Origin of the sequence: Streptomyces sp. NPDC058650 (assembly GCF_042717315.1) — a bacterium.
Lineage (GTDB): Bacteria > Actinomycetota > Actinomycetes > Streptomycetales > Streptomycetaceae > Streptomyces.
The window spans coordinates 111630-167313 of record NZ_JBHXRL010000006.1; the positions used below are offsets into that span (position 1 = coordinate 111630).

The following is a 55684-nucleotide window of genomic DNA, read 5'->3' on the forward strand; positions in this document are numbered from 1 at the left end:
GGACGGGCACGACGGCGTCGGCGAAGACGGCGTCGAAGCCGTCCAGCCAGATGGTGAGGACGTCATGGGGCGAACCGCCGGTGATCAGCGCCAGGTTCTCGCCGGGCCCCGCCCCGCCGGGGGTCTCGTCGTCCGCGCCGTCCTCGACCGTCACGAGGCCGGTGTCGACGGCGAGCCGCCAGGCGTCGGCGGCCAGGATCTCGGCCTCCTCGATGGCTTCCTCGAAGGCCTCGGTGTCCGCGAAGGACTCTGCGTCCTCGCCGTCGGCGACGACGGTCAGGCCCAGCACCTCGACGGCGTCCGGCAGTTGCTCGTCGACGAGCTCGCCGCCGGCGCCGACCCGCGTCTCGGGTCCGGCCCAGCGGGCGAGCCGCACGGCGCGGGCGAGGAGGGGCGCGGCCAGGGCGTCCCGCGCCAGCTCCGCGTCCGCGGGAAGCCGAACGGGGGGAAGGGTGGGCTGCTCCGCTGACATGTGGGGGGTCTCCTCGACGCGTGCGGGTGGGACGGGGGTAGTGCGGGGAAAGAGCGGTACTCAGCGTAGACGCATCCGGGGGGCCGTCCGCCGGTTCACGGAACCGTCAGCCTTCGTACACCCGTCGACTCTTGACAAGTTCCCCCCTCTCGCAAGAGATTGACGCGCGTAGATTCATCTGCCGTTCCTCCAAGCACCCTCCGGAGCCCTGATGCCTTCCTCCATACCGAGACACGCCGCCGTCTCCACCGTCGTCGCCGCGGCCCTCGCCGCCGGCCTGCTTGCCGGTTCGACGAGCGCCTCCGCCGAGGACAGCGCCGCCGGCGTCCGCATCCACGACATCCAGGGCACGACCCGCGTCTCCCCGCTCGTGGGCACGCAGGTCACCGGCGTCACGGGCATCGTCACCGGCGTCCGCACCTACGGCTCGCGCGGCTTCTGGATCCAGGACCCCGAGGCCGACGCGAACCCGGCCACCAGCGAGGGCCTGTTCGTCTTCACCAGCTCGGTCCCGACCGTCGCCGTCGGCGACGCGGTCAGCCTCAACGGCACGGTCACCGAGTACGTCCCGGGTGGCCTGAACTCCGGCAACCAGTCGCTGACGCAGCTCTCCAAGCCCGTGATCACGGTGGTCTCGAAGGGCAACCCGGTCCCGGCCCCGGCGACGATCTCCGCCTGGTCCGTCCCCGACGCCTACGCCCCCGAGGGCGACCCGGCCGCCGCCGGCTCGATCAACGGGCTGACGCTGGACCCGGAGACGTACGCCCTGGACTACTACGAGTCCCTGGAGGGCACGAACGTCCGGATCGGCTCCTCGCGGGTGGTCGGCGCCACCGACCCGTACGCGGAGCTGTGGGTGTCGGTGAAGCCGTTCGAGAACCGCAACTGGCGCGGCGGCACGGTCTACGGCTCGTACGAGTCCCAGAACACCGGCCGGCTCCAGATCCAGTCGCTGACCCCGCTCGCCCAGCAGCCCTTCCCGAAGGCGAACGTGGGCGACCGGCTGACGGGCACGACCGAGGGCCCGCTCGACTTCAACCAGTTCGGCGGCTACACGCTGACCGCGCGGACCCCGGTCACGGTCGAGGACCGCGGCCTGGAGCGCGAGACCACGGTCAAGCAGCACAAGAACGAGCTGGCCGTGGCCACGTACAACGTCGAGAACCTCGACCCGAGCGACCCGCAGGAGAAGTTCGACGCCCTCGCGAAGGCGGTCGTCGACAACCTCGCCTCGCCCGACATCCTCGCCCTGGAGGAGATCCAGGACAACAACGGCGCCAAGAACGACGGTACGGTCGCCGCCGACCAGACGGTCAAGAAGTTCACGGACGCGATCGTCGCGGCCGGCGGCCCGGCGTACGAGTGGCGCTCGATCGACCCGCAGAACAACAAGGACGGCGGCGAGCCCGGCGGCAACATCCGCCAGGTCTTCCTCTTCAACCCGGAGCGGGTCTCCTTCACGGACCGCGCGGGTGGCGACGCCGCCGCGGCCACCGCCGTGACGGGCGAGAAGGGCCGCGCCGCGCTGACCCTCTCCCCCGGCCGGATCGACCCGGCGAACACCGCCTGGGAGAGCAGCCGGAAGCCGCTCGCGGGCGAGTTCGTCTTCCGCGGCCGCACGGTCTTCGTGATCGCCAACCACTTCGGCTCGAAGGGCGGCGACGAGTCCCTCGTCTCGCACCGCCAGCCGCCGAACCGTTCCTCCGAGGCGAAGCGACTGCTCCAGGCGCAGGCCGTCAACGCCTTCGTGAAGGACATCGTCGCGCTGGAGAAGCAGGCGGACGTCCTCGTCGTCGGCGACATCAACGACTTCGAGTTCTCCGGCACGACGAAGGCGCTGACGGACGGCGGCGCGCTGTACCCGGCGGTGAAGTCGCTGCCGCGCTCCGAGCGGTACTCGTACGTCTACCAGGGCAACAGCCAGGTCCTCGACCAGATCCTGACGAGCCCGGGCGTGCACCACTTCGCGTACGACAGCGTCCACATCAACGCGGAGTTCGCCGACCAGGACAGCGACCACGACCCGCAGGTGCTGCGCTTCCGCCCGTAAGGAATCCCGCCCCGGTCACACGCCGGTCCCGGTCACACGCCGGTCCCGGCCACACGCCGGTCCCGGTCACACGCCGGTCCCGGTCACGCGCCCGCGCTGAGGTTCAGCGCGGGCGCGTACCGCCGCACCCGGCCGAGCGGGGCGTCCTCCGCCCGCCACTCCACATGGGCCCGCTCGCCCTCCCACTCGGCGAAGTCGAGGACCCGGGTGCCGTCCGTGGAGCGGTGGACGAGCGCTCCGGTACCAGCGGCCGCGGCGGAGCGGTGCGGCAGCGCGTACCGGTGCAGCTCGACCCGCTCGATCCCGGGGACGGCCGCGTCGATCTCGGCGTTCCGGTCGTCGCGGTAGGTCCGGACGAAGTCCTCGTAGGCCTGCTCGGCCGTCCACTGCGAGTAGTGCAGCAGCGTGTCGCCGTCCGTCCCGATGAACACGCTGTACGAGAGCAGCCCGAGCTCCGGCCACTCCCGGCTCTCCCAGGCCGTGCGGATGGCCTCGACGGCCGCCCGCTGTCGCTCGGGCGTCCCGACCCGCCAGGTGCTGGCCAGGACGGTCCCGACGCCGGGCCGGTACAGGTCGGGACGGGCGTCGGGGTGTGCGACGGCGTTCATGGGCGTTCTCCCTCGCTTCGGTGTCTCCGGATGGCCCCGGATGACTCCACCGTCCCCCCTCAACCAAGGTTGAGGTCAAGGGATCCGCCCGTTCGGGACCCCCGTGCGAGACTCGGCGCCATGATCCTTCGCCCCGCCACCCGCGCCGAACTGCCCGCCGTCCTCGCCCTGCTCGCCGACGAGGACAAGGTCGTGGACCCCGGCTCGGTCGTCGTCACCGAGGCGTACGAGCGGGCCTTCGCGGACATCGAGGCGGACCCGCGCAACGAGATGCTCGCCCTCGTGGACGGCGAAGACGGCGAACTCGTCCTCGGCTGCCTCCAGATCACGTACATCCCCGGGCTCGGCAAGGGCGGCGCCGAGCGGGCCCTGATCGAGGCGGTACGGATCCGGGCCGACCGGCGGGGCGGCGGCCTCGGGCGGGAGCTCATGGAGCGGGCCGTGGCGCGGGCGCGCGCACGTGGCTGCGCGCTCGTCCAGCTCACCAGCGACAAGCGGCGGACCGAGGCCCACCGCTTCTACGCCTCCCTGGGCTTCGCGCGCAGCCACGACGGCTTCAAGCTGCGCTTCTGAGCGCCCCGGGCCCGCTACCCGAGCAGGTGACCGCCGCCGTCCACGAGGAGCACCTCGCCGGTGATGTACGAGGCGTGGGCCAGGTCGAAGACCGCCTGCGCGATGTCCTCGGGGCGGCCGACGCGGCGCAGCGGGACGACGTCCGCGACATGGGCCTTGGCCTCGTCGGCGCCGTCGACCCCGTCGAACCAGGGGGTGTCGATGAGCCCGGGCGCGACCGCGTTGACCCGTACGTCGGGGCCGAGGGTCTTGGCGAGGAGCTTCGTCATGTGGTTGACGGCGGCCTTGGAGACCGCGTACGGGATGGAGCTGCCGCCGGGCCGGACACCGGCCTGGGAGGAGATCGTCACGACGCTGCCACGGGTCTTCCGCAGGTGCGGGACGGCGGCGGTGACGGTCTGCCAGACGCCGATGACGTTGACGTCGTAGAGGTGCCGCCACACGTCGGGCGAGGCGGCTTCGAGGTCGTCGTGCGGGATGAACCGTGTGGTGCCCGCGCAGTTGACGAGGATGTCGAGGCGGCCGAGTCGCTCCACGGTCCGCTCGACGAGCTCCTTGGCCTGGGTCTCGTCGGAGACGTCCGCCCGGAGGTAGACGGCGCCGGGCAGTTCGGCGGCGAGGCGTTCCCCCGCCTCGACGGAACGGGCGGAGTTGACGACGACGCGGATGCCGGCCTCGGCGAGGCGGCGGGCGACGGCGGCACCGATGCCCGAGGACGAGCCGGTGACGAGTGCGACGCGCTCTTCGGTCGTGCTGGGTGAGCTCATGCTGTGCTGTTCTCCATGTCCCCCTGTCGCGCCCGCCGATCATGCCAGAACGGCACCACCCTTCAGTAGTGCTTATCCCTCGGAGCAAGCAGATCTAAGTGGACCTTCAGGGTCCATTGCACACAGACTTCCCGGATGAGCACTGAACGACCTTTCGGCCGCGCGCTCTGCGCGATGATCACGCCCTTCTCCCCCTCCGGCGCGCTCGACCTCGACCGGGCGGGCGAGCTGGCCGCTCACCTCGTGGCGGAGGGCTGTGACGGTCTGGTACTCAACGGCACCACGGGCGAGTCGCCGACCACCACCGACGCCGAGAAGGCCGCGCTCGTCCGCGCCGTCCGGGCGGCGACCGGTCCGGGGCCGTCGCTCCTCACGGGCGTGGGCACCGCCGACACCCGGCACACCGCGGAGCTGGCCCGCCAGGCCGAGCAGGCGGGCGCCGACGGGCTGCTCGTCGTCACCCCCTACTACAGCCGGCCTCCGCAGGCGGCCGTCGAGGCGCACTTCCTGAAGGTCGCGGACGCGACGGAGCTGCCGGTGATGGTCTACGACATCCCCGGTCGCACCGGCACGCGCGTCGAGCCGGCGACGATGCGTCGGCTCGCCGAGCATCCGCGGATCGTCGCGGTGAAGGACTGTTCGTACGACTTCCTGGCCTCGGCCCGGCTGATCGAGGAGACCGGGCTCGCGTACTACTCGGGCTGCGAGGAGCTGAACCTGCCGCTGTACGCGGTCGGCGGCGCCGGCTACGTCAGTACGGTGGCGAACGTGGCTCCCCGACCGCTGCGCGCGGTCCTCGACGCCTTCGACGCCGGCGACACCGCCGGGGCGGCCCGGCTCAACTCCCTGACGATGCCGCTGGCCGAGCTGATGATGGCCTCGGGGCTGCCCGGCACGGTGACCGCCAAGGCACTGCTCGGCGGGCCGGTGCGGGAACCGCTGCAGCCCGCCGACCGGGAGACGGTCGACGGGCTGCGGGGTGCGCTCGAAGCGCTGCTTCAGGCGGAGTCGGTCGTGTAGGTCCTGCCGAGGATCGCGGCGTGCTCCAGGACGTCCTCCAGCGGGTCGTCGATCTGCCCGGTGTGGAGGGAGAGGCTGGGGCCGTTCGTGACGGTCGGGCCGTTGTGCGTGTGCGTCTCGTCCGCCTGGGCCGTACCGGCCGGCAGCAGCACCGCCACCGCCACCGCCGTGAGTACGCCGGCGACCGTGGGCTTCGTCCTCATGTCGACTCCTCGCCTTGTCTGCTTGCACTGACTCTGCGTTCCGTTAACGCAGAGTCACCGCATCAGTTGTGGCTGTGGAGGATGTCGTTCAGCCCGCCCCAGACCGCGTTGTTCGGGCGGGCCTCGACGGCGCCGGTGACCGAGTTGCGGCGGAACAGGATGTTCGAGGCACCGGAGAGCTCGCGGGCCTTGACGATCTGGCCGTCGGGCATGGTGACCCGGGTGCCGGCCGTGACGTACAGACCGGCCTCGACGACGCACTCGTCACCGAGGGCGATGCCGACGCCCGCCTCGGCCCCGATCAGGCAGCGCTCGCCGATCGAGATGACGACGTTGCCGCCGCCGGACAGGGTGCCCATGGTGGAGGCGCCGCCGCCGATGTCGGAGCCGTTGCCGACGACGACTCCGGCGGAGATCCGGCCCTCGACCATCGAGGTGCCGAGGGTGCCGGCGTTGAAGTTGACGAAGCCCTCGTGCATGACGGTGGTGCCGGCGGCGAGGTGGGCGCCGAGGCGCACGCGGTCGGCGTCGGCGATGCGGACCCCGGCGGGCACGACGTAGTCGGTCATGCGCGGGAACTTGTCGATGCTGGTCACGGCGAGGTGCAGGCCCTCGGCGCGGGCGTTGAGCCGGACCTTCTCGATGTCGTCGACGGCGACCGGGCCGAGCGAGGTCCAGGCGACGTTCGTGAGGAGGCCGAAGACGCCGTCCAGGCTCTGGCCGTGCGGCCGGACCAGCCGGTGGCTGAGCAGGTGCAGGCGCAGGTAGGCGTCGTGCGCGTCGAGCGGCTTGTCGTCGAGCGAGGAGATGACGGTACGGACGGCGACCACCTCGACGCCGCGGCGGGCGTCCACGCCGAGGGCCTTGGCGGCCCCTTCGCCGAGGGCGTTCACGGCCTCGTCGGGGGTGAGCCGCTCGGTGCCGGCGGGGCCGGGCGCGTCGGTCAGCTCGGGGGCGGGGAACCAGGTGTCGAGAACGGAGCCGTCACCGGCGATGGTGGCGAGGCCGGCGGCGACGGCGCCGGTGGTGCGAGGAGCAGTGGTCATGACGGAAAACCTAACGGGCGGGCCCCGGCGCAGGCCAACCGGTCTCAGGTGTCGGTCGAGCGCGTCGGCGGTTCCGACGAGTCCCGGACCGGCGGTTTGGGTGCTTCGTTCAGCACTCGGGCCAGAATCTCGCGCGTGAACTCCTCGTCGTACGTGCCGCCGGTGAGCAGCACCTGGAGGCAGATGCCGTCCACGAGGGCGACCAGGGCGCGCGCGGTGACGGGATCGGTCCGGGCGGAGAGAGCGGCGGCGACCTCCTCGGTCCACTCGGCGGCGACCGGCCGCAGGGCGGGGCGGCGCAGGGCGGCGAGGTAGAGCTCGTACTCCAGCTCCACGCCGGTGCGTTCGCCGCCCATCCACTCCCCCATGATCCGGGCGAGCGCGGCCGCGAGGCCCAGGGACGGATCGGCGAGGGCGGGGCTCTCGCGGAGCCGCCGCCCGAAGGCCTCGTCGGCCTCGCGGAGCGCGGCGACGAGGAGTTCGTCGAGGGAGGCGAAGTGGTACGTGGTGGAGCCGAGCGGCACGTCCGCCTCGGCGGCGACGGTGCGGTGGCTCAGCCCGGCGATGCCGGACCGCCCGACGACCCGGAGGGCCGCGGCGACGATCCGTTCGCGCCGCTCGGGGTCGTGGCGGCGGGCGCGGGCCATCAGTGGGCGCCGCCGAGCTGGAGGACGGCGACCCCGACGACGATGAGGACGATCCCGGCGACCTTGGCGAGGCTGAGGGTCTCGCCGAGGAAGAGGATGCCGATGGTGGCGACGGCGGCGGTGCCGACGCCGGACCAGATGGCGTACGCGGTGCCGACCTGGAGCGTCTTGAGGGCCTGCGCGAGGAGCGCGAAGGCGATCAGGTAGCCCGCGCCGGTGATCAGCGAGGGCCAGAGCTTGGAGAAGCCGTCGCTGTACTTCATCGAGGTGGTGGCGAGGATCTCCGCCACGATGGCGCCCGCCAGCAGTCCGTAACCCATGTGTACGAGTGTACACATGACTGCGTACGACCGTACACATGACTGCGTACACTCGTACACATCGATGCGTACGAGTGTACGCATCGACTACCGATACGGTATCGGCCATGACGTTCCCCCCTGGCCCGCCGCCGTACGGCTACGGCTACCCGCCGCCGCCTCCACCCCCGAGACCCGGGGTCATACCCCTGGCGCCGCTCGACCTCGGCGCGATCTTCTCCGGCACCTTCGCCGCCTTCGGACGCCACTGGAAGCAGCTGCTCGGCTTCACCGCCGCCGTCCACGGCGCGGCGATCCTGTTCGTGGGAGCGTCGATCCTCATCGCGTACGCTGCCGTGGGCGACCTCTTCGCCGCCGTGTTCGACCTGCCCGAGGGCCAGGAGCCGCGGTGGGACGACGTCCGGCCGCTGATCGTCGCCTTCGTCTGCGTCTGGATCGCCGGCCTGATCGCGATCCTCTGCGCCAACGCCCTGATGGCGGCGGTGTGCCCGGTCGTGATCCAGGAGGCCGTCCTCGGCCGCCCGACCACCTTCGGCGCGCTCTGGCGCCGCGCCTGGGCCCGGATGCCGGCCGTGCTGGGCACCGTGTTCCTGACGAGCCTCGCCCTGATGCTGCCGGTCGTGATCCTGCTCGTGGGGTTCGTCGGCATGTTCGTGGGCCTCCTCGCGGACGTGGGCGACCTGGACAGCGCTCCTTCGAACGGCAACTGGCTCCTCATCCCCTTCCTGGCCTTCCTCCTGGCCCTGCTCGTCACCCCGCTGGCGCTCTGGATCTGGGTGAAGTTCAGCCTCGCCCCGGCGGCGGCGGTGATGGAGGGCCGGGGCCCGATCGCGTCGATGCGCCGCTCCTCGACCCTGATCCGCGGCTTCTGGTGGCGCTCCTTCGGCATCCTGCTGCTCGTCGGGGTGACGGCCACCTTCGTCAGCTGGATGATCCAACAGCTGCTCTCGGTGCTGGCGTCGGCGCCGATCGCCGCCATCGATTTCTCCGGCGACGACGCGAGCGCGTTGATCGCCGCCTTCGCGGTGATGATCGCGTTCGTGTTCGCCGGGCAGCTGGTCGGCCAGCTGGTCGTCTCGGTCTTCCCCCCGCTGGCGACGGCCCTGCTCTACGTCGACCTGCGCATCCGCAAGGAGAACCTGGCCCCGGACCTCGCCCGGGCCGCCGGCCTGCACTGAGAACGCGAAACGGCCGTGCCCCGAAGGGCACGGCCGTTCACACGTGGTCCGATCCCGGACGACGAGCTCTCAGACGTTGAAGCCGAGCGCGCGCAGCTGCTCGCGGCCGTCGTCCGTGATCTTGTCCGGACCCCACGGCGGCATCCAGACCCAGTTGATCTTCAGCTCGCTGACGATGCCGTCCGTCGCGGACTTCGCCTGGTCCTCGATCACATCGGTCAGCGGGCAGGCCGCCGACGTCAGGGTCATGTCCAGCGTCGCGACGTTCGAGTCGTCGATGTGGATGCCGTAGATCAGCCCGAGGTTGACCACGTCGATACCCAGCTCGGGGTCGACGACGTCGTACAGCGCCTCGCGGACTTCTTCCTCGGAGGCCGGCTTCATCGTGGCCCCAGCGTTCTCGGTCATGCCGACTCCCTCTCCGCGTCACCCAGTGCCTGGGCGGTCGCGTCCTTCCACGCCATCCAGCTGAGCAGCGCGCACTTCACACGGGCCGGGTACTTGGAGACGCCCGCGAACGCGACCGCGTCCTCCAGGATCTCCTCCATCGCGTCGTCGGGCTCGATCCGGCCCTTCGACTGCATCAGCTCCAGGAAGGTGCCCTGGATCTTCTGCGCCTCGGCCAGCTCCTTGCCGACGAGCAGCTCGTTCAGGACCGAGGCCGAAGCCTGGCTGATCGAGCAGCCCTGACCCTCGTACGAGACGTCCGCGATGCGCGTGCCCTCGTACTTCACGCGAAGCGTGATCTCGTCGCCGCACGTCGGATTGACGTGGTGCACCTCGGCATCGCCGTCCCGAAGACCGCGCCCGTGGGGGTGCTTGTAGTGGTCCAGGATGACGTCCTGGTACATCGAATCCAGCTTCACGACCCAACCCCTACCCGAAGAAGTTCCGTACGTGCTCCAGACCCGCGACCAAGGCGTCGACCTCGGCCGGGGTGGAGTACAGATAGAACGACGCCCGCGTGGTCGCAGGAATTCCGTACCGCAGGCAGACCGGCCGCGCGCAGTGGTGGCCGACCCGGACCGCGATGCCCTCCTCGTCGAGCACCTGACCCACGTCGTGCGGGTGGATGTCGCCGAGCGTGAAGGAGATCGCCGCGCCGCGGTCCTCGGCCGTGGTGGGGCCGATGATCCGCAGGTCCGGGACCTCCTGGAGGCGCCGGACGGCGTACTCGGTGATCGCGTGTTCGTGGCGCGCGATGTTCTCCATGCCGATCGCCGACAGGTAGTCCACGGCCGCGCCGAGGCCGACGGCCTGGGCGATCGGGGGCGTACCCGCCTCGAACTTGTGCGGAGCCGGGGCGTACGTCGAGGAGTGCATCGACACGGTCTCGATCATCTCGCCGCCGCCGAGGAAGGGCGGGAGGTCCTCCAGGAGCTCCTGCCGTCCCCACAGCACGCCGATGCCGGTCGGGCCGCACATCTTGTGGCCGGTGAAGGCCACGAAGTCGGCCTGGAGCGCCTGCACGTCCAGGACCATGTGCGGGGCCGCCTGCGAGGCGTCGATGCAGACGAGCGCACCGACCTCCTGGGCGCGACGGATGATCGTCTCGACCGGGTTGATCGTGCCCAGCAGGTTCGAGACCAGCGTGAAGGAGACGATCTTGGTCTTCTCGGTGATGACCTCTTCGATGTTCGAGAGGTCGAGACGGCCGTCGTCGGTGAGGCCGAACCACTTCAGCTTCGCGCCCGTGCGCTGCGAGAGCAGCTGCCACGGCACGATGTTGGAGTGGTGCTCCATCTCCGTGATGGCGATCTCGGTCTCGTGGTCCACGCGGTAGGGCTCGTCGGCCCAGCCCAGCATGTTGGCCACGAGGTTGAGCGACTCCGAGGCGTTCTTGGTGAAGATCACCTCGTCGCGGCTCGGCGCGTTGATGAACGCCGCGACCTTGTCGCGGGCGCCCTCGTACAGCGCCGTCGCCTCCTCGGCGACCGTGTACACACCACGGTGCACGTTGGCGTTGTGCCGCTCGTAGTACTCGTTCAGCGCGTCGAGGACCTGGCGCGGCTTCTGCGAGGTCGCCGCGGAGTCGAGGTACACGATCTTCTTGTTGCCGTGGACCACGCGATCCAGGAGCGGGAAGTCCTTGCGGATCGCCTCGGTGTCGAGGAGGCCGGAGAGCCCCTGATGGGCAGATGTCACGCGGATGCGCCACCCTTCGTGCTGTAGGCCTCGTAGCCCTCGTTCTCCAGCTTGTCGGCGAGCTCGGCGCCGCCGGACTCGACGATGCGGCCGCCGGAGAAGACGTGCACGAAGTCGGGCTTGATGTAGCGGAGGATCCGCGTGTAGTGCGTGATCAGCAGCGTGCCGACCTCACCGGTCTCGCGGACGCGGTTGACGCCGTCGGAGACCTGACGCAGCGCGTCGACGTCCAGGCCGGAGTCGGTCTCGTCGAGGATCGCGATCTTCGGCTTGAGGAGCTCCATCTGGAGGATCTCGTGGCGCTTCTTCTCACCGCCGGAGAAGCCCTCGTTGACGTTGCGCTCGGCGAAGGCCGGGTCCATCTGGAGCTGCTCCATCGCGGACTTGACCTCCTTCACCCAGGTGCGCAGCTTGGGGGCCTCGCCGCGGATCGCCGTCGCCGACGTGCGCAGGAAGTTGGAGACCGAGACACCGGGGACCTCGACCGGGTACTGCATGGCCAGGAACATGCCGGCGCGGGCGCGCTCGTCGACCGACATCTCCAGGACGTCCTCGCCGTCGAGCGTGACGGTGCCGCTGGTGATCGTGTACTTGGGGTGCCCCGCGATCGAGTACGCGAGGGTCGACTTGCCGGAGCCGTTGGGGCCCATGATGGCGTGGGTCTCGCCCTGCTTCACGGTCAGGTCGACGCCCTTGAGGATCTCCTTCGTGCCGTTCTCGGCTTCGACGGAGACGTGCAGGTCGCGGATTTCAAGCGTTGCCATGGGTGACTCAGGACTCCTGGGTGACGGAGACGAGCACATCGTCCCCTTCGATCTTTACGGGGTATACGGGCACGGGGCGCGTCGCGGGAAGGCCGGAGGGCTTCCCGGTACGGAGGTCGAAGCTCGACCCGTGCAGCCAGCACTCGATGGCGCAGTCCTCGACCTCGCCCTCCGAGAGGGAGACGTTCGCGTGCGAGCAGATGTCGTTGATCGCGAACACCTCGCCCTCGGTGTGCACGACCGACACCGGCGTGCCGTCGACCTCGACCCGCTTCGGGGTGTCGGCCTCCAGCTCGCTCAGTGCGCAGACTCGGACGAAGGCCATCAGACGGAGGCCTCCAGCTCGGCCTCGATCTTGGCGAGGAGGCGCTCCTGGACGTCCGGCAGACCGATCTGCTGGACCAGCTCCGCGAAGAAGCCGCGGACGACGAGGCGGCGGGCCTCGGTCTCCGGGATGCCGCGGGACATCAGGTAGAAGAGCTGCTCGTCGTCGAAGCGGCCGGTGGCCGAGGCGTGACCGGCGCCGGCGATCTCGCCGGTCTCGATCTCCAGGTTCGGCACGGAGTCGACCCGGGCGCCGTCCGTGAGGACCAGGTTCCGGTTGAGCTCGTACGTGTCGGTGCCCTCGGCGGCGGCCTGGATGAGCACGTCACCGATCCAGACGGCGTGCGCGTCCTGGCCCTGCAGCGCGCCCTTGTAGGCCACGTTGGACTTGCAGTGCGGGGTGTTGTGGTCGACCAGGAGGCGGTGCTCCTGGTGCTGGCCGGCGTCGGTGAAGTACAGACCGAAGAGCTCGGCCTCGCCGCCGGGCCCCGCGTACGCCACCCGGGGGTGGATACGGACGACGTCGCCGCCGAAGGTGACGATGACCGACTTGAAGGAGGCGTCGCGGCCGACCAGCGCATTGTGCTGGGCGACGTGGACGGCCTTCTCGTCCCAGTCCTGGACGGAGACGACGGTCAGCTTGGCGCCGTCGCCGAGCACGTAGTCGACGTTGGAGGCGAGCACCGCGTCACCGGTGTGGTCGATGACCACGACGGCCTCGGCGAAGGCACCGAGCTCGATCACCTGGTGGCCGAAGGCGACGCCGCCCTCGCCGTGGACGGCGATGCGGATCGGCTCGGTGAGGACGGCCTCCTTGGCTACGGTGACGACCGAGGCCTTCTCGAAGGAGGAGTACGCCTGGGCCGCGACGCGGTCGACGGGCTTGCCGGCCTTGCCGAGCCGCTCGTCCTCGCGGCCGACGGTCTCCACGGTGACGCCCTCGGGGGCCTCGACCTCGACCTTGACGCCTTCGCCGGACGCGACGGCGGTGCCGTCGTGCAGGCCGCGGAGGCGCGCCAGCGGGGTGAACCGCCACTCCTCCTCGCGGCCGTGCGGGACGGGGAAGTCCGCGACGTCGAAGGACGGGGGCGCGCTCATGCGCGTGGCGACGGTGGACTCGGCGGCCACCGCGATCGAGCCGGCGGTGGTGGAACCCGCCGGGATGTTCTGAGCCTCAGCCATGGCTGTCGTGTTGCTCTCTTCCTGCGTACGTGGAAATCGGTCGCTGCTGGTGCGGGGGCGGGGCCGGGAGGCCCTAGCCCACCGAGCCTTCCATCTGCAGCTCGATCAGCCGGTTGAGCTCAAGGGCGTACTCCATCGGGAGCTCCTTGGCGATGGGCTCGACGAAGCCGCGGACGATCATCGCCATGGCCTCGAACTCGGTGAGGCCGCGGCTCATCAGGTAGAAGAGCTGGTCCTCGGAGACCTTGGAGACGGTGGCCTCGTGGCCCATGGAGACGTCGTCCTCGCGCACGTCCACGTAGGGGTACGTGTCCGAGCGGGAGATCGTGTCGACGAGCAGCGCGTCGCAGAGCACGTTGGACTTGGAGCCCGGGGCGCCCTCGCCGATCTCGATGAGACCGCGGTAGGAGGTGCGGCCGCCGCCTCGCGCCACCGACTTGGAGACGATGTTCGAGGAGGTGTTCGGGGCCATGTGCACCATCTTGGCGCCGGCGTCCTGGTGCTGGCCCTCGCCCGCGAAGGCGATGGACAGGGTCTCGCCCTTGGCGTGCTCGCCCATGAGGTAGACGGCCGGGTACTTCATGGTGACCTTGGAGCCGATGTTGCCGTCGACCCACTCCATGGTGGCGCCCTCGTAGGCGACGGCGCGCTTGGTCACCAGGTTGTAGACGTTGTTCGACCAGTTCTGGATCGTCGTGTAGCGGCAGCGGCCGCCCTTCTTCACGATGATCTCGACGACGGCGCTGTGCAGCGAGTCGGAGGAGTAGATCGGGGCGGTGCAGCCCTCGACGTAGTGGACGTAGGCGTCCTCGTCGACGATGATCAGCGTCCGCTCGAACTGGCCCATGTTCTCCGTGTTGATACGGAAGTAGGCCTGGAGCGGGATCTCGACCTGCACGCCCTTGGGCACGTAGATGAACGAGCCGCCGGACCACACGGCCGTGTTCAGCGAGGCGAACTTGTTGTCGCCGACCGGGATGACGGTGCCGAAGTACTCCTTGAAGAGCTCCGCGTGCTCCTTCAGCGCCGTGTCGGTGTCGACGAAGATGACGCCCTGCTCCTCCAGGTCCTCGCGGATCTGGTGGTAGACGACCTCGGACTCGTACTGGGCGGCGACACCGGCGACGAGGCGCTGCTTCTCCGCCTCCGGGATGCCGAGCTTGTCGTACGTGTTCTTGATGTCCTCCGGCAGGTCCTCCCAGGACTCGGCCTGCTTCTCGGTGGACCGCACGAAGTACTTGATGTTGTCGAAGTCGATGCCGGAGAGGTCGGAGCCCCAGGTCGGCATGGGCTTCTTGCCGAAGAGGCGCAGACCCTTGAGACGCAGGTTCAGCATCCACTCGGGCTCGTTCTTCTTCGAGGAGATGTCGCGGACGACGTCCTCGTTCAGACCGCGCTTGGCGGTGGCACCGGCCGCGTCGGAGTCGGCCCAGCCGTACTCGTACCGACCCAGGCCCTCAAGCTCGGGGTGGCTGATCTCGGTGGTCATGCGGGGTTCCTCCCGGCCGTACTGACAGATGCTGATGAGTTGGTCTGTGGGGCGCTGTGCGGGATGAACGTCGTACAGACGCCGTCACCATGCGCGATGGTCGCCAGACGCTGGACGTGCGTTCCCAGGAGGCGGGAGAAGAACTCCGTCTCCGCCTCGCACAGCTGCGGATACTGCTCGGCGACGTGGGCGACCGGGCAGTGGTGCTGGCAGAGCTGCTCGCCGACCGGCGCGTTCCGCGCAGTGGCAGCGTACCCGTCCGCCGTCAGGGCCTTGGCAAGCGCCTCGGCCCGCCGGGCGGGGTCGGCCGTCTCGACGGCTTCCCGGTACGCGCCGCCCTGGGCCTCGATCCGGTCGCGGGCGAAGGCGGCGACGGCCGCCTCACCACCCGCGTTGCGCTCGATCCAGCGGAGCGCCTCGACGGCCAGCGAGTCGTACGACTGGTCGAACTCGTCACGGCCGCAGTCGGTGAGCGCGAAGATCTTCGCGGGGCGGCCGCGGGCGCGGGCGCCGTAGACGCGCTTCTCGCGGGCCTCGACGACGTTGTCCGTGACCAGCGAGTCGAGGTGCCGGCGGACGGCCGCCTGGGTGAGGCGCAGCCGCTCGGCCAGGTCGGCGACGGTCGAGGGGCCGTGATCCAGGATCGACCGCGCGACCCGGTTGCGCGTGGAACGCTCTCGGGTCGCGAGTTCCTCCACCGGAGCCGCGCCAACGTTTTTCACAACGCCATTGTTGCGTAATTAATCGAGGAGTGACAAGCGGCGTCCACGGCGGCGACGGTGCCGTGCGTCACTCAGGTAAGGCTTACCTGACCTGCGGAAATGATCATTCGTAGGATGAATCCGAGCCTGCTCCCCACCGGCGTCCGGCCGCCCGGAGAGCCCATACACGCAGGCCACACGTGCTCGCGGGCCCCGCGCCGGGAGGACCTTCGCCGCCTCTCTAGACTTCCCGTCATGGGAAATGAGTCCGTCGTCCAGGTCCGCGGCCTGGTCAAGCGGTACGGAAGCAAGACCGCCGTCGACGGCCTCGACCTCGACGTGCGGGCGAACACCGTCACCGCCGTCCTCGGCCCCAACGGGGCCGGCAAGACCACCACGATCGAGACCTGCGAGGGCTACCGCAGGCCCGACGGCGGCACCGTCCGCGTCCTCGGCCTCGACCCGGTCGCCGACGCGGCCGCCCTGCGCCCCCGGATCGGCGTGATGCTCCAGTCCGGTGGCGTCTACTCGGGTGCCCGGGCCGACGAGATGCTCCGCCACACGGCGAAGCTCCACGCCCACCCCCTGGACGTGGACGCCCTGATCGAGCGGCTCGGCCTCGACTCCTGCGGCCGCACCACCTACCGCCGGCTCTCCGGCGGCCAGCAGCAGCGCCTCGCGCTCGCCATGGCCGTCGTCGGTCGCCCCGAGCTCGTCTTCCTCGACGAACCGACCGCCGGACTCGACCCGCAGGCCCGCCGCGCCACCTGGGACCTCGTCCGCGAACTGCGCTCCGACGGCGTGACGGTCGTCCTCACCACCCACTTCATGCAGGAGGCCGAGGAGCTGGCCGACGACGTCGCCATCGTCGACGCCGGCCGGGTCGCCGTCCAGGGCAGCCCCGAGCAGCTCTGCCGCGGCGGCGCCGAGAACACCCTGCGCTTCACCGGCCGCCCCGGGCTCGACCTGGGCTCCCTGCTCAAGGCGCTGCCGGACGGCACGGCCGCCGCGGAGCCCCTCCCGGGCACGTACCGGATCACCGGGACCGTCGACCCGCAGCTGCTCGCCACGGTCACCACCTGGTGCGCCCAGCACGGCGTCATGCCCGGGGGCATCTCCGTAGAGCGCCACACCCTCGAAGACGTCTTTCTGGAACTCACGGGCAAGGAACTGCGGTCATGAGCACGGGCACCTACTCCCCCAAGCCCGGCGCGGCCCCCGTAGGCCGGATGATCGCGGCGCAGACGGCCCTGGAGACCCGGATGCTGCTGCGCAACGGCGAGCAGCTCCTCCTCACGGTGATCATCCCCTCGCTGCTCCTCGTCCTGTTCTCCACGGTCGACATCGTCGACACAGGCACCGACGAAGCAGTCGACTTCCTCGCCCCGGGCGTCCTCGCGCTCGCCGTGCTCTCGACGGCCTTCACCGGCCAGGCCATCGCCACCGGTTTCGAGCGGCGGTACGGGGTGCTCAAGCGGCTCGCCGCCTCACCGCTCCCCCGCTGGGCGCTCATGACGGCCAAGACGCTCGCCGTCCTCGTCACCGAGGTGCTCCAGGTCGCGCTCCTCACGGCGATCGCCCTGGCCCTCGGCTGGTCCCCGAACGGCGACCCCTTCTCCGTCGCGCTCCTCCTCGTCCTCGGCACGGCCGCCTTCTCGGGCCTCGGGCTGCTCATGGCGGGCACGCTCAAGGCGGAGGCCACCCTGGCCGCCGCCAACCTGGTCTTCCTGCTGCTCCTGGTCGGCGGCGGGGTCATCGTGCCGCTGGACAAGTTCCCCGAGCCGGCCCGCTCCCTCCTGGAGCTGCTCCCGATCTCCGCCCTCTCCGACGGCCTGCGGGACGTCCTCCAGAACGGCGCTCCGATGCCCTGGACCAACGCGCTGATCCTGACGGTCTGGGCTGCCCTCGGCCTCGGCGCGGCGGCGAAGTTCTTCCGCTGGGAGTAGTCGAAGGGGTTCAGAGGGTGACGTTTCCCGACAAGCCACCCCCCTCGTGAAAGCGTGCACAAGCCCCGTCCTACGATGGGCCCCGTGCTGACCCCCCTCGCCTACATCGCCCAGCGCTGGACCCCGTCCCCCCGGACGCTCCGGCGCGCCGCGCTCTCCGCCGTCGTGATGAGCGTGTTCATCATCGTCACGGGTGGCGCGGTCCGGCTGACCGGTTCCGGTCTCGGCTGCGACACCTGGCCGAAGTGCACGGAAGACAGCCTCATCGTCACGCCCGAGCAGGGCTACCGGGGCCTGATCGAGTTCGGCAACCGGATGCTGACGTACGTCCTGTCGGCGGCCGTCGGCTGGGCCATCATCGCCACCCGGTCCACCAAGCCCTGGCGCCGGAACCTCACCCGGTGGGGCTGGGCGCAGTTCTGGATCGTGATGAGCAATGCCGTCATCGGTGGCATCACGGTGTGGATGGGCCTCAACCCGTGGACGGTCGCCGGCCACTTCCTCGCCGCGAACGCCCTCCTCACGGTGGCCGTCATCACCTGGCACCGGACCGGCGAGGGCGACACCGACCCGCGGCCGCGCGTGCCGCGCCCGGTCCGCAAGCTGTCGTGGGCGGTCACGATCACCTCGGGTCTGCTGATCGCGCTCGGTACGACCGTGACCGGCGCCGGCAAGCACGCCGGTGACAGCAGCGACGTCCCGCGCATGCCGTGGGACTGGACGGACGCCGCCCACCTCCACGCCATCGCCGCCTGGGTCGTCTGCGCGCTCGCGGTCGCCATGTGGCTGGTGCTGCGCGTGGTGGACGCCCCGGACGACACCCGGGCGCGCGCGCGTGACCTGCTGATCGTGCTGCTCGCGCAGGGCGGGATCGGCTACGTCCAGTACTTCACCGGGGTCCCCGAGGTCCTGGTCGCCGTCCACATGCTCGGCTCCTCGCTGATGTGGATCGCGGTGCTGCGGCTGGCCCTGAGCCTGCGCGAGCGCCCGGTGCCCACGGCGGGGATCCCGGCCCAGGCCGACCCGGAACTCACGGCGGCCGTCTGACCGTCCGGTCGTCCGACCGACCGTTCCGACCCTCCAGGGTCCGTCCGGTGGACCAGGCTCTAGCCCAGCCGGTAGACCCGCCGGGCGTTCCCCGCCGCGATCATCGTGGCGACGCGCTGCGCGTCCGCGTGGGACCAGGCGCCCTCCCTCACCCACTCCCCGAGCACCCGCGTGAGCGCCGAGCGGAAGACGCCTGCGGCGACCACGTGGAGTTCGGGCAGCCCGTGGGCGCCGCTGGAGAACAGCAGCTTGCCGAACGGCGCCAGTTCCAGGACCTCGGCGAGGACGGCCGCCGCCCGGGCCCCGGTGTGGGCGAGGGCCGCTCCGAGGTCCGCGTACACATGCGGATGGACGACCGTCAGGTGCGCCGCCGCGCGGTGGTGCGGGTAGGCGTGCAGCAGGACGAGGTCGGTGCCGAGTCCCGTCGTGGCGGCGGCGAAGGCGCCGAGGACGGCCGGGTCCCGGTCCCGTGTGTGCAGTTGGAGGGGGCGTCCGGCCGTGACGGCGATCCAGAGGAGATGCCTCAGCAGGACGGGGTCGGTGAGCCGCCCGCCCGCCGGGCGTCCGGCGAGCCAGCGCCCCGCCGCCCCGCGTACCTCCCCCGGCCCCGGTGGTTCGGGCGCCGTCGCGAGCCCTCGGCGTACGCCGTCCACCGAGGTGAAGGCCACGGCGTTCACGGCGGCCCCGTGGACGGCCTCGGCGAGGTTGGCCAGGAACGCGTCGACGGTCCCCGAGGTGTCGGCGACCTGTTCGGCGAGGGGTTCGAGGCGGACGATCTCGTGGGCCTCCGCGCCGGCCGCGGCGGCGATCTCGGCGGGCCGGGTCAGGTCACCGGGGAGCCCCGTGTCCACCAGATACGTGGAGATCCCGGAGGCCCGGAGGAGCCGGCGGCCCGCCTCGACGACGCCGAGCTCGCGCCGGCGGGCGAGGTAGCGGGCGGGCGGGCAGTGCGGTTCGAGGCCGAGGAGCGGCGGACACCAGCGCCGTACCGCGAAACCGGTCTGCGTGTCGAAGAAGGTCGTCCCGGCGGCGGGCAGCCCGGGCGGACCACCACACCGGTCGCCGAGGTGCGCGCCGAGCTGGGTCTCGAAGGTGCCCAGGCCGAGCTCCGTACGGAGCACTCCGTGGCAGTACTGGTCCACGAGGCTCGGCGTGTCGATCATCTCGGGGGGCTCCCTGTGTGGACGTGTCTCCACACGTCCTAACGGGTGAGCCCCGCACGAGGTTGTTGCCTCAGCTGTTGGAGGGGCCGCCGATCTGGATACCGGCCATCCGGCTCCACTCGTACGGGCCGGTGACGACCTTGGCGGCGAACTCGCCGTCGAACTCGTCGTGGAGCGTCAGACCGGCCTTCTCGGCGGCCTGCCGCGCGATCGGGTACGTGGGGGCCACCAGGTCGCCCCAGCCGCCGTCCGTGCCGACGAGGACGATCCGGGTGCCCGCCTGGCCGATGTGGGCGAGCTGCCCCTCGGCGCCGCCGTGCTCCGCGGAGAACGCCCGGATCTGCTTCGCGAGCCTGGCCGCCCTGCGCTCTTCCTGCTTCGTTTCTGCCATGTCAAAGATGCTACCGAGGGGTAGATCTACTGGCGACGGCCGGGTCACGTGGCCTATCCCACGTGACCCGGCCGTCGACCGGACACATCATCTGAGCGCGTAGGGCCCTACCGGAGGAAGGGGTCCACCGCGACCGCCACGAAGAGCAGGGAGACGTAGGTGATGGACCAGTGGAAGAGGCGCATCTCCTTGAGCTTCGCGCCGGTCGCACCCGACTTCGCGCGGTTGAGCAGCCCGTGCGCCTCCCACAGCCACCAGCCGCCGGTGAGCACCGCCACGGCCGTGTAGAACCAGCCGGTGTAGCCGAGCGGGGTCAGCAGCAGCGAGACGGCGACCATCACCCAGCTGTAGGCGACGATCTGCTTGGCCACGACCTTGTTGGAGGCGAGGACCGGCAGCATCGGCACGCCGGCGCGCGCGTAGTCCTCCTTGACCTTCATCGACAGCGGCCAGTAGTGCGGCGGCGTCCAGAAGAAGATGACGAGGAAGAGGATGATCGCGGCCCACGACATCGAGTCGGTCACGGCCGACCAGCCGATGAGCACCGGCAGGCAGCCGGCGATGCCGCCCCACACGATGTTCTGCGCGGTCCGCCGCTTCAGGATCATCGTGTAGACGACCACGTAGAAGAGGAGCGCGCCGAGCGCGAGCGCGGCGGAGAGCCAGTTGACCAGCAGGCCGAACCAGAGCGTGGAGATCACCGCGAGGCTGAGGCCGAAGACCAGGCCCTCACGCGGCGTGAGCACGCCGGTGACCAGCGGGCGCTGGGAGGTGCGGTCCATCAGGGCGTCGATGTCGCGGTCGATGTACATGTTCAGCGCGTTGGCGCCGCCCGCCGACAGGTAGCCGCCGAAGCAGGTGGCGAGCACCAGCCACAGGTTCGGCACGCCCTGCTCGGCGAGGAACATCACCGGAACGGTCGTGATGAGCAGAAGCTCGATGATCCGCGGCTTGGTCAGTGCCACGTATGCCTTGACACGGGCCCCGAACGGCCGATGGCCCGCCGGGCTGGGAGTCAAGACGACCCCTGCGGGTCGGGACTCGACGGCCGTCACGCACACCCCTGACAGAGAAATTCCCAGCAAGCGCCCCGGATGAAGACGGGGTGAAGCTTGCGCGTACCACGCCACTGTAGACGTTGCCCAGACACCGATCTTCGCGGGGGTGGGGTCGTGTTGGAGGGGTGTGTCCCAAGGCGTGGACACCGTTCGGGAGGCGAACTCACACGGGCACCGGCACTCTTGCTCTGTCCGCTCATTTGAGGGGCCCGCACACGAAAAGAGGGGGCTCTGTCGGGGGTAGGCTCGACACCGCCGGTACACCCTCAGTCACCGGCTTCAGAACATGTGGAGAGGAGCCCTGACCCAGGGTGAGCACTAAGCCGACCACCACAGACCTCGAGTGGACCGAATTGGACCAGCGGGCTGTCGACACCGCCCGCGTCCTGGCCGCGGACGCCGTACAGAAGGTCGGCAACGGCCATCCTGGTACGGCGATGAGCCTGGCGCCCGCCGCGTACACCCTCTTCCAGAAGGTGATGCGGCACGACCCGGCCGACCCCGAGTGGGTCGGGCGCGACCGGTTCGTCCTCTCCGCGGGGCACTCGTCCCTGACCCTCTACACCCAGCTGTACCTGGGTGGCTTCGGTCTTGAGCTGGACGACCTGAAGGCCTTCCGCACCTGGGGCTCGAAGACCCCCGGTCACCCGGAGTACGGTCACACGGCCGCGGTCGAGACGACGACGGGCCCGCTGGGCCAGGGTGTCGCCAACGCCGTGGGCATGGCGATGGCCGCCCGCTACGAGCGCGGTCTGTTCGACCCGGAGGCGGCCCCCGGCACCTCCCCGTTCGACCACCGGATCTACGCGATCGCCGGTGACGGCTGCCTCCAGGAGGGCATCTCCGCGGAGGCGTCCTCGCTCGCCGGCCACCAGAAGCTCGGCAACCTGATCCTGCTGTGGGACGACAACCACATCTCGATCGAGGGCGACACCGAGACCGCCGTGTCCGAGGACACGATGAAGCGGTACGAGGCGTACGGCTGGCACGTCCAGCGCGTCGAGCCGCAGTCCAACGGCGACCTGGACCCGGCCGCGCTGTACGCGGCGGTCAGGGCCGCCGAGGCCGAGACCGAGCGTCCGTCGTTCATCGCGATGCGCTCGATCATCGCCTGGCCCGCCCCGAACGCGCAGAACACCGAGGCCTCGCACGGCTCGGCGCTCGGCGACGAGGAGATCGCGGCCACCAAGCGTGTCCTGGGCTTCGACCCGGAGCAGACCTTCGAGGTCACCGACGAGGTCATCACGCACACCCGCTCGCTCGGCGACCGCGGCCGTGAGGCCCGCGCCACCTGGGAGAAGTCCCTCGCGGAGTGGCGTACGGCCAACCCGGAGCGCGCCGCCCGCTTCGACCGCATCCAGGCGAACGAGCTGCCGGCCGGCTGGGAGGAGAAGCTCCCCGTCTTCGAGCCGGGCAAGGGCGTCGCCACCCGCGCTGCCTCGGGCAAGGTCCTCCAGGCGCTCGGCGCGGTCATCCCCGAGCTGTGGGGCGGCTCGGCCGACCTGGCCGGCTCGAACAACACGACGATCGACAAGACCTCGTCGTTCCTGCCCGAGGGCAACCCGCTGCCGGAGGCCGACCCGTACGGCCGCACGATCCACTTCGGCATCCGCGAGCACTCGATGGCCGCCGAGATGAACGGCATCGCGCTGCACGGCAACACCCGTGTCTACGGCGGCACCTTCCTGGTGTTCTCCGACTACATGCGCAACGCCGTGCGTCTGTCGGCCCTGATGCACCTGCCGGTGACGTACGTCTGGACGCACGACTCGATCGGTCTCGGCGAGGACGGCCCGACCCACCAGCCGGTGGAGCACCTGGCCTCGCTGCGCGCGATCCCGGGTCTGAACGTGGTCCGCCCGGCCGACGCCAACGAGACGGCGATCGCCTGGCGCGAGATCATGAAGCGGCACACCAAGGTCTTCGGCAAGGGCGCCCCGCACGGTCTCGCCCTCACCCGCCAGGGCGTGCCGACCTACGCGCCGAACGAGGACGCGGCCAAGGGCGGCTACGTGCTCTTCGAGGCCGAGGGCGGCCCCGCGGAGCTCGTGCTGATCGCGACCGGCTCCGAGGTGCACCTGGCCGTCGAGGCCCGCGAGCAGCTCCAGGCCGTCGGTGTCCCGACCCGAGTGGTCTCGATGCCGTCCGTCGAGTGGTTCGAGGAGCAGGACCAGGCGTACAAGGACTCCGTCCTGCCTCCGTCGGTCAAGGCCCGGGTCGCGGTCGAGGCCGGTATCGGTCTCACCTGGCACCGGTACGTCGGGGACGCCGGCCGGATCGTCTCGCTGGAGCACTTCGGTGCCTCGGCGGACGCGAAGGTCCTGTTCCGCGAGTTCGGATTCACGCCGGAGGCGGTCGTCGCCGCCGCGCGGGAATCTCTGACCGCCGCCGCGCGCTGACGCCCATACGTACGACTTAATGGAGATGCAACTCTCATGACAGACGCTCTCAAGCGCCTCTCCGACGAAGGCGTCGCGATCTGGCTGGACGATCTCTCGCGCAAGCGGATCACGTCCGGCAACCTGGCCGAGCTCATCGACCAGAGTCACGTGGTCGGCGTGACCACGAACCCGTCGATCTTCCAGAAGGCCATCTCCTCGGGTGACGGTTACGAGCAGCAGCTCGCCGACCTCGCCGCCCGTAAGGTGACCGTCGACGAGGCCATCCGCATGATCACGACGGCGGACGTCCGCGACGCCGCCGACATCCTGCGGCCGGTCTTCGAGGCGACCGAGGGCCAGGACGGCCGGGTCTCCATCGAGGTCGACCCCCGTCTCGCCCACGAGACGGTCGCCACCATCGCCGAGGCCAAGCAGCTGGCCTGGCTGGTGGACCGCCCCAACACGCTCATCAAGATTCCGGCCACCAAGGCGGGTCTGCCGGCGATCACCGAGGTCATCGGCCTCGGCATCAGCGTCAACGTGACGCTGATCTTCTCGCTGGAGCGCTACCGCGCGGTCATGGACGCCTACCTGGCGGGTCTGGAGAAGGCCCGCGAGCGCGGCCTCGACCTGTCGAAGATCCACTCGGTGGCGTCCTTCTTCGTGTCCCGTGTGGACTCGGAGATCGACAAGCGCCTGGACGGCATCGGCACCGACGAGGCCAAGGCGCTCAAGGGCAAGGCCGCTCTGGCCAACGCCCGCCTGGCCTACGAGGCGTACGAGGAGGTCTTCTCCTCCGACCGCTGGACGGCCCTGGACAAGGCGCATGCCAACAAGCAGCGTCCGCTGTGGGCCTCGACCGGCGTCAAGGACCCGGCGTACAAGGACACGCTGTACGTCGTGGACCTGGTCGCCCCGGGCACCGTCAACACCATGCCGGAAGCCACCCTGGAGGCCACCGCCGACCACGGCGAGGTCTCCGGTGACACCGTGCGCGGCACGTACGACCAGTCCCGCGCGGAGCTGGCGGCCATCGAGAAGCTGGGCATCAGCTACGACGAGGTCGTGCAGCTCCTCGAGGACGAGGGCGTCGAGAAGTTCGAGGCGTCCTGGAACGACCTGCTCAAGTCCACCGAGGCGGAGCTCTCGCGCCGCGTACCCGCGGAGGCGTAAGCACTTTGAGCGCAGTCGACGGAGCCAACCCGCTCCGTGACGCCGCCGACCGACGGCTCCCGCGTATCGCGGGGCCGTCGGGCCTGGTGATCTTCGGCGTCACGGGCGATTTGTCCCGTAAGAAGCTGATGCCCGCCGTCTACGACCTGGCCAACCGCGGCCTGCTGCCGCCGGGCTTCTCGCTCGTCGGCTTCGCCCGCCGCGAGTGGCAGGACGAGGACTTCGCGCAGGAGGTCTACGAGGCCGTCAAGCAGCACGCGCGCACCCCGTTCCGCGAGGAGGTGTGGCAGCAGCTGATCCAGGGCATGCGGTTCGTCCAGGGCGACTTCGACGACGACGAGGCCTTCGAGAAGCTGAAGTCCACCGTCGAGGAGCTGGACAAGGCGCAGGGCACCGGCGGCAACTTCGCCTTCTACCTCTCCGTGCCGCCGAAGTTCTTCCCGCTGGTCGTCCGGCAGCTGAAGAAGCACGGCCTCGCCGACCAGAAGGACGGCTCCTGGCGCCGCGCGGTCATCGAGAAGCCCTTCGGCCACGACCTGGTCTCCGCCAAGGAGCTCAACGAGGTCGTCCACGAGGTCTTCCCGCCCGACGCGGTCTTCCGGATCGACCACTACCTCGGCAAGGAGACCGTCCAGAACATCCTGGCGCTCCGCTTCGCCAACACCCTCTTCGAGCCGATCTGGAACAGGTCGTACGTCGACCACGTCCAGATCACGATGGCCGAGGACATCGGCATCGGCGGCCGGGCCGGGTACTACGACGGCATCGGCGCCGCCCGTGACGTCATCCAGAACCACCTGCTCCAGCTGCTCGCGCTGACCGCGATGGAGGAGCCCGCCTCCTTCGACGCCGACGCGCTCGCCGCCGAGAAGACCAAGGTCCTCGGCGCGGTGAAGCTCCCCAGGGACCTGGGCGAGACCACGGTCCGCGGCCAGTACGCGGCCGGGTGGCAGGGCGGCGAGAAGGCCGTCGGCTACCTCCAGGAAGACGGCATCGACCCCCAGTCGAAGACGGACACCTACGCGGCCGTGAAGCTGGAGATCGACAATCGCCGCTGGGCGGGCGTCCCCTTCTACCTCCGTACGGGCAAGCGCCTCGGCCGCCGCGTCACGGAGATCGCGGTCGTCTTCCAGCGCGCCCCGCACTCCCCCTTCGACCACACCGCGACCGAGGAACTCGGCCGCAACGCCATCGTGATCCGGGTCCAGCCGGACGAGGGCGTGACGATGCGGTTCGGCTCCAAGGTGCCCGGCACCCAGATGGAGATCCGGGACGTGTCGATGGACTTCGCGTACGGCGAGTCCTTCACGGAGTCCAGCCCCGAGGCGTACGAGCGGCTCATCCTCGACGTCCTGCTCGGCGACTCGAACCTCTTCCCGCGGGTCGAGGAGGTCGAGCTGTCCTGGAAGATCCTCGACCCGATCGAGCAGTTCTGGGACAAGCACGGCAAGCCCGCGCAGTACCAGTCCGGGACCTGGGGTCCGGTCGAGGCGGACGAGATGCTCGCACGAGACGGACGGAGCTGGCGCCGGCCATGAAGACCGACCTGACGGACACCACGTCATCCAAGATCAACAAGGCGCTGGTGCTCGGGCGGCGGGCGATCGGCACGCCGGCCGTCGGCATGGTGCTCACCCTCGTCATCGTCACCGACGAGGAGAACGCCTACGACGCGCTGAAGGCGGCAAACGAGGCGTCCCGCGAGCACCCCTCGCGGACCCTCGTCGTCATCAAGCGGGTCTCGCGCTCGCCGCGGGACCGCGCCAAGGCACGACTCGACGCCGAGGTCCGCCTCGGCGCCGACGCCAGCACCGGCGAAACGGTCGTCCTCCGGCTGTACGGCGAGGTCGTCGACCACGCCCAGTCGGTGGTGCTTCCCCTACTCCTCCCGGACGCGCCCGTCGTCGTCTGGTGGCCGGTGAACGCGCCGACCGACCCGGCGAACGACCCCCTGGGCGCGCTCGCCCAGCGCCGGGTGACCGACACGTACGCCGCCGAGCAGCCGATCCAGGAGCTGACGGCGCGGGCGGACACGTACACCCCGGGCGACACGGACCTCTCGTGGACCCGGATCACCCCGTGGCGCTCGATGCTCGCCGCCGCGCTCGACCAGGTCGTGTGCGAGGTCACCTCGGCCGAGGTCGAGGGCGAGGAGTTCAATCCGAGCGTCGAGCTGCTCGCGATGTGGCTGGCCGAGCGGCTGAAGGTGCCGGTGCGGCGCGCGAAGTCGGCGGGGCCCGGTCTCACCTCCGTACGGATGGAGACCAGCTCCGGGCCGATCGTGCTCGACCGGCCGGACGGCTCGCTCGCGACGCTCTCCATCCAGGGGCAGCCGGACCGTGGCGTGGCGCTCAAGCGCCGGGACACGGCCGAGCTGATCGCGGAGGAGCTGCGCCGGCTCGACCCGGACGACACCTACGCGACGGCGCTCAAGTTCGGTCTCGAACGGCTCGACGAGGAGGCGGCGACCGTCGCTCCCGAGCAGGTCGACTCGCCCGTCGCCGAGGCGGTCGCCGAAGCTGTCGTGGTGGTGGAGTCGGCGGCCCCGGCCCCCGCGAAGCCTTCCGCGAAGAAGGCCCCGGCCAAGAAGGCGGCGGCCAAGTGAGCACCCCTCAGCTGGTCGTCCACCGCGACAAGGAGCTGATGGCGCAGGCCGCGGCGGCCCGGCTGATCACGAAGATCGTGGACGCCCAGGCCACCCGCGGCTCCGCCTCGGTGGTGCTCACCGGCGGACGCAACGGCAACGGCCTGCTGGCCGCGCTGGGTACGGCGCCCGCCCGGGACGCGATCGACTGGTCGCGGCTCGACCTGTGGTGGGGCGACGAGCGCTTCCTGCCCGAGGGCGATCCCGAGCGGAACGTCACCCAGGCCCGTGAGGCGCTGCTCGACCGGGTGCCCCTCGACCCGGCGCGGGTGCACGCCATGCCGGCCTCGGACGGACCGTACGGCGCCGATGTCGACGCCGCCGCGGCCGCGTACGCGGAGGAGCTGGCCGCCGCCACGGGTCCCGGTGACCACGGGCGGGTGCCGGCCTTCGACGTGCTGATGCTGGGCGTCGGCCCGGACACGCACGTGGCCTCGCTCTTCCCCGAACTGCCGGGGGTCCGCGAGACCGAGCGGACGGTGGTCGGGGTGCACGGCGCTCCCAAGCCGCCGCCGCTCCGGGTCTCCCTGACGCTCCCGGCGATCAGGGCGGCCAAGGAGGTCTGGCTGCTCGCGGCCGGCGAGGACAAGGCGAAGGCCGCGGCGATCGCGCTGTCGGGCGCGGGCGAGGTGCAGGCCCCGGCGGCGGGCGCCTACGGCCGCTCGCGCACGCTGTGGCTGCTCGACGCGGCGGCGGCCTCGGAGCTGCCGCGGAGCCTGTATCCGCCGGCTTCCGCCTGATGGTCTGATGTGCCTGATGTGCTGATGTGCTGATTCAGCGACTCGTACGCCCCGGAGGCCCGGTTCACCTCCCCCTGGACTCCGTCCGGGGGGGACCCCCAGGTGGACCGGGCCTCCGGCGTCGGTACGGGCTCGATGAAGGGCGCGAGGAGGTCCGGTACGGCCTCGGCGGCGAAGGTCAGGCCCTGGCTCTCGCCCGCGTCGTAGATGTCGTACGCGCCGTCGCCGGCCGCCGTCGTGGCGGTCAGGGTGAGGACGCCCGCGCGGCGCTGGAAGTACGACTGCTTGACGGTCCAGCCGATGACGCCGGAGCGCTGGAGGGCGACCGTGGCGCGCCGGACCGTGCCCGAACGGGTCACCAGATAGGCGCCGCTGACGCCGTGTCCGAGGCCGCGGTACGCGTCGAGGGCGAGGAGCACGGCGAGCGGGGTGAGGACGACGGCGCAGCCCGCCGCCACGTACAGCAGGACCGGGGTGAGCAGGAGCCCGAGTCCGGCGAGGAGGGCGACCGGGGCGGCGACGGACCACAGGGCCCAGCGCAGCCGGCGGGTGCGGGCGGCGCGGGGGTGGACGGCGAGCGGCGCCCCGGTGGGCGGTTCCGGCTCGCGCAGGACCTGGGCGGCGACGCGGTCGGCGATCTCCCGGGGCACGGCCGGCAGCAGGGTCTTGAGGTCGGCGTGCTTGTCCCCGTCGTCCTTGGCGAGGCCGGTGGCGACGGCGTCGACGCGGGCGGCCCCGAACAGGCGCACCCCCAGCGGCTCGACGACCTCGATCCCGCGCAGCCGACGCTCCTCGATGGAGACGGAGCGGGCGGTGAGGAGGCCGCGGCGAACGCGCAGGGTGCCGCCGGGCTCGCGCTCCAGGCGGTAGTTCCACCACATCTCGACCCAGAGGCCCAGTGCTCCGACGGCCCCCACGACGGTGGCGATGAGGACCAGGTCGACGATCATCCAGGTGAGGGAGACGTCCCGGAAGCGGTCCCCTATCCAGTCGATGACCTCCCCCTGGGCGCCGAACCACTCGCTGACCTGCATGACGGCTCCGGCCGCCGCGCCGCCGAGGGCCGGGGCGACGAAGGAGACCGGGGCGTAGCGGATCCAGCGGGGGTCGGCGATGGCGAGGGCGCCCTCGTCGGGCCGGCCGGCGGTGCCGGTGACGGTGCGGGCGAGGAGGGCGTGGCGGAGGCGCTCGCCCTCGGCGCGGGTGACCAGGTCGAGTTCGAGCGTGGACTCGCTGCCGCCGGTGCTCTCGCCGGTGCCGATGCGGACCTTGACGAGGCCGAGGACCCGCTGGAGGGGGTTGGCGGTGAGGTCGACGCTGCGGATGCGCTCGCGGGCCAGGGAGCGGCGCTTGATCAGCAGGAGCCCGGTGTGGAGTTCGACCCTCCCCCAGCCTTCGGCCGGGGGTACCCCCGTCTCGCTCCGCTCGGGGCCGATCCGGTACCGGGTGCGGCGCCAGCGGACGTAGTCGACGAGGGTACCGCCGAGGACGAGGAGGAACGCTCCGGCGAGGACCCAGGAGAGGGCCTGCCACAGCGGCCTGGATCCGGCGAGTCCGAGTGTCGCGGGGAGGCCGGCGCCGCCGGCCACGCCGCACAGGACGGCGGCGGTGGCCAGGAGCGTGCGCCGGTCGAGGCGCCGCCAGGCCTCACCGGAGCCCTCACCGGCGCCCTCCCCGCGCGGCCCGTCGGCGCCGACTATGCCGCCGTCGCGCGGGTCCTCGCCGTGTCCGGCCTCGGTCATGTGGCGTCCCCGGGGGTGGCCTGGGTGAGGGCCGTGAGCCGTTCGCCGAGCTCGGCGGCGAGCTCGTGGTCGAGGCCCTCGATCCGGAGGGCGCCCTTCGAGGAGGCGGTGGTCACCGTGACGGTGCCGAGCCGGAAGAGCTGCTCCAGCGGGCCGCGTACGGTGTCGACCGTCTGGATCCGGGACATCGGGGCGATCCGCCACTCCTGCCAGAGGGCCCCGGTGCGGACGTAGACGGCCTCGTCGGTGACCTCCCAGCGGTGCACCCGGAACCACCAGGCGGGGAAGAACGCGGCGCAGCCGAGGCCGAGGGCCGCGACGGCCCCGGCCGCGAGCAGCAGCCAGAACCGGGCGGGCCCGATGAGCGCGCCGAGGACGGCGAGGATCACCACCGGCACGGCGGTGGTCACCAGGAGCTGGCTCCGCCACCAGGCGACGGCCCGCTCGTCCACGGCGTTCCTCGGCGGCCGCAGCCGCACCGCGTTCTCCCCCGTCATGCGATCAGCCCCGGTCGCGCAGCGCGCGGTAGGCGGTGACGAGCCCGGCGGTCGAGCTGTCGAGCTGCTCGCCGCCCTCACCGCCCGTCAGGACCGGTTCGATCTTCTTGGCGAGGACCTTGCCGAGTTCGACGCCCCACTGGTCGAAGGAGTCGATGTTCCAGATCGCGCCCTGGACGAAGACCTTGTGCTCGTAGAGCGCGATCAGCTGGCCGAGGACGGACGGGGTGAGCGCGTCGGCCAGGATCGTGGTGGTCGGGTGGTTGCCCTGGAAGGTCTTGTGCGGGACGAGCTCCTCGGCGACCCCTTCGGCCCGTACCTCCTCGGGTGTCTTGCCGAAGGCGAGCGCCTGGGTCTGGGCGAAGAAGTTGGCCATCAGCAGGTCGTGCTGGGCGACGAGGCCGGGGAGCAGGTCGTCGACGGGGCGGGCGAAGCCGATGAAGTCGGCCGGGATGACCTTGGTGCCCTGGTGGATCAACTGGTAGTAGGCGTGCTGCCCGTTGGTGCCGGGGGTGCCCCAGACCACGGGACCGGTCTGCCAGTCGACCGGGTTGCCCTCGCGGTCCACCGACTTGCCGTTGGACTCCATGTCGAGCTGCTGGAGGTAGGCGGTGAACTTGGACAGGTAGTGGGAGTAGGGCAGGACGGCGTGCGACTGGGCGTCGAAGAACGCGCCGTACCAGACGCCGAGGAGGCCGAGGAGCAGCGGCGCGTTCTCCTCGGGCGGGGCCGTGCGGAAGTGCTCGTCGACGAGGTGGAAGCCGTCGAGCATCTCGCGGAAGCGCTCCGGGCCGATGGCGATCATCAGGGAGAGGCCGATGGCGGAGTCGTACGAGTAGCGGCCGCCGACCCAGTCCCAGAACTCGAACATGTTCGCGGTGTCGATGCCGAACTCCTCGACCTTCTCGGCGTTGGTCGAGAGGGCCACGAAGTGCTTGGCGACGGCCTCCTGGCCGGCTCGCAGGCCGGTGAGGAGCCAGTTGCGGGCGGAGGTGGCGTTGGTGATCGTCTCGATGGTGGTGAAGGTCTTCGAGGCGACGATGAAGAGGGTCTCGGCCGGGTCGAGGTCGCGGACGGCCTCGTGGAGGTCGGCGCCGTCCACGTTCGAGACGAAACGGAGCGTCAGGTCCCGCTGGGTGAAGGAGCGCAGGACCTCGTAGGCCATGGCGGGGCCGAGGTCGGAGCCGCCGATGCCGATGTTCACGATGTTCTTGACCGGCTTGCCGGTGTGGCCGGTCCACTCGCCCGCGCGGACCTTGTCGGCGAAGGCGCCCATGCGGTCGAGGACGGTGTGGACGCCGGGGACGACGTTCTCCCCGTCGACCTCGATCACGGCCTCGCGCGGGGCGCGCAGCGCGGTGTGGAGGACCGCGCGGTCCTCGGTGGTGTTGATCTTCTCGCCGCGGAACATGGCGTCGCGCAGCTCGGCCACGCCGGTGGCGGCGGCGAGTTCGCGCAGCAGAGTCAGCGTCTCGTCGGTGACGAGGTGCTTGGAGTAGTCCAGATAGAGGTCGCCGACCCGCAGGGTGTGGCCGGTGCCGCGCGCCGGGTCCGCGGCGAAGAGCTCGCGCAGGTGGGTCTCGCCCAGCTGCTCACGGTGCTTGCCGAGGGCCGCCCACTCGGGCAGCCGGTTCAGCCTGGTGCGGCCTTCGTTGTTCATCTCGGACATCGCCCACTTCTTTTCGTATGTCTGCCCCGCTGCCCCTCCAACCTAATTGATCAGGGGAGCCAACGACGCTACGGCGAGCGCGAACAGTGCCGCCGCGAGGAGGGCGGGTGTGTGCGGTCCCCAGCCGGCGGCCGCGGCGCCGCCGAGGAGGGCCCCGAACGGAGCGCCCGCGACGGCGAGGGTGCGGAAGGCCGCGGCGATGCGGCCGAGCATCCCCTCGGGGGCGCGCTCCTGCATGAGGGTCGTCTGGTTGACGTTCCACACCGTCCCCATGAGGCCGAACACCGCCATGGCCGCGATCGATACCGCGAGGGCGGGGACGGCTCCCATCAGGACCAGGCAGCCCGTCTGGACCGTCCCGGCGAGGGCAACGGCGCGTATCCGTCCGGTCCGCTCGGCGATGCGGCGGGCGAGGAAGCCGCCGGCGACGCCGCCCACCGCGTAGGCGGTGATGGTGGCCGCGTACGCGGTGTTTCCGGCGCTTCCGGCCGGGCGCCCGTCCGTCACGTGGACGACGAGGGTGGCGATGAGGGCGCCCATGCCGATGTTGCAGAGGGTGGTGGCCGTGCAGAGCCATCGCAGCGGCCGGTCCCGGCGGAGCGTGGCGAGCCCTTCGGCCATCTCCTTGCGGAGGGTGGACCCGGCCGGGCGGGCCGGCCGCTCGGGTGCCCCGGTCCGCAGGGAGGCGATGAGGAGCGCGGCGAGGACGTAGGTGGCGGCGTCGGCCACGTACGGCACGGCGTCCCCGGCGAGGAGCAGGGCGGGCACCAGGGGCGCGGCGAGGAGGCCGCCCGCGAACTGCTGACCGGTCATCAGGCGGGCGTTGGCCGCGGCCAGGGCCTCGGTGGGGACGAGGGCGGGGAGAAGGGCCGTGGCGGCGTTGTCGAAGAGGGTCTGGAGGGTCGTCAGGGCGAAGGCGAGGACGAGCAGCAGGGCGATCGTGGCGTGTCCGAGCGCGACGGCCACGGCGAACGCGGCCATGAGCGCGCCGCGGACGAGGTCGACCGCCCACATGGCCCGTCGCTGGTCGACCCGGTCGGCGACGGCTCCGCCGAGGAGTCCGAAGAGCAGCCAGGGCAGGAAGCCGCAGGCGGTGACGGAGGCGATGAGGAGGGGGTCGTCGGTGAGCGAGGCGGCGAGCAGGGGCAGGGCGGCGGTACGCAGCGAGTCGCCGAACCGGGAGACGACCGCGGCCGTCCACAACCGACCGAAGCCGCCTCGCCACTCGGGTACGGCCCTGGCCGCCAGTGCTTCCGTCGCCGTCATGGCGCCCCCCTGCGTCGGTGATCCCTGTCCGACCGACCGTAGAGGACGCCACTGACAACGCCGGTCCGGCGGGTGCGGCCGGCCCTCGTAGCGGGCTTCGAGGAACGCGTCGCGTTCGTGGCCGCCGAGGATGCCGGGGATGCCGGCGGAGACGTACCCGGGCGGTTCGTGGCCCTCGGCGAGGAGCAGCCGCGCAGGACCGCGGAGAGCCTCGACCTCGACGCCCTGGACCGGGCCCGCCCGGACGCTCGCCGCGGCCCTCCGGATCGACGTCCACGGAGTCGGCGGCGGACTGCCTCTCCGCGCGCGTGGCGCAGCGACGGGAGACGGCGAACGGGCCTTGCCCGCGAACAGAGTTCGCGGGCAAGGCCCGTTCGTCACATCGTCACACCACGCTTAGATCTCGCCGCGCAGTTTGGCCAGCGCCTCGGCGAGGATCGCCTCGCCGTCCGCGTCGCTGCGCCGCTCCCGCACATAGGCGAGATGGGTCTTGTACGGCTCCGTGCGCGGCGGGTCCGGCGGGTTGTCCCGGTCCTGACCGGCCGGGAAGCCGCACCGGGGGCAGTCCCAGGTCTCCGGGATCGCCGCGTCGCTGGCGAAGCTCGGCTGCGTCTCGTGCCCGTTCGAGCACCAGAAGGAGATGCGGGCGCGCGGCGCCGATTCGCCCCGCTCGGCCTCGCCCATCGGCCCCGCTCCGACCCGGCTTCCCCGGATCGCGTTGCCACTTGCCACGGTCGTAACTCCCTGCGTGATGGTGCTCGAAGATGCCCCAGTCTACGTAAGGCCCAACGCGCGTCCAGTGATTGGAGTTACCCGTCCAACTTCATCAGCAGACCAAGTACCACAATGCAGGCGAACCAGAGCAGACCGACCACAACCGTGATCCGGTCCAGGTTGCGCTCGGCGACCGAGGAGCCGCCGACGGACGACTGCATGCCGCCACCGAACATGTCGGAGAGACCGCCGCCCTTTCCCTTGTGCATCAGTACGAGCAGCATCAGCAGCCCGCTGAAGACGAGCAGGGCGATCGAGAACCCCATAACCACGGCTGGACCAACTTCCTCGGACTTATACGGACGGGGGCCGGGCACCTGCCCGACCCCCGCTAGGGTACGACGTAACTCCGCTACCGCATACTCACTGGTCGCGGAAGCGCGCGATCTTGACGAACTCCTCGGCGTCCAGCGCCGCGCCGCCCACCAGGGCACCGTCGACGTCCGGCTGCGCCATGATCGCGGCCACGTTGCCGGCCTTGACCGAGCCGCCGTACTGGATGCGGACCTTGTCGGCCAGCTCCTGCGAGTACAGCTCCGCGAGACGGCCGCGGATCGCCCCGCAGACCTCCTGCGCGTCCTCGGGGGTGGCGACCTCGCCGGTGCCGATGGCCCACACCGGCTCGTACGCGATCACGATGGTCTCGGCCTGCTCGGCCGGGACGTCCTTCAGGCCGCCGTCGAGCTGGGCGAGCGTGTACTCGACCTGCTGACCGGCCTTGCGGATGTCCAGGCCCTCGCCGACGCAGAGGATCGGGGTCACGCCGTGCTTGAAGGCGGCCTTCACCTTCGCGTTGCAGACCTCGTCGTTCTCGGCGTGGTACTGACGGCGCTCGGAGTGGCCGACGGCCACGTAGGCGCAGTTGAACTTGGCCAGCATGGCGCCCGAGATCTCACCGGTGTAGGCACCGGAGTCGTGCGCCGAGAGGTCCTGGGCGCCGTACTTGATCTTGAGCTTGTCGCCGTCGATCAGGGTCTGGACGGACCGCAGGTCGGTGAAGGGGACCAGGACGGCGACCTCACAGGCGTCGTAGTCCTTGTCGGTCAGGGCGAAGGCGAGCTTCTGGACGTGGGCGATGGCCTCAAGGTGGTTGAGGTTCATCTTCCAGTTGCCCGCCATCAGCGGAGTGCGAGTGCTCATTTAGGGGTCAGTCCTCCAGTGCGGCGAGGCCGGGAAGCGTCTTGCCCTCGAGGTACTCGAGGGAGGCGCCGCCGCCGGTCGAAATGTGGCCGAATGCCTTCTCGTCGAAGCCCAGGATGCGGACGGCGGCGGCGGAGTCGCCACCACCGACCACCGTGAACGCCGGGGAGTCCACGAGCGCCTGGGCGACGGCCTTGGTGCCCTCGGCGTAGTCGGGGTGCTCGAAGACGCCCATCGGACCGTTCCAGAAGACGGTGCCCGCGTCGGCGAGCTTCGAGGCGTAGAGCTTACGGGTCTCCGGACCGATGTCCAGGCCCTCCTCGGTCGCCGGAATGGCGTCCGCGGCGACCGTGGTGGGGTGGGCCGGAGCCTTGGTCTTGAGGTCCGGGAAATCGGGCGAGACCAGGACGTCGACGGGGAGGACGAACTCCACGCCACGCTCCTCGGCACGCTTGAGGTAGTCCAGGACCGCCGGGATCTGGTCCTGCTGGAGCAGCGAGACGCCGACCTCGTGGCCCTGGGCCTTGAGGAAGGTGTACGCCATGCCGCCGCCGATGAGGATGCGGTCGGCCTTCTCCAGGAGGTGGTCGATGACCCCGAGCTTGTCGGAGACCTTGGCGCCGCCGAGCGCGACCACGTACGGCCGCCGGACGTCGTCCGTGAGCTTCTTCAGGACGCCGACCTCGGTGGCGATGAGGTAGCCCGCGGCGTGCGGGAGGCGCGCCGGCAGGTCGAAGACCGAGGCGTGCTTGCGGTGCACGGCGCCGAAGCCGTCGCCGACGTACACGTCGGCGAGCACGGCCAGCCGGTCCGCGAAGGCGCCGCGCTCGGCGTCGTCCTTCGAGGTCTCGCCGGCGTTGAACCGGAGGTTCTCGATCACGGCGACCTGGCCGTCGGCGAGGCCGGCGACGGTGGCGGTGGCGGACTCGCCGACCGTGTCGGTCGCGAAGGCCACCTCGGCACCGAGCAGCTCACCGAGGCGAGCGGCGGCCGGGGCGAGGGAGAACGCCGGGTCCGGGGCGCCCTTCGGGCGGCCCAGGTGCGAGGCGACCACGACGCGGGCGCCGGCATCGGCGAGCGCCTTCACCGTGGGGACGACGGCGCGGATGCGGCCGTCGTCGGTGATGGTCGTGCCGTCGAGGGGCACGTTGAGGTCGGCGCGGACGAACACCCGCTTGCCGGAGACGCCTTCGGCGAGAAGCTCGTCGATCGTCTTCATCTGTCACAGACTCCTTGGTACGCGGTGGAGCACACGAGACAGGGCTCAGACAGCGCGGCGTTGCGCTGCCCGAGCCCTGCTCACATCGAAAGCCTGCCCTGAAGTCTAGAGCTGGCCGCCGACGAAGACGGTGAGGTCGACGAGACGGTTGGAGTAGCCCCACTCGTTGTCGTACCAACCCAGGATCTTCACCGTGTTGCCTTCCTGGACCATGGTCAGGGAGGCGTCGAAGGTGCAGGAGGCCGGGTCGCTCACGATGTCCGAGGACACGATCGGGTCCTCGGTGTAGTACAGGATGCCCTTGAGGTCGCCGTCGTCGGCGGCCTTCTTGAACGCGGCGTTGACCTCGTCCTTGGTGACCTCGCGGTCCAGGGTGACGACCAGGTCGGTGGCGGAACCGGTCGGGACCGGGACGCGCATCGCGATGCCGTCGAGCTTGCCCTTGAGCTGCGGGAGGACCAGGGCGGTGGCCTTGGCGGCGCCCGTCGTGGTCGGGATGATGTTCTCCGCGGCGGCGCGGGCGCGGCGCAGGTCCTTGTGCGGGAAGTCCAGGATGCGCTGGTCGTTGGTGTACGCGTGGACCGTGGTCATCAGGCCCTTGACGATGCCGAAGTTCTCGTCGAGGACCTTGGCCATCGGCGCGACACAGTTGGTCGTGCAGGACGCGTTCGAGATGACGTGGTGCTTGGCCGCGTCGTACTTGTCCTGGTTGACGCCCATGACGATGGTGATGTCCTCGCCGCTGGCCGGAGCCGAGATGAGGACCTTCTTGGCGCCGCCGGCGATGTGCTTCTCGGCGTCGGCCTTCTTGGTGAAGATGCCGGTCGACTCGATGACGATGTCGACGCCCAGCTCGCCCCAGGGGATGTCGGCCGGGTTGCGCTCGGAGAGCACCTTGATGGTGCGGCCGTCGACGGTGATGGTGTCGGCGGTGTGGGTGACCTCGGCCTTGAGGCGCCCCAGGATGGTGTCGTACTTCAGCAGGTGCGCGGTGGTCGCGGTGTCACCCAGGTCGTTGACGGCCACGATCTCGATGTCAGCACCCTGATCAAGGAGCGCGCGGAAGTAGTTCCGGCCGATGCGGCCAAAGCCGTTGATGCCTACGCGGATCGTCACGAACCGATCTCCTCGTTAGGTACGCCGGTGTGCTCGACGCCGGCGAGATTTTTGTTTTTAGGGATGTCCCCGACCGCTTACGACCCTACCTCTCCGGGGGCCGGGGAGTGACATCGACCGCATCCGCGCGTGCCCGGAAAGTGAGGGAAAAAGACCGACGGCCCGTACCTACCAACGGGTACGGGCCGTCGTGGGACTTTTGTCCCCACTACTCTCCGTCAGCGCCGGAGCACCGCGAGGGCGCGGCCCAGGAGCCGTCCCCGCTCGGTCGCGCCCTGCACGTGCTCCAGGCCGTAGCCCAGAAGGACGGTGTCACGCGTGGTGACCGCGGCCTGGGAGTGGAAGAGGGCCGCGGAGCGCGTCCAGTCGGTGCCGTTGCCGGGGCTGCCGGCCGGTGCGCCCGGTACGGACCAGGCGCCGAGGCCGGTCTCGAAGCCCTCCGCCTCCGTGGTGGTGCCGGTGACGAGCCGGGTGTCGTCGACGAAGGCGCCGGTCTCTCCCGTACCGGGGTCGGAGACGTACGAGATCGAGAGCTCGACCTGCTTGCCCGCCCAGGCGCTCAGGTCGACGGAGGCCTGCCGCCAGCCGTTGGAGGGGCCGGTGAAGGCGTTCCAGGAGCCGGTGGTGCCGGTGGCCGCGCAGCCGTCCTCGCCGACGGTGAGGTAGCGGGCGAGGAAGGGGTGGTCCCGGACGTAGTAGCCCTCGCCGCAGTCGGCCGGGGGCGCGGTGGACGTGCCGCCGTTGGTGTCGGGCAGCGTCGTCCAGTCGTCCTGGCCGACGGTGTGGGCCTCTACGACGAGGTTGTCGTAGCCGGGCTCGGTGTCGTAGCTGACCTGGAAGTCGAGGCGCGGCGCGGCCGCCGCGGCGACGCCGGTGAGGTCGACGGTCCTGCTGAGCCGGGCCCAGGTGCCGTCGGAGTGCTTGACGGCCGCGAAGGTCGCGCCCTCGGCGGGCTCGAAGGGGGTGCGGATGCCCGGGTAGTCACCGGCGGAGGCGCTGCTCGCGAACTGCGGGAACTCCTTCGGCTTCAGGGTGTCCGAGGTGACGGTGTACGCGCCGGCGTTGTCCAGCGGGTTGTCGGCGGCGGCCCCGAGGCCCGCGCCGACCCCCGCGAAGGCGCCGGTGCCGGCGAAGGCGGGCGGCTGTCCGAGGCCCGCGCGGTGGTAGGCGCCGAGGTAGTACTGGGCGAAGTCGTTGGTCTCGGCCCGGCCGACCTGGGTGAGTCCGCCGGACTTCTCGCCGGCGTTGATCAGCTTGCCGCCCTCGTTGAGGTAGGCGCGGACCGCCAGCTGGGTGGGCCCGGAGGGCCGCTCGGCGCCGGTGTACCAGACGACGGTACGGAAGTGGGAGAGCACGCCGAGGGCGTCGGGGGTGCCCTGGGTGGCGACGTCCCAGACGGCGGCGGAGCGGCCGTTGGCGGCGAGCGCCTTCACGTACGCGGCGGTGTGGCGTGCCGCGGTGGTGCCGCCCTCGTCGGCGAGGACGAGCACGTCGCCGCGCGGGCGCTCGGCCACCTTGTAGGTGAAGGGGGCGGAGGCGGTGGCCCGGCCCTCCCGGGTGCGGGCGGTGAACCAGACCTCGACGGAGTCCCCGGGCCGGGCGTCCTCGACCTCGGCGCGGTACTCGTCGAAGTAGAGGTTGTCCTCGCCGCCGTAGGTCTCGCCGCCCTTCCAGGCGTCGAGCTCCTCGCTGTGGGTGCGGCCGCCGTTGATCCGGTACTTCAGGGTCTTGCCGCGCAGGGACTTGCGCGCGGTGACGGCGACCTCCTGCTCCCCGCCGCGGGCGTAGGAGGTGGTGAAGGCGGCCGGGGTGAAGTCGGGGGCCTCGATGCCGACCGGGGAGACGGGCCGGTCCGGGCGGGCGGCGCTCTCGGCGACGGCGAGCGCGAAGGGGATGTTCTTGGCGAACTCGGCCTGGATCAGTTTCTCGTCGTCCGGGAAGGTGAAGACGGAGGCGCAGTCGGCCGGGTTCCAGGCGTCGTTCGGGTCGACCCGGGAGGCGGTGGCACAGGTCGACATCTCCGGGGTGAACATCTGCATCCCGTTGACGTTGGCCGCGTGTCCGTCGGCCTCGCCGTTGGTGATGTACAGCTCCGAGGAGACCTGCGGCCGGTAGCCGGGCACGGCGGAGTTCTGCGGGGTGCCGGCGAGGGCCTTGAGTGCCACGTCGTCGGGGGTGTCGGTGGCGACCTGCCAGCCGACGCCGTACAGCAGGAGCTGGGCGGCCGAGTGGTAGTTGATGCCGTACGAGAAGCCGATCCGCTTCTGGAAGGCGTCCAGGGCCTTGGTCTCGGGCTCCGACATGGGGCCGGTGCCGCGGAAGGTCTCGTCGGCGGGGTCGGGGGACGAGCCCTCGTTGTCGTAGCCCCACTTGTAGGCGAAGTTGCGGTTGAGGTCGACGCCGTCGCCCGGCGTGATCCGCCCGTCGCCGTCGTTGTCGCGGAGGTTCTTGCGCCACTGCCGGTTGTCGGGGTCGGCGTGGGTGAAGTCGTAGCCGTCCGGGTTGGCGGAGAGTACGAACCACAGCTCGGTGGTGTCGACGATCCGGGTGATCCGCTCGTCCTTGCCGTAACGGTCGAGGTAGTGGTGGAGCAGCCTCCGGTTCATCTCCGGGGTGATCCACTCGCGCGCGTGCTGGTTGGACAGGTACAGCGTGGCGGGCTTCGAGCCGTCCTTGACCCGGGTGGCGCCCTTGCTGACCTTGAGGGCGAGGATGTCCTGGCCCTTGAGGGTCTTCCCGATCGAGACGACCTTGGTGATCCCGGGGTTGGCCCGGGCGGTGTCGAGGAGCTCCCGCTTGAGGCCGTTCGGGCCGCTGTACGGCCGGAAGACGCCGTCACCCGCGGCGGCGACCCGCTGCTCGGCCCGCTGGGTCAGGGTGTGCTCGGCGAGTTCGACGCCCTGGCCGCGCAGCTGCCCGGCCTGCCGGTCGGTGAGGAAGAGCTCGACCGTCGCCGAGCCCTTGTCGGGCACCTGCTCGGTCATCTCGTGGGCGTCGGCTCCGGCGTCGAGGAGCAGCGGAACCTGCTCCTGGGTGACCTCGGCGCGCCATACGGAGAGGGCGTCGCCGCCGTCCCGGTCGTTCGGCTGTGCTCCGGCGACGGGTGCCGTCGCCACTCCTGCGATCAGCAGTGAAGCCGCGGCGAGGATCGATCTCGCTCTGCGTCTCATGAGCCCCCCTTGGTATTGCCTGTCACGAAGGTGAACAGACGCCAGGCTCATGGGCGCTCATGGGCCTGTCAAGGGTGCCTCGCGCGTGGACGAAAAAGCTGCCGGCGCCTCAGAAAGGCACCGGCAGCGTGGAGTTCGGGATTCCGGACGGCTCAGCCGACGAGGCTGTCGTCGAGCTCCTCGGTCAGGTTGGACTCGGTCCCGGGAATGCCCAGGTCCTGCGCCCGCTTGTCGGCCATCGCGAGCAGCCGGCGGATCCGCCCGGCCACCGCGTCCTTCGTCAGCGGCGGGTCGGCGAGCGCGCCCAGCTCCTCCAGCGAGGCCTGCTTGTGCTCCATGCGGAGCCGGCCCGCGGCGGCGAGGTGCTCGGGCACCTCCTCCGCGAGGATCTCCAGGGCGCGCTGCACGCGGGCCCCCGCGGCCACCGCGGCGCGCGCCGAGCGGCGCAGGTTGGCGTCGTCGAAGTTGGCCAGGCGGTTGGCGGTGGCGCGGACCTCGCGCCGCATCCGCCGCTCCTCCCAGGCCATCACCGACTCGTGCGCGCCCAGCCGGGTCAGCAGGGCGCCGATCGCGTCGCCGTCGCGGACGACGACCCGGTCCACGCCGCGTACCTCGCGGGCCTTCGCCGCGATGGAGAGCCGGCGGGCCGCGCCGACCAGGGCGAGCGCCGCCTCCGGTCCCGGGCAGGTGACCTCCAGCGAGGAGGACCGGCCGGGCTCGGTCAGCGAGCCGTGGGCGAGGAAGGCGCCGCGCCAGGCCGCTTCCGCGTCACAGGTCGCGCCGGAGACCACCTGCGGGGGGAGACCCCGGATGGGGCGGCCCCTGCCGTCCACGAGGCCCGTCTGGCGGGCCAGCTGGTCACCGCCGGCCACCACCCGCACCACGAAGCGCGAGCCGCGCCGCAGCCCGCCCGGGGCCATCACGATCAGTTCGGAACTGTGTCCGAAGATCTCCAGAATGTCCCGCTTCAGGCGGCGCGCCGCCATCGCCGTGTCCAGCTCCGCCTCGATCACGATGCGGCCGCTCACCAGGTGCAGCCCGCCCGCGAACCGCAGGATCGACGAGACCTCTGCCTTCCTGCAGCAGGTCCGGGTGACGGGAAGCCGGGAGATCTCGTCCTTCACCGCTGCCGTCATCGCCATGGGCCGATCCTTCCATGCATCCGAAAAATACGGTCGTACGCGGCGGCCAACAGCTCCGGGTCATGCTTCGCGGAGCCGTCGGGCCCGGCCACCGGCGCCAGCTCGACCGCGGCACCGAGCCGCTTGGCGGCATCGGCGAGGGACTCGCGATCGGGCACGGCAGCCTCGTCGGCGAGCACCACGTCCAGGGCGAGTTTAGGGGCGTGTCGTCCCAAAACCTCCAAATGACGCTGCGGAGAGAAGCCCTCTGTTTCTCCGGGTTGCGGAGCGAGGTTCAGCGAGAGCACCTTCCGGGCCTTCGTCTCCACGAGCGCGTCGAGGATTTCGGGGACGAGGAGGTGCGGGATCACGGAGGAGAACCAGGAGCCCGGACCGACGACCACCCAGTCCGCGTCGAGCACGGCCGCGACCGCCTCGGGCACGGCCGGCGGGTCGTGCGGGACGAGGTGCACGGACTGCACGTCACCCGGGGTGAGCGCCACCGTCGCCTGCCCGCGCACGGTGTCCACGTCGTCCGGCCGCTCCGGGTCGTGCCCCTTGACCAGCGCCTGGAGCTCCAGTGGTACGGCGGACATGGGCAGCACCCGGCCCTGGGCGCCGAGCAGCCTGCCCACCAGGTCCAGGGCCTGGACGGGGTCGCCGAGCTGCTCCCAGAGGGCGACGATCAGCAGATTGCCGACGGCGTGGCCGTGCATCTCGCCCTTGGACTGGAAGCGGTGCTGGATCACCCGGGCCCAGGTCTGGCCCCAGTCGTCGTCCCCGCAGAGCGCGGCGAGCGCCTTGCGCAGGTCGCCCGGGGGCAGCACGCCGAGCTCCTCCCGGAGCCGGCCGCTGGAGCCCCCGTCGTCGGCGACGGTGACGACGGCGGTGAGGTCGCCGGTGATCCGGCGGAGGGCGGCCAGGGAGGCCGACAGGCCCATGCCGCCGCCCAGCGCGACGACCTTCGGCTGGGTGCCGCGCCTGCGGAGCGTGCGCCGCGCCGTGAGGGTGGAGGCGCGGCGACGGTACGGCTTCACTCGCGCCCCATGTCCCGGTGCACGACGACGGTCTCGAGCCCTTCGGCGGTGATACGGGCGGCGAGCCGCTCGGCGGTGGCGACGGAGCGGTGCTTGCCGCCGGTGCAGCCCACGGCGATGGTCACGTACCGCTTGCCCTCACGGCGGTAGCCCGCGGCGATCAGCTGGAGGAGCTCCGTGTAGCGGTCCAGGAACTCCTTGGCGCCGGGCTGGTTGTAGACGTAGTTCGACACCTCCTCGTTGAGGCCGGTGAAGGGGCGCAGCTCGGGGACCCAGTGCGGGTTCGGCAGGAAGCGCATGTCGACGACGAGGTCGGCGTCGACGGGCAGGCCGTACTTGAAGCCGAAGGACATGACGGTGGCCCGGAGCTCGGGCTCCTCGTCCCCGGCGAACTGGGCGTCCATCTTGGCGCGCAGCTCGTGCACGTTGAGGCTGGAGGTGTCGATCACCAGGTCGGCGTCGCCGCGCAGCTCGCGCAGCAGGTCCCGCTCGGCGGCGATGCCGTCGGTGATCCGGCCGTCGCCCTGGAGGGGGTGCGGCCTGCGGACCGACTCGAAGCGCCGGACCAGGGCGTCGTCGGACGACTCCAGGAAGACGATCCGGCGGGTGACCTGCTTGGAGTCGAGGTCGGCGAGGGACTCCCTGAGGTTGTCGAAGAACTGCCGGCCGCGGACGTCCACGACGACGGCGATCCGGGCGACGTTGCCCTGGGAGCGGGCGCCGAGCTCCACCATGGTGGGGATCAGCGCGGGCGGCAGGTTGTCCACGACGAACCAGCCGAGGTCCTCCAGGCACTTCGCCGCGGTGGACCGGCCGGCTCCGGACATGCCGGAGATGATCACCAGCTCGGGAATGGCCGCCTCGGCGCCGTTGTCGCCGGGGGTCTCCTTCGTGCCCGTACTCACGTGTCCTGCTCCGTCTCGGTCGCTCTGGTCCTGCTGGTCGCCCTGACCCTGCGGGGCGTTCTGCTCCTGCTGGTCGTTCCGGTCGTTCTCGTCAGGCCGGTCGCTGTGCTGCTCTCGCGCGGTCATGCCGTGCCGCCCCCGTCGTCTTCCATGATCTCTCCTGTCGCCGTGTTCACGGCGGGTGCCGCCGGGGCCGCCTGGGCGAGGGCCACGACCACCGATTCCGCGGTCTTCCGGCCCATGCCGGGGACCTCGCAGATCTGCTCGATTGTCGCCTGCCGGAGCCGCTTCACCGAGCCGAAATGCTTGATCAACGCCTGTTTCCGTGTCTCGCCGAGGCCCGGGACGCCGTCCAGGGGGCTGGTCCGGATGCGTTTCGTCCGCTTGGAGCGCTGGTAGCGGATGGCGAAGTCGTGAGCCGTGTCACGTACCCGCTGGAGGAGGTAGAGGCCCTCGCTGGAGCGGGGCAGCACCACCGGGTCGTCGTCGCCGGGGAGCCAGACCTCCTCCAGGCGCTTGGCGAGCCCGCAGACCGCGATGTCGGTGATGCCGAGCTCGTCGAGGGCGCGCCGGGCGGCCGCGACCTGCGGCTGCCCGCCGTCGACCACCAGGAGCTGGGGCGGGTACGCGAAGCGCTTGGGCCGCCCGTCGTCCTCGGCCGGCACCTCGCCATCGACCCCGTCCCCGTCGACCCACTCGCCGGTCTTCTCCTTCTCGGCGAGGTAGCGCTTGAAGCGCCGGCTGATCACCTCGTGCATCGAGCGGACGTCGTCCTGGCCCTCGAAGCCCTTGATCTGGAAGCGGCGGTACTCGCTCTTGCGGGGCAGCCCGTCCTCGAAGACGACCATCGAGGCCACGACGTCCTCGCCCTGGAGGTGCGAGATGTCGAAGCACTCGATGCGCAGCGGCGCCGAGTCCAGGTCCAGGGCGTCGGCGATCTCCTCCAGGGCCCGGGAGCGGGTGGTCAGGTCGCTGGCGCGCTTGGTCTTGTGCAGGACGAGTGCCTGCTGCGCGTTGCGCGCGACCGTCGCCATCAGGTCCTTCTTGTCGCCGCGCTGCGGGATCCGCAGCGAGACGTTGGAGCCGCGCCGGCCGGCGAGCCAGGCGGTGACGGCCTCGGCGTCGTCCGGCAGCGCCGGGACCAGGACCTCCTTGGGGACCGTGTCGCCGGTCTCCTCCCCGTACAGCTGCTGGATCGCGTGCTCGACGAGTCCGGCCGTGTCGACGGCCTCGACCTTGTCGGTGACCCAGCCGCGCTGGCCGCGCACGCGTCCGCCGCGCACGTGGAAGATCTGGACGGCGGCCTCCAGCTCGTCCTCGGCGAGGGCGATCAGGTCGGCGTCGGTGGCGTCGGCGAGGACGACCGCGCTCTTCTCCATGGCCCGGCGCAGGGCCTCTATGTCGTCACGGAGCCGGGCGGCCTTCTCGTACTCCATGTCCTCGGCGGCGATCGTCATCTGCTTCTCGAGCCGGCGGATGTACGTGCCGGTGCGGCCGGCCATGAAGTCGCAGAACTCTTCGGCCAGTTCGCGGTGCTCGTCGGGCGTGACGCGGCCGACGCAGGGCGCCGAGCACTTGCCGATGTAGCCGAGGAGGCAGGGCCGGCCGGCCGAGGCGGCGTTCCGGAAGACCCCCGCCGAGCAGGTCCGCACGGGAAAGACCCGCAGCATCAGGTCGACGGTCTCGCGGATCGCCCACGCGTGCGCGTACGGCCCGAAGTAGCGCACGCCCTTCTTCTTGTGGCCGCGCAGGACCTGGACGCGCGGGTACTCCTCGTTGAGCGTGACCGCGAGGTACGGATAGCTCTTGTCGTCCCGGTACTTCACGTTGAACCGGGGGTCGTACTCCTTGATCCAGGAGTACTCCAGCTGGAGCGCCTCGACCTCGGTCGAGACGACGGTCCACTCCACGGAGGCGGCGGTCGTCACCATCGTGGCCGTGCGCGGGTGCAGGCTGACGAGCGGCTGGAAGTAGTTCGCCAGCCGCTGACGCAGGGACTTCGCCTTCCCCACGTAGATCACCCGGCGGTGCTCGTCGCGGAATTTGTAGACCCCCGGCGAGTCGGGGATCTGCCCCGGCTTGGGGCGGTAGCTGGAGGGGTCTGCCATGGTCCCCACCCTACTGGCGGGGACCGACACTCCGGCCTCGCGCGCTCGTTGGCGAAGCATGGCGAATCAGGTGACGGGACGGGCCGCGGGGCGGCTGGCGGACCGGGTGTGCGTGATCACGGGCGCGGCGAGCGGGATCGGCCGGGCGACGGCGGAGCGGTTCCTCTCCGAGGGGGCGCGGGTGGTGGCCGCGGACCTCGACGGGGAACGCCTCGCGACGCTGGAGGGGGTCGTCCCCGTGATCGGCGACGTCTCCCTGGCGGAGGACGCCCGGCGGATGATCGGCACGGCGGTGGAGCGCTACGGACGGCTCGACGTGCTCGTGGCCAACGCGGGCGTCATCCCGCTCCTGGACATCACGGAGGCCGAGCCGGGGGACTTCGACGCCGTCATGGCCGTCGACGGCCGGGGCATGTTCCTGACCTGCAAGTACGCGATCGAGGCGATGCTCGTCTCGGGAGGCGGGGCGATCGTGTGCACGTCGTCGATCTCGGGGGTCGCCGGGCAGGCACGGCAGGCGGTGTACGGCCCGGCGAAGTTCGTGGCGAGCGGGCTGACCAAGCACCTGGCGGTGGAGTGGGCGGAGCGCGGGATCCGGGTGAACGCGGTGGCCCCGGGCACGATCGAGACGGAGCGGGTCGCCGCCGCCCGCGTGGAGCCGGGCGGCCCGGAGTACCTCTCCGAGGCACTCCGCGCCCACCCGATGGCCCGCTTCGGCACCCCGGAGGAGGTGGCCGCCGCGATCCTCTTCCTGGCCTCGGACGACGCGTCCTTCGTCACGGGCGCGATCCTCCCGGTGGACGGCGGCTACCTGGCCCGCTGACCGGCGGCCCTGCCACGACGCCGTCGGCTCGGGAGAGCGTTCCTTCGGCGACACCGTGGGGGTAGAACGCTGTGAAACTCAGCAGAATCAAGGGACTGGGCCGGGCGGCCGTCGGCGTCCTCGCACTCGCCCTGGGCGGCTCGTTGCTGGGCGCCGCGCCCGTCACCGCCGCGTCGGCGGAATTCCGGTACCAGGTCACGCGGAACGCCGATACGTACCTCGACGTGCCGGGTACGGAGATCGCGTTCGACGCGCTCGCCGGCGAGCGGTCGGTCCTGTGGTCCCGGTACTTCTCGACGGGCCCGGTCTCGGCGGTCGGGGCCGGTGACAACATCGGCAACACCTTCGCCATCCGCTGCCGCAACGCGGACGACACGGCCCTGCCGACCGGGACGGAGGCCGGGGCCTTCTGGGCGGCGAACCTGGTGCCGCCGGGCGAGACCTCGCTGACCGCCGGGCTCCGCTGGATGTTCATCGCGCCCGCGGACGGCAGCTACACCTGCCGCCTGTCGATCCTCTCGTACTCCTCGATCATCACCGGCGGCCGCACCGTCACGATGCGCGTCCCGGCCGGAGCCGAACTGGCCAGGGCCACCTACTCCTCGATGTCCCGCTGGACACTGCTCACCGGCAGCGGCACCACGGTCGCCCGCGGCACCACCGTCTCCACCCTCGGCTCCACCAACACACCGACGGGCGAGGACATCGTCGTCTACCAGGACGCGGAGCTGACGACCTGCACAGCCGGCTCCCCCATCTGCTCGGGCGGCACCGCCGACCACACCTCCACCCGCGCCGAGACCTGGGTCGAGGCCCAGCCCCGGAACGCGGACGGCGCACTGTGCGGCGGCCCGATCAAGGGCCCGGTCTCGGTCTGGAACATCACCAACGCCAAGCACCACCAGACGGCGGCGAACACCCTGCGCCTGACGAAGTCCCAACTCGGCGGCTGCACCCAGATCCGGATGACGCTGAAAGTGCGGAACGTCGAGGGCAACCCGCTGAAGATCCACGACGGCTACTCCACAGGCCAGATCGCCGCCACTCACGGCGCGGCCTACAGCTACTGACCCGGCGGGCGTGTCCGCCCGCCGGGCCGGTGCCGGTCATTCCTGCTGCGGAGCGTTGCGGGCTGTGGACGTTGAGTCGTTGACCAGCCTCTGCTCGCGGCGCGCCGCGGTCGTCACGGCTTCATCTTTTCGGCCTCCCGGATTTCGTGGAGGTGGATGAGAATGTCGAAGGACTTGGCGATCGTGACGTCGCGGGGCTTCTCGGGGAACTGCGTGCCGATGTTGAGCGTGGGCCGGGCGACGTTCAGCCAGGCGCGCGCGGCGGCCGGGGCCTTGCGGACGTCGAGGTAGAAGTCCCGGTGACGGACCTGGTCGAGAGTGTGCTCGTTCCTGCCGGGCTCGGCGGCGCCCACGGTGAACTTCTTCCACTCGCCGCCGAGGGCGGCGTCCTTCGACAGGAACGAGCCCTGGTTGAAGGTGAAGCCGATGGGCAGGTAGTTCTTGCCTATGGTGTCGCGCAGGAACGACCCCTGCGTCTTGGAGTACAGCTCGGGGTTGTCGGAGACGTAGCCGACGTGGTTGTTCTGCGCCGACACCAGGATCTTGTCGCCGGTGTGCTTCTGCCACCACGTGACGTTCTGGGCCATGACCTCGTCGCGGAAGCGCTGAAGGCTGTTCAGGGACTCCGGGTCGGCGGGGTTCAAGGTGAGGAACTTGGCGGTCTGGGCGATCGAGCGGGCGTTCTGCTCGGTCCAGTCGAACGCGTCTCCGCCGGAGCCCTTATGGCTGCTGACCAGTTCCAGGGCCTGCTGCGCCTTGGCGGCGAGCTGCTGCCGCTCCGCGAGCGGCTTGGCCAGGTAGGCGAAGACGTCGTCGATGGGCCGCAGGCCGGTGTAGAGCTCGTTGAGCCGCGGCAGCGCCTCGGGGTGGTTCTTCTTCACATAGCCGGTCACTCGTTCGAAGAACGCGTCATTCAACGAGGGGGCGCCGATGTCGTCGCCCATGAAGTGCACGGGACGGTCGGGGTGGTTGCGGTTGTAGTCGCGCATCCACTCGATGAGACTCACGAATTCTTCGCGTTCCCAAGGAGAGTTGGCCAGCGTCTGTTCGGCGATCTCGCGGGCGTCGCCCTTGCCGGTCTGGAGGTAGTCGTCGATCTGGAGGCCCGCGGACCAGCTCAGCTCCAGGGCGAAGGTGGTGAAGCCCTTCTTTTCCACCAGGTGGCGGAAGACCCGCTCCTTCATGGTGAAGAACTCGTGGGAGCCGTGGGTGGCCTCGCCGAGACCGACCACCTTGGCGTCGCCGATCATCGTGGACAGGGCTCGCAGGTCGGCCGTGTTTCCGCCGGGCTCGGTCGCACGCAGCGGGTGGGCCGCCCGCTCCAGCACGTGTACCGGGTTCTGCTTCCCCCTGGTCGTGTCGACCTCGTCGACGGTGGCCGCCTGGACCGCCACCGGAGCGAGGACCGCCCCCGCCACGATCGCCGCCGTTGCCAGCAGCCGACGGCGGGTGATGCGCTTCATGTGCCTGGCCATGTGTTCTTGCCCTTCGATCAACTTGCGTGTGGATTCCGGATGGCGCACGAGACCCGCCACTGCGCGTGGCCGTCCGAGCGCTCGATCGGGTGGAGGTCGACAGGCGGTTCGGGTGGTGAACGCCCTCCCCGGACGCGATCGGCACACAGGCTCGCCGTGCTCGCCCGCGCCTTCCTTGCGGTGACGGCCGTGCGGGAGCGCGAAGGCGACGGTGCGGCGGTCAGTTTGTGCCGATGCGGTCGTACGGGACCGGCGTGGAACCCGGCTCGCCGGGCGGCTGCCGCCCGGGCTCGTACGGCAAGGGCTGCGTCGCGGCGCGGCGCGGCCGGACGGGCCACCACAGGGAGCGGCCGAGCAGCGCGGCGAGCGCCGGGACCAGCGCGACGGACAGAACGGACGCCGACAGCAGGATGCCGAGGGCGGTCGCGAAGCCGATCTGCTGGGTGGACGGGGCGGGGTTCACCGCGAGGCTGCCGAAGGAACCGGCCAGCACCAGTCCGGCGGTGGCGATGGCCGGTGCCGTGTGCCGTACGGCGCGGGCCACTGCCGAGCGGGCCGGGCCCGGGCGCTCCATCTCCTCCCTGATGCGGTCGCTCATCAGGATGTTGTAGTCCGTGCCCAGGGCGACCACGAACAGGAAGAGCACCAGCGGCAGCGTGAAGTTGACGCCCGCTTCGCCGCGTACGTGCTGGAACACCAGGGTGGAGGCGCCGAGCGTAGCGGCGAAGCCGAGCCCGACGGAGAGCATGAGCACCACCGGTGCCAGCACGCTGCGAAGCAGGACGAGCAGAATCAGCGCGATGAGCGCGGCGGCCATGGGGAAGACCAGCTCCAGGTCCTCGGAGACGGCGGTGGAGATGTCCGCGAAGATCGCCGCCGTGCCGCCGACGTGTGCCTCGGCGCCCATGGGTGTGTGCCGTTCGACGGTCGCCCGCACCGGACCGGACACCAGGTCGCGTGCCTTCTGGCTCTGTGTGTCGGCGGTCAGGTAGAGGCCGATCCGGGCGGCGTCGCCCGCCTTGTCGTAGACGACCGGCGTCACCTGGCCCACGCCCTGCGTGCGGCCGAGCGCCTTGACCAGGACGTCGACGCCGTGCCGGTCGAGGGCGCCGCCGTCGCCGCTGGTGACGTAGACCTCGGTAGGGTCGGACACCCCCGCGGGCAGGGAGCGGGAGATCTCTGCGGCGGTGGCCGCTGCCGGTGTACCGCTGCTGCCGCTGCCGGTGCTGTAGTCCATCTTCATGCCGGCCATCCCGGCGGCCAGTGCACCCAGCAGGACGACGGCGCCGACCGTGACGGCGAGCGGTCGCCGGGCGACGGCGTCGCCGAAGCGTCCGGCCGAACCCTCACGCGGTGCGCGCTTCAGGGCGCGGGAGGGCCAGAACATCCTGCGGCCGGTGACCGCCAGCAGGGCGGGCATGAAGGTCAGGCTGGCCAGCAGCATCACCATGACCGAGATCGCGACGGCCGGGCCGAGCACCCGGAACTGCCCGAAGCTGGCGACACCGAGGGTGGCGAAGGCGGCGACGATGGTGAGCGCCGCCGAGGTGATCGCGGAGCCCACCCGCCCCGTCACCTCACCCGCGATCTCGCGGGCGTCGCGCTCGGGCTGCGCGCGCAGCCGCTCACGGAAGCGGAACAGCAGGAACAGGAAGTAGTCGATCCCGATGCCGAGCAGCACCACGCTGATCAGCTGCGGTGTGCTCGGGTCCAGCCTGATCCCGGTGAGCAGCGCCGCGCCGACCACCACTCCCACAGCGGCCCCGCCGACGATGCTGACCGCCAGCAGCGGCAGCAGCGCCGCCAAGGCACTGCGGAACACCAGCACGTTCAGCAGCACGATCAGACCGATGGTGAGTGCCCCGGCCACTGTGCTCGTGGTCTTCTCCGCCTCGTGGCTGTCGACGAGGTCGGCCAGACCGCCGGCGAATCCGGTGCGCAGTCCGTCCTGCTCGTATCTGTCGGAAGCGGTACTCCGGAATTCCTTGAACACGTTCTGCAGACCGGGGTCGGTCGAATTACCGGAAAGGCCTACGGAAAAGAGAACGAAAGCGCGGTGGGGTGCGACCGTGCCGGGCGTCACCTTCGGCGTCTGGGAATAGTCCGTCGCCAGGAAGTCGGGGGCGTCCTCGGACTTCGGCATGGTCACCCGCTGCCTGCCGAGCGCCGCTGCCGCTGCCTCCGCGCGCTGCTGGTCGGCCGCGCCGAGCGGCTTTCCGTCGGCCCGTTTCACCAGCATGGTCACCGCATTGGCGTCCGGCTTGATCCCGAACTTGTCCTCGGCGACCTTCAGCGCCGCTGCCGAGTCGTACTTCTCGGGCAGGAAGTCACCGAGCTGGCTCTCGGTGACCCGGTACATCAGTGCCTGACCCACTATGGCCAGTCCTATTCCCAGCAGTACCCAGAGGGTGATGACCTTCCATGGATTTCTCGTGGAGAATCCGGCCAGGGTGCGAATCACAGGGGCTTCCGTTCGAAAACTATCTCGGACAGTTCCCTTACAGCACATCACCGAAATGCGCGGAGATCGTACGAGCGTGGGACGAGAAGCCGTACAGGGCCCTGGGACCGGCCGTCCGCCGGACCGGGACCGTGGTCCTGGTCCGGTCTCGGCCCTGGGGCGGAGCCAGGGGCTGCGGCGCGCGGGGACAATGGCGGAAGACCCCGGTGCCGGGCGGACCGTCCGGCACCACAGAGGAGAACAGCGAAGAGAGGACCACCATGGTGACGCGTCGCAGCACCGTGCCGACGCGTCAGGCGCTGCGCGGGCGCCTCTTCCCGCCGGACGCCGACACGTTGCCGTGGACCCGCAACGACTCCCTGGTGGCCGTCGGCGCGGCCGTCGTGGACCTCGTCGGATATACCGCTTTTTCGCAGGTCAAGGGTTCACCCGTGTCAGGTGTCGGTGTCCTGCTGGTGACCGTCTCCGCGCTGCCGCTGCTCATGAGGCGCCGTTTCCCGCTCACCGTCATGACCGTCTGCCTGGTGCTCGTCGCGCTGCTGAACCTGACGACGCCCATAGACCACCACTTCGGCGCCGCCCTGGCGGTCGCCCTCTACTCGGCCGCCCGGACCGGCCGTCTGTGGGCGACGGCCGCCTTGACGATCGGAGCGATCGGCGTCACCCTGCTCACCCCGGACCTCGCCGCCCCGCGCGGGTTCCTGAACGTGACCAGCGCCTGCCTCGCCGCCTGCCTCATCGCCGCCACCGCCCTCGCGGTCAACCGGTGGCACCAGGAGACGGAGGCCAACCGTCGGCTCCTCGCCGACCGGGCGGTAGCCGAGGAACGCCGCCGCATCGCCAGGGAGCTGCATGACATCGTCGCCCACCGCATCACGATCATGCAGCTGATGGCGGGCGGCGCCCGCGCCAACCTCGACCACGACCCTGGTGTCGTCCGCGATGCCCTGGTCACCTTGGAGGAGTCGGGGCGGCTGGCCCTGCGCGAGATGCGGCAGCTCCTCGACGTCTTGCGGACCGACGAGGACACGGCGACCGACCGGCACGGCGCCCCGGAGGCGCCGCAACCTGGCCTGGCCGACCTCGACCGCCTGATCAAGGAAGCTCGGCAGGCCGGACAGCCCACCGAGCTGACCGTGGATGGTGAGCCCGGACGACTGCCGCCGGTGGTCGGTCTCACTCTCTACCGGGTCGTCCAGGAGGCACTGACCAATGCCCGCAAGCATGCGGGGCCCAACGTCCCGGTGGAGGTCCGCCTCACCTGGCTGCCCGAGCGCGTCCGTGTGTCCGTCACCGACCAAGGCGCGATGGACGCGGCAGCTTCGGCCCCCGACATCAGGCAGGGCGCTGGATACGGTCTGGTCGGCATGCGTGAACGGGTCGCCCTGCACGGCGGCGCGCTGGCGGCCGGTCCGGCGCCCGAGGCCGGCTTCCGGGTCGTGGCCAGCCTGCCGCTGGATGCTCCGACGGGCGAGGATGAGGAGGACTGACCGGTGAGCGGGACAGACGCCGAAAACGAGGCCGCGGGCGAGCGGATGATCCGGGTACTGATCGCGGACGACCAGCCGCTTGTGCGGCGTGGGCTGGCCCTGATCCTCGGCCCCTCTCCGGCCATCACCGTGGTTGCCGAGGCCGAGAACGGTGAGCAGGCTCTTGTGCTCGCCCGCGAGCACCGTCCCGACGTCGTGGTGATGGACATCCGGATGCCCGTCCTCGACGGGGTGGCCGCCACCGAGCGACTGGCTCGTGACCTTCCCGAGTGCCGGGTGCTCGCCCTCAGCACCTTCGACATGGACGAGTACGTGGTCGCCGCCCTGCGCGCCGGCGCATACGGATTCCTGCCCAAGGACAGCTCGCCCGAGGACCTCGTGGCCGCGATCCGCACCGTCCGTGCGGGCGAGGCCGCCGTCGCTCCCCGTCTGCTGACCCGGCTGATCTCCGCCTATGTCAGGAACGAGCAGGTTGCGCCCCCGAACCTCCGGCGGCCCGTCGGAGAAGGCACCCCGGGTCTCACCCCGCGCGAGGTGGAGGTCTGGCGCCTGGTGGCTACCGGCCTGGACAACCACCAGATCGCGAGCACCATGGAGATCAGTGTCTCCACCGTCAAGAACTACATCACCAGCGTCTTCGACAAACTCGGCGTCCGTGACCGGGCGCAGGCTGTGATTGCGGCCTACGAGTCGGGCCTGGTGGCAGCCCGACGGGCCGCGGCCCCGGACTGAACCGAGCCCTCCGGGCCAGGACGACCCGCCGTGTTCTCCGTCGCCCCGCCTCAGGCCAGAGTCGACGGAGCTGGGTGACACAGCTGGAGTGCCCCAAGAAACACCCCGCTGGGGCCTGCCCCGAGAGGGGCAGGCCCGCGCGGAGGCGGCGCACCGGCCACCGGGTGGCGGCTCAGGCCTCCTGGGTCGCGCGCCGGCGGCGTATCGCCGTCGTGCCGATCAGGGCGAGGGCCAGGACCGCGCCCGCACCCGCCGCCGTGGAGGCCACGGTGACGGCGGGCTCCTCCTGCGGCACCGGCGCGCTCGCCTGCGGCGCGTACCCGCCCGCCGCGCCCTTCTTCGCGTACGCCGAGCCGGGGAGCTTGTCCCCGTAGTCGCGGGCGACCCGCTCCCGGTACGCGGCCAGACTCGTCCCGTTCTTCCCGACCGCCCGCACCGCGTCCTCGTCCAGCGGCAGCACCTTCGCCCCCTTCTGGACGTACCAGGCGTCGATCTGCGGCTCCCGGAAGACGACGCCGCCGGGCAGCACGCGCCCGCCCTGCTCCGCGTACCGGATCTCGTCGTCGCCGGTGGCGATGTTCACGACCTGCCAGCCGCCCGGCTGCTTCACCGTCCACAGCGAGGCCTTCTGGCCGTCCGAGGCGACGGCCAGGCTGGCCCGGAACTCGACGCGGGCGACCGGCGCCCCCGCCTTCCCTGCGACGAAGTCCGGGGAGAGGATCCGTACCGGCACGGATCCGCCCTCGACGCGCGGCGCGGCCGCCGAGCGGGCGAGCGCCCCGTCCCGGGCGAAGAACCGGGACAGGGTGTCCAGCGTCTGCGGCGCGGAGGCGGCCTGTTCGGGGGTCGGCGCGGCCGGCAGGCTCTCCGCGGCGGCGGCCGGGAGCGCCCCGAGGGCGACGAGGGCGGCGGTGGTCAGGAGACCGGCGCCGATGGCACGTCCGTTCATCGTCGTCACGCCCCGATCCGGTAGAGCGAGTGGGTCCAGGAGAAGGAGTTGTTGTTGACGTACCAGGCGTGCGAGGCCCAGTTGTAGCGGTCGCTGGAGGGCCAGGGGTCGCCCCAGTAGACCCAGCTGTTGGCGTCGTCGTAGCCGTAGATCACGTGCATGTGACCGCCGCCGCTCGACCACTGGATGCGGGTCTCGATCGGCCGGTTCGCGTTGATCTCGGTCTGCACGGTCGGGTAGCGCAGCCAGCCGGTCACGTACGAGCCGGGGTTGACGCCCGCCCAGCTGAGTCCGGTCTGGACGTTGCCGAGGGTGGCCTGGTTGTTGGGGCAGTCGTAGCCCTGCTGGCGGTTGAAGGCGGCGTTGCAGAACTGGTTCTGGCTGTAGTTGCGGCCGAACCAGGTGGCGATGGTGTTGCCGGCCGCGGCCCAGCACCAGTTGGTCTTCTGCTGTGCCTGCATGGTGATGTTCAGCTGCTTGGAGGCGAGGGCGGAGACGTCCTCACCGGTCGGCGCGGCGGACGCCGAGGTGGTGGGGACGAGGAAGAGGGCGGCTGCGGCGAGTGCCGCGAGGGACAGTTTCCTGCTGCGCATCGCGTTCCTCCCGTGGAGGGGGGTGGGGATGTGGGGAGTGGAGGAGCGCGTCCGGACGCTGGTCAGGAGCATCGGCCGTTGTCGGGAGCGGGTCAACACGCTTCAATGCGGGGTGACATCGGACTGTGAACGGTGTGACCCGGGTGTGAACGGACGCCCTCGGCCCACCTGCCCGCCCACCGCTCGCGGCGCGACGGTCCGCTCCCCCGTCGTGAATGTTCACTCAGGAGCCCTCGTGAGCCACACCGAGGCCGATCTGGTGCAGCTGCTGCACACCGGCCCCTTCCATCTGGCG

At 70.9% G+C, this 55684-nt stretch carries 53 protein-coding genes (2 of these 53 only partly in view); 17 read left to right on the forward strand and 36 right to left on the reverse strand.

Annotated features, from left to right (window positions below; genetic code table 11):
• Nucleotides 1–472, reverse strand: partial view of a hypothetical protein gene (locus ACFWWU_RS12755; protein WP_384143195.1) — the start only. The gene continues 1031 nt to the left of window position 1, outside the view; 472 of the gene's 1503 nt are visible here — the first part of the coding sequence; it begins with the start codon at nt 470–472; its stop codon lies off the left edge, out of view.
• 211 nt (nt 473–683) lie between these two features.
• Between ACFWWU_RS12755 and ACFWWU_RS12760 the strand changes: the two genes are divergently transcribed.
• Nucleotides 684–2522, forward strand: a complete 1839-nt coding sequence (locus ACFWWU_RS12760) for an endonuclease/exonuclease/phosphatase family protein (protein ID WP_384143197.1) — start codon at nt 684–686, stop codon at nt 2520–2522.
• Nucleotides 2523–2605: 83 nt separating this feature from the next.
• Here the strand turns inward: ACFWWU_RS12760 and ACFWWU_RS12765 are convergent, their stop codons facing one another.
• Nucleotides 2606–3130 (reverse strand): antibiotic biosynthesis monooxygenase, encoded by a 525-nt coding sequence (locus ACFWWU_RS12765; RefSeq protein WP_384143200.1) that lies wholly within the window; start codon nt 3128–3130, stop codon nt 2606–2608.
• 120 nt (nt 3131–3250) lie between these two features.
• Here ACFWWU_RS12765 and ACFWWU_RS12770 point away from each other — a divergent pair, with 120 nt between their 5' ends.
• The gene (locus ACFWWU_RS12770) at nt 3251–3703 is read left to right on the forward strand and encodes a GNAT family N-acetyltransferase (protein WP_384143203.1); all 453 of its coding nucleotides are present in this window, start codon (nt 3251–3253) and stop codon (nt 3701–3703) included.
• Nucleotides 3704–3717: 14 nt separating this feature from the next.
• Here ACFWWU_RS12770 and ACFWWU_RS12775 read toward each other — a convergent pair whose 3' ends face one another.
• Nucleotides 3718–4470 (reverse strand): SDR family NAD(P)-dependent oxidoreductase, encoded by a 753-nt coding sequence (locus tag ACFWWU_RS12775; RefSeq protein WP_384143206.1) that lies wholly within the window; start codon nt 4468–4470, stop codon nt 3718–3720.
• 135 nt (nt 4471–4605) lie between these two features.
• Between ACFWWU_RS12775 and dapA the strand changes: the two genes are divergently transcribed.
• Complete coding sequence (dapA, locus tag ACFWWU_RS12780) at nt 4606–5490, forward strand: 4-hydroxy-tetrahydrodipicolinate synthase (protein WP_384143209.1); 885 nt, start codon at nt 4606–4608, stop codon at nt 5488–5490.
• Here dapA and ACFWWU_RS12785 read toward each other — a convergent pair.
• From ACFWWU_RS12785 to ACFWWU_RS12800, 4 genes are all read right to left on the reverse strand, one after another.
• Nucleotides 5469–5693, reverse strand: coding sequence for a hypothetical protein (locus tag ACFWWU_RS12785; RefSeq protein ID WP_384143212.1), 225 nt, complete (start codon nt 5691–5693; stop codon nt 5469–5471). The two genes, dapA and ACFWWU_RS12785, sit on opposite strands and share 22 nt — an antisense overlap.
• Nucleotides 5694–5755: 62 nt before the next feature.
• Complete coding sequence (gene dapD / locus ACFWWU_RS12790; protein ID WP_384143216.1) at nt 5756–6739, reverse strand: 2,3,4,5-tetrahydropyridine-2,6-dicarboxylate N-succinyltransferase; 984 nt, start codon at nt 6737–6739, stop codon at nt 5756–5758.
• A gap of 44 nt (nt 6740–6783) precedes the next feature.
• Nucleotides 6784–7386, reverse strand: a complete 603-nt coding sequence (locus tag ACFWWU_RS12795) for a TetR/AcrR family transcriptional regulator (RefSeq protein WP_384143219.1) — start codon at nt 7384–7386, stop codon at nt 6784–6786.
• Nucleotides 7386–7706: a DMT family transporter gene (locus ACFWWU_RS12800; protein ID WP_384143222.1), complete on the reverse strand. Its 321-nt coding sequence runs from the start codon at nt 7704–7706 to the stop codon at nt 7386–7388. The genes ACFWWU_RS12795 and ACFWWU_RS12800 overlap by 1 nt, the downstream gene beginning before the upstream one ends.
• A gap of 107 nt (nt 7707–7813) precedes the next feature.
• Between ACFWWU_RS12800 and ACFWWU_RS12805 the strand changes: the two genes are divergently transcribed.
• Nucleotides 7814–8884: an oxidoreductase gene (locus tag ACFWWU_RS12805; RefSeq protein ID WP_384143225.1), complete on the forward strand. Its 1071-nt coding sequence runs from the start codon at nt 7814–7816 to the stop codon at nt 8882–8884.
• A gap of 69 nt (nt 8885–8953) precedes the next feature.
• Here the strand turns inward: ACFWWU_RS12805 and ACFWWU_RS12810 are convergent, their stop codons facing one another.
• From ACFWWU_RS12810 to ACFWWU_RS12845, 8 genes are all read right to left on the reverse strand, one after another.
• Entirely contained in the window at nt 8954–9292 is a 339-nt protein-coding gene (locus tag ACFWWU_RS12810; protein WP_055644196.1) for a metal-sulfur cluster assembly factor, read from the reverse strand.
• Nucleotides 9289–9750, reverse strand: a complete 462-nt coding sequence (sufU, locus tag ACFWWU_RS12815) for a Fe-S cluster assembly sulfur transfer protein SufU (protein ID WP_384143228.1) — start codon at nt 9748–9750, stop codon at nt 9289–9291. Before sufU ends, ACFWWU_RS12810 begins: the two co-directional genes overlap by 4 nt.
• Before the next feature lie 10 nt (nt 9751–9760).
• Nucleotides 9761–11029: a cysteine desulfurase gene (locus ACFWWU_RS12820; RefSeq protein ID WP_384143231.1), complete on the reverse strand. Its 1269-nt coding sequence runs from the start codon at nt 11027–11029 to the stop codon at nt 9761–9763.
• A complete protein-coding gene (sufC, locus tag ACFWWU_RS12825; protein WP_384143233.1) occupies nt 11026–11793 on the reverse strand; it encodes a Fe-S cluster assembly ATPase SufC in 768 nt (255 codons plus the stop codon). Before sufC ends, ACFWWU_RS12820 begins: the two co-directional genes overlap by 4 nt.
• Before the next feature lie 7 nt (nt 11794–11800).
• Nucleotides 11801–12118, reverse strand: coding sequence for a bifunctional 3-phenylpropionate/cinnamic acid dioxygenase ferredoxin subunit (locus ACFWWU_RS12830; RefSeq protein WP_030322524.1), 318 nt, complete (start codon nt 12116–12118; stop codon nt 11801–11803).
• A complete protein-coding gene (sufD, locus tag ACFWWU_RS12835) occupies nt 12118–13299 on the reverse strand; it encodes a Fe-S cluster assembly protein SufD (protein WP_384143236.1) in 1182 nt (393 codons plus the stop codon). The genes ACFWWU_RS12830 and sufD overlap by 1 nt, the downstream gene beginning before the upstream one ends.
• Before the next feature lie 73 nt (nt 13300–13372).
• Nucleotides 13373–14788, reverse strand: coding sequence for a Fe-S cluster assembly protein SufB (gene sufB / locus ACFWWU_RS12840; protein WP_384143239.1), 1416 nt, complete (start codon nt 14786–14788; stop codon nt 13373–13375).
• Nucleotides 14785–15510 carry a helix-turn-helix transcriptional regulator gene (locus ACFWWU_RS12845; protein WP_384143242.1) on the reverse strand — a complete coding sequence of 242 codons (726 nt, stop codon included), beginning with the start codon at nt 15508–15510 and terminating at the stop codon, nt 14785–14787. The genes sufB and ACFWWU_RS12845 overlap by 4 nt, the downstream gene beginning before the upstream one ends.
• A gap of 234 nt (nt 15511–15744) precedes the next feature.
• Between ACFWWU_RS12845 and ACFWWU_RS12850 the strand changes: the two genes are divergently transcribed.
• The 3 genes from ACFWWU_RS12850 (at nt 15745) to ACFWWU_RS12860 (ending at nt 18482) form a co-directional block, all read left to right on the forward strand.
• Nucleotides 15745–16671, forward strand: coding sequence for an ABC transporter ATP-binding protein (locus ACFWWU_RS12850; RefSeq protein WP_384143245.1), 927 nt, complete (start codon nt 15745–15747; stop codon nt 16669–16671).
• Nucleotides 16668–17435: an ABC transporter permease gene (locus ACFWWU_RS12855; protein ID WP_384143248.1), complete on the forward strand. Its 768-nt coding sequence runs from the start codon at nt 16668–16670 to the stop codon at nt 17433–17435. The genes ACFWWU_RS12850 and ACFWWU_RS12855 overlap by 4 nt, the downstream gene beginning before the upstream one ends.
• A gap of 75 nt (nt 17436–17510) precedes the next feature.
• Nucleotides 17511–18482, forward strand: a complete 972-nt coding sequence (locus ACFWWU_RS12860) for a heme A synthase (RefSeq protein WP_384143251.1) — start codon at nt 17511–17513, stop codon at nt 18480–18482.
• 59 nt (nt 18483–18541) lie between these two features.
• Here the strand turns inward: ACFWWU_RS12860 and ACFWWU_RS12865 are convergent, their stop codons facing one another.
• The 3 genes from ACFWWU_RS12865 to ACFWWU_RS12875 form a co-directional block, all read right to left on the reverse strand.
• Nucleotides 18542–19645, reverse strand: a complete 1104-nt coding sequence (locus ACFWWU_RS12865) for an amidohydrolase (protein WP_384143254.1) — start codon at nt 19643–19645, stop codon at nt 18542–18544.
• A gap of 70 nt (nt 19646–19715) precedes the next feature.
• A complete protein-coding gene (locus ACFWWU_RS12870; protein ID WP_384143257.1) occupies nt 19716–20036 on the reverse strand; it encodes a hypothetical protein in 321 nt (106 codons plus the stop codon).
• A 107-nt stretch (nt 20037–20143) separates the two neighbouring features.
• On the reverse strand, nt 20144–21091 hold the full coding sequence (locus ACFWWU_RS12875; RefSeq protein WP_384143259.1) for a heme o synthase: 948 nt from the start codon (nt 21089–21091) through the stop codon (nt 20144–20146).
• A gap of 314 nt (nt 21092–21405) precedes the next feature.
• On the opposite strand from ACFWWU_RS12875, the gene tkt reads away from it, so the two are divergent.
• The 5 genes from tkt to pgl are packed head-to-tail and all read left to right on the forward strand — an operon-like array spanning nt 21406 to nt 28032.
• A complete protein-coding gene (gene tkt, locus ACFWWU_RS12880) occupies nt 21406–23493 on the forward strand; it encodes a transketolase (protein WP_384143262.1) in 2088 nt (695 codons plus the stop codon).
• Nucleotides 23494–23529: 36 nt separating this feature from the next.
• Entirely contained in the window at nt 23530–24648 is a 1119-nt protein-coding gene (tal, locus tag ACFWWU_RS12885; protein WP_384143265.1) for a transaldolase, read from the forward strand.
• A gap of 5 nt (nt 24649–24653) precedes the next feature.
• Nucleotides 24654–26186, forward strand: a complete 1533-nt coding sequence (gene zwf / locus ACFWWU_RS12890; RefSeq protein WP_384143268.1) for a glucose-6-phosphate dehydrogenase — start codon at nt 24654–24656, stop codon at nt 26184–26186.
• On the forward strand, nt 26183–27253 hold the full coding sequence (gene opcA / locus ACFWWU_RS12895) for a glucose-6-phosphate dehydrogenase assembly protein OpcA (protein WP_384143270.1): 1071 nt from the start codon (nt 26183–26185) through the stop codon (nt 27251–27253). Before zwf ends, opcA begins: the two co-directional genes overlap by 4 nt.
• A complete protein-coding gene (pgl, locus tag ACFWWU_RS12900) occupies nt 27250–28032 on the forward strand; it encodes a 6-phosphogluconolactonase (RefSeq protein ID WP_384143273.1) in 783 nt (260 codons plus the stop codon). The genes opcA and pgl overlap by 4 nt, the downstream gene beginning before the upstream one ends.
• Here the strand turns inward: pgl and ACFWWU_RS12905 are convergent.
• The 14 genes from ACFWWU_RS12905 to uvrC all read right to left on the reverse strand — a co-directional run bounded on the left by ACFWWU_RS12905 (nt 27945) and on the right by uvrC (nt 45796).
• Nucleotides 27945–29774 (reverse strand): PH domain-containing protein, encoded by a 1830-nt coding sequence (locus tag ACFWWU_RS12905; protein WP_384143276.1) that lies wholly within the window; start codon nt 29772–29774, stop codon nt 27945–27947. The two genes, pgl and ACFWWU_RS12905, sit on opposite strands and share 88 nt — an antisense overlap.
• Nucleotides 29771–30271 carry a PH domain-containing protein gene (locus ACFWWU_RS12910; protein WP_358477874.1) on the reverse strand — a complete coding sequence of 167 codons (501 nt, stop codon included), beginning with the start codon at nt 30269–30271 and terminating at the stop codon, nt 29771–29773. The genes ACFWWU_RS12905 and ACFWWU_RS12910 overlap by 4 nt, the downstream gene beginning before the upstream one ends.
• A 4-nt stretch (nt 30272–30275) precedes the next feature.
• Complete coding sequence (pgi, locus tag ACFWWU_RS12915) at nt 30276–31931, reverse strand: glucose-6-phosphate isomerase (protein WP_384143927.1); 1656 nt, start codon at nt 31929–31931, stop codon at nt 30276–30278.
• A 51-nt stretch (nt 31932–31982) separates the two neighbouring features.
• Entirely contained in the window at nt 31983–33206 is a 1224-nt protein-coding gene (locus ACFWWU_RS12920) for an MFS transporter (protein WP_384143280.1), read from the reverse strand.
• Between the two features lie 396 nt (nt 33207–33602).
• A complete protein-coding gene (locus tag ACFWWU_RS12925; RefSeq protein ID WP_071891222.1) occupies nt 33603–33938 on the reverse strand; it encodes an RNA polymerase-binding protein RbpA in 336 nt (111 codons plus the stop codon).
• 77 nt (nt 33939–34015) lie between these two features.
• The gene (gene secG, locus ACFWWU_RS12930; RefSeq protein WP_024758014.1) at nt 34016–34246 is read right to left on the reverse strand and encodes a preprotein translocase subunit SecG; all 231 of its coding nucleotides are present in this window, start codon (nt 34244–34246) and stop codon (nt 34016–34018) included.
• A gap of 97 nt (nt 34247–34343) precedes the next feature.
• Complete coding sequence (tpiA, locus tag ACFWWU_RS12935; RefSeq protein WP_329624115.1) at nt 34344–35120, reverse strand: triose-phosphate isomerase; 777 nt, start codon at nt 35118–35120, stop codon at nt 34344–34346.
• Nucleotides 35121–35127: 7 nt separating this feature from the next.
• Nucleotides 35128–36339: a phosphoglycerate kinase gene (locus ACFWWU_RS12940; RefSeq protein ID WP_384143285.1), complete on the reverse strand. Its 1212-nt coding sequence runs from the start codon at nt 36337–36339 to the stop codon at nt 35128–35130.
• Nucleotides 36340–36444: 105 nt separating this feature from the next.
• Nucleotides 36445–37455, reverse strand: coding sequence for a type I glyceraldehyde-3-phosphate dehydrogenase (gap, locus tag ACFWWU_RS12945; protein WP_384143288.1), 1011 nt, complete (start codon nt 37453–37455; stop codon nt 36445–36447).
• Between the two features lie 218 nt (nt 37456–37673).
• Nucleotides 37674–40625, reverse strand: coding sequence for a M14 family zinc carboxypeptidase (locus tag ACFWWU_RS12950; protein WP_384143290.1), 2952 nt, complete (start codon nt 40623–40625; stop codon nt 37674–37676).
• Nucleotides 40626–40777: 152 nt separating this feature from the next.
• Nucleotides 40778–41767: a DNA-binding protein WhiA gene (whiA, locus tag ACFWWU_RS12955; protein ID WP_384143293.1), complete on the reverse strand. Its 990-nt coding sequence runs from the start codon at nt 41765–41767 to the stop codon at nt 40778–40780.
• A complete protein-coding gene (gene yvcK / locus ACFWWU_RS12960) occupies nt 41758–42783 on the reverse strand; it encodes a uridine diphosphate-N-acetylglucosamine-binding protein YvcK (protein ID WP_384143296.1) in 1026 nt (341 codons plus the stop codon). Before yvcK ends, whiA begins: the two co-directional genes overlap by 10 nt.
• Nucleotides 42780–43814: an RNase adapter RapZ gene (gene rapZ, locus ACFWWU_RS12965; RefSeq protein WP_384143298.1), complete on the reverse strand. Its 1035-nt coding sequence runs from the start codon at nt 43812–43814 to the stop codon at nt 42780–42782. The genes yvcK and rapZ overlap by 4 nt, the downstream gene beginning before the upstream one ends.
• Complete coding sequence (uvrC, locus tag ACFWWU_RS12970) at nt 43811–45796, reverse strand: excinuclease ABC subunit UvrC (protein WP_384143301.1); 1986 nt, start codon at nt 45794–45796, stop codon at nt 43811–43813. Before uvrC ends, rapZ begins: the two co-directional genes overlap by 4 nt.
• A gap of 58 nt (nt 45797–45854) precedes the next feature.
• On the opposite strand from uvrC, the gene ACFWWU_RS12975 reads away from it, so the two are divergent.
• Nucleotides 45855–46619: an SDR family NAD(P)-dependent oxidoreductase gene (locus ACFWWU_RS12975; RefSeq protein ID WP_384143304.1), complete on the forward strand. Its 765-nt coding sequence runs from the start codon at nt 45855–45857 to the stop codon at nt 46617–46619.
• Nucleotides 46620–46690: 71 nt separating this feature from the next.
• Nucleotides 46691–47689, forward strand: coding sequence for a hypothetical protein (locus ACFWWU_RS12980; RefSeq protein WP_384143307.1), 999 nt, complete (start codon nt 46691–46693; stop codon nt 47687–47689).
• Between the two features lie 113 nt (nt 47690–47802).
• Here the strand turns inward: ACFWWU_RS12980 and ACFWWU_RS12985 are convergent, their stop codons facing one another.
• Nucleotides 47803–49164, reverse strand: a complete 1362-nt coding sequence (locus tag ACFWWU_RS12985; RefSeq protein WP_384143310.1) for an erythromycin esterase family protein — start codon at nt 49162–49164, stop codon at nt 47803–47805.
• Nucleotides 49165–49384: 220 nt separating this feature from the next.
• Complete coding sequence (locus ACFWWU_RS12990) at nt 49385–51625, reverse strand: MMPL family transporter (RefSeq protein WP_384143313.1); 2241 nt, start codon at nt 51623–51625, stop codon at nt 49385–49387.
• A 260-nt stretch (nt 51626–51885) separates the two neighbouring features.
• Between ACFWWU_RS12990 and ACFWWU_RS12995 the strand changes: the two genes are divergently transcribed.
• Nucleotides 51886–53115 (forward strand): sensor histidine kinase, encoded by a 1230-nt coding sequence (locus ACFWWU_RS12995; protein WP_384143316.1) that lies wholly within the window; start codon nt 51886–51888, stop codon nt 53113–53115.
• A 45-nt stretch (nt 53116–53160) separates the two neighbouring features.
• Entirely contained in the window at nt 53161–53847 is a 687-nt protein-coding gene (locus ACFWWU_RS13000) for a response regulator (RefSeq protein ID WP_384143929.1), read from the forward strand.
• Nucleotides 53848–54019: 172 nt separating this feature from the next.
• Here the strand turns inward: ACFWWU_RS13000 and ACFWWU_RS13005 are convergent, their stop codons facing one another.
• Complete coding sequence (locus tag ACFWWU_RS13005) at nt 54020–54796, reverse strand: hypothetical protein (protein ID WP_384143932.1); 777 nt, start codon at nt 54794–54796, stop codon at nt 54020–54022.
• Between the two features lie 5 nt (nt 54797–54801).
• Entirely contained in the window at nt 54802–55389 is a 588-nt protein-coding gene (locus ACFWWU_RS13010; protein ID WP_384143319.1) for a papain-like cysteine protease family protein, read from the reverse strand.
• Between the two features lie 235 nt (nt 55390–55624).
• On the opposite strand from ACFWWU_RS13010, the gene ACFWWU_RS13015 reads away from it, so the two are divergent.
• Nucleotides 55625–55684: the start of a hypothetical protein gene (locus tag ACFWWU_RS13015; protein ID WP_384143322.1), read on the forward strand. 870 nt of this gene lie beyond the right edge of the window; only the first 60 of its 930 coding nucleotides appear in the window; the start codon lies at nt 55625–55627; its stop codon lies off the right edge, out of view.

Excerpts from the sequence above, each read along its gene's own strand:
- ACFWWU_RS12855 (WP_384143248.1), top strand. The coding sequence starts at position 16,668 with ATGAGCACGGGCACCTACTCCCCCAAGCCCGGCGCGGCCCCCGTAGGC.
- ACFWWU_RS12910 (WP_358477874.1), bottom strand. The coding sequence starts at position 30,271 with ATGACGGGGGAGAACGCGGTGCGGCTGCGGCCGCCGAGGAACGCCGTG.
- ACFWWU_RS12920 (WP_384143280.1), bottom strand. The coding sequence starts at position 33,206 with ATGACGGCGACGGAAGCACTGGCGGCCAGGGCCGTACCCGAGTGGCGA.
- ACFWWU_RS12795 (WP_384143219.1), bottom strand. The coding sequence starts at position 7,386 with ATGGCCCGCGCCCGCCGCCACGACCCCGAGCGGCGCGAACGGATCGTC.
- ACFWWU_RS13010 (WP_384143319.1), bottom strand. The coding sequence starts at position 55,389 with ATGCGCAGCAGGAAACTGTCCCTCGCGGCACTCGCCGCAGCCGCCCTC.
- dapD (WP_384143216.1), bottom strand. The coding sequence starts at position 6,739 with ATGACCACTGCTCCTCGCACCACCGGCGCCGTCGCCGCCGGCCTCGCC.
- ACFWWU_RS12775 (WP_384143206.1), bottom strand. The coding sequence starts at position 4,470 with ATGAGCTCACCCAGCACGACCGAAGAGCGCGTCGCACTCGTCACCGGC.
- ACFWWU_RS12830 (WP_030322524.1), bottom strand. The coding sequence starts at position 12,118 with ATGGCCTTCGTCCGAGTCTGCGCACTGAGCGAGCTGGAGGCCGACACC.
- uvrC (WP_384143301.1), bottom strand. The coding sequence starts at position 45,796 with ATGGCAGACCCCTCCAGCTACCGCCCCAAGCCGGGGCAGATCCCCGAC.
- ACFWWU_RS12870 (WP_384143257.1), bottom strand. The coding sequence starts at position 20,036 with ATGGCAGAAACGAAGCAGGAAGAGCGCAGGGCGGCCAGGCTCGCGAAG.
- secG (WP_024758014.1), bottom strand. The coding sequence starts at position 34,246 with ATGGGGTTCTCGATCGCCCTGCTCGTCTTCAGCGGGCTGCTGATGCTG.
- sufB (WP_384143239.1), bottom strand. The coding sequence starts at position 14,788 with ATGACCACCGAGATCAGCCACCCCGAGCTTGAGGGCCTGGGTCGGTAC.
- ACFWWU_RS12800 (WP_384143222.1), bottom strand. The coding sequence starts at position 7,706 with ATGGGTTACGGACTGCTGGCGGGCGCCATCGTGGCGGAGATCCTCGCC.
- ACFWWU_RS13005 (WP_384143932.1), bottom strand. The coding sequence starts at position 54,796 with ATGAACGGACGTGCCATCGGCGCCGGTCTCCTGACCACCGCCGCCCTC.
- pgi (WP_384143927.1), bottom strand. The coding sequence starts at position 31,931 with ATGAACAACGAAGGCCGCACCAGGCTGAACCGGCTGCCCGAGTGGGCG.
- ACFWWU_RS12765 (WP_384143200.1), bottom strand. The coding sequence starts at position 3,130 with ATGAACGCCGTCGCACACCCCGACGCCCGTCCCGACCTGTACCGGCCC.
- ACFWWU_RS12985 (WP_384143310.1), bottom strand. The coding sequence starts at position 49,164 with ATGGCCAGGCACATGAAGCGCATCACCCGCCGTCGGCTGCTGGCAACG.
- ACFWWU_RS12785 (WP_384143212.1), bottom strand. The coding sequence starts at position 5,693 with ATGAGGACGAAGCCCACGGTCGCCGGCGTACTCACGGCGGTGGCGGTG.
- ACFWWU_RS12810 (WP_055644196.1), bottom strand. The coding sequence starts at position 9,292 with ATGACCGAGAACGCTGGGGCCACGATGAAGCCGGCCTCCGAGGAAGAA.
- rapZ (WP_384143298.1), bottom strand. The coding sequence starts at position 43,814 with ATGACCGCGCGAGAGCAGCACAGCGACCGGCCTGACGAGAACGACCGG.
- ACFWWU_RS12905 (WP_384143276.1), bottom strand. The coding sequence starts at position 29,774 with ATGACCGAGGCCGGACACGGCGAGGACCCGCGCGACGGCGGCATAGTC.
- dapA (WP_384143209.1), top strand. The coding sequence starts at position 4,606 with ATGAGCACTGAACGACCTTTCGGCCGCGCGCTCTGCGCGATGATCACG.
- ACFWWU_RS12760 (WP_384143197.1), top strand. The coding sequence starts at position 684 with ATGCCTTCCTCCATACCGAGACACGCCGCCGTCTCCACCGTCGTCGCC.
- ACFWWU_RS12850 (WP_384143245.1), top strand. The coding sequence starts at position 15,745 with ATGGGAAATGAGTCCGTCGTCCAGGTCCGCGGCCTGGTCAAGCGGTAC.
- ACFWWU_RS12770 (WP_384143203.1), top strand. The coding sequence starts at position 3,251 with ATGATCCTTCGCCCCGCCACCCGCGCCGAACTGCCCGCCGTCCTCGCC.
- sufD (WP_384143236.1), bottom strand. The coding sequence starts at position 13,299 with ATGGCTGAGGCTCAGAACATCCCGGCGGGTTCCACCACCGCCGGCTCG.
- ACFWWU_RS12860 (WP_384143251.1), top strand. The coding sequence starts at position 17,511 with ATGGGCCCCGTGCTGACCCCCCTCGCCTACATCGCCCAGCGCTGGACC.
- whiA (WP_384143293.1), bottom strand. The coding sequence starts at position 41,767 with ATGGCGATGACGGCAGCGGTGAAGGACGAGATCTCCCGGCTTCCCGTC.
- opcA (WP_384143270.1), top strand. The coding sequence starts at position 26,183 with ATGAAGACCGACCTGACGGACACCACGTCATCCAAGATCAACAAGGCG.
- ACFWWU_RS12865 (WP_384143254.1), bottom strand. The coding sequence starts at position 19,645 with ATGATCGACACGCCGAGCCTCGTGGACCAGTACTGCCACGGAGTGCTC.
- ACFWWU_RS12995 (WP_384143316.1), top strand. The coding sequence starts at position 51,886 with ATGGTGACGCGTCGCAGCACCGTGCCGACGCGTCAGGCGCTGCGCGGG.
- ACFWWU_RS12975 (WP_384143304.1), top strand. The coding sequence starts at position 45,855 with ATGGCGAATCAGGTGACGGGACGGGCCGCGGGGCGGCTGGCGGACCGG.
- ACFWWU_RS12805 (WP_384143225.1), top strand. The coding sequence starts at position 7,814 with ATGACGTTCCCCCCTGGCCCGCCGCCGTACGGCTACGGCTACCCGCCG.
- sufC (WP_384143233.1), bottom strand. The coding sequence starts at position 11,793 with ATGGCAACGCTTGAAATCCGCGACCTGCACGTCTCCGTCGAAGCCGAG.
- ACFWWU_RS13000 (WP_384143929.1), top strand. The coding sequence starts at position 53,161 with ATGATCCGGGTACTGATCGCGGACGACCAGCCGCTTGTGCGGCGTGGG.
- ACFWWU_RS12950 (WP_384143290.1), bottom strand. The coding sequence starts at position 40,625 with ATGAGACGCAGAGCGAGATCGATCCTCGCCGCGGCTTCACTGCTGATC.
- tal (WP_384143265.1), top strand. The coding sequence starts at position 23,530 with ATGACAGACGCTCTCAAGCGCCTCTCCGACGAAGGCGTCGCGATCTGG.
- ACFWWU_RS12940 (WP_384143285.1), bottom strand. The coding sequence starts at position 36,339 with ATGAAGACGATCGACGAGCTTCTCGCCGAAGGCGTCTCCGGCAAGCGG.
- tpiA (WP_329624115.1), bottom strand. The coding sequence starts at position 35,120 with ATGAGCACTCGCACTCCGCTGATGGCGGGCAACTGGAAGATGAACCTC.